Origin of the sequence: Hymenobacter aranciens (assembly GCF_030580865.1) — a bacterium.
Taxonomy (GTDB): domain Bacteria; phylum Bacteroidota; class Bacteroidia; order Cytophagales; family Hymenobacteraceae; genus Hymenobacter; species Hymenobacter aranciens.
In genome coordinates this window covers 172,885-229,950 of sequence record NZ_JAUQSY010000006.1, presented here as the reverse complement: position 1 = coordinate 229,950, position 57,066 = coordinate 172,885, and the positions used below count along the sequence as shown (strand labels likewise).

Annotated in this window: 47 protein-coding genes (1 of these 47 only partly in view); 17 read left to right on the top strand and 30 right to left on the bottom strand. The window is 63.9% G+C overall.

Annotated elements, in window-relative coordinates; translation table 11 throughout:
* Both Q5H93_RS10655 and Q5H93_RS10650 read left to right on the top strand, forming a co-directional pair.
* Positions 1-2,671: the 3' portion of a fibronectin type III domain-containing protein gene (locus tag Q5H93_RS10655; protein WP_305006512.1), read on the top strand. Its footprint begins 1,196 nt before the window's first position; 2,671 of the gene's 3,867 nt are visible here — the last part of the coding sequence; its start codon lies off the left edge, out of view; it ends in the stop codon at positions 2,669-2,671.
* A 169-nt stretch (positions 2,672-2,840) separates the two neighbouring features.
* Positions 2,841-6,161, top strand: a complete 3,321-nt coding sequence (locus tag Q5H93_RS10650; RefSeq protein WP_305006511.1) for a GEVED domain-containing protein — start codon at positions 2,841-2,843, stop codon at positions 6,159-6,161.
* 58 nt (positions 6,162-6,219) lie between these two features.
* Here the strand turns inward: Q5H93_RS10650 and Q5H93_RS10645 are convergent, their stop codons facing one another.
* The gene (locus Q5H93_RS10645) at positions 6,220-6,900 is read right to left on the bottom strand and encodes a hypothetical protein (protein WP_305006510.1); all 681 of its coding nucleotides are present in this window, start codon (positions 6,898-6,900) and stop codon (positions 6,220-6,222) included.
* Positions 6,901-7,033: 133 nt separating this feature from the next.
* On the opposite strand from Q5H93_RS10645, the gene Q5H93_RS10640 reads away from it, so the two are divergent.
* From Q5H93_RS10640 to ytxJ, 4 genes are all read left to right on the top strand, one after another.
* Positions 7,034-9,019 carry an alpha-ketoacid dehydrogenase subunit alpha/beta gene (locus Q5H93_RS10640; RefSeq protein WP_305006615.1) on the top strand — a complete coding sequence of 662 codons (1,986 nt, stop codon included), beginning with the start codon at positions 7,034-7,036 and terminating at the stop codon, positions 9,017-9,019.
* Between the two features lie 137 nt (positions 9,020-9,156).
* Positions 9,157-9,687 (top strand): hypothetical protein, encoded by a 531-nt coding sequence (locus Q5H93_RS10635; RefSeq protein WP_305006509.1) that lies wholly within the window; start codon positions 9,157-9,159, stop codon positions 9,685-9,687.
* A complete protein-coding gene (locus tag Q5H93_RS10630; protein WP_305006508.1) occupies positions 9,641-9,979 on the top strand; it encodes a hypothetical protein in 339 nt (112 codons plus the stop codon). Before Q5H93_RS10635 ends, Q5H93_RS10630 begins: the two co-directional genes overlap by 47 nt.
* A gap of 124 nt (positions 9,980-10,103) precedes the next feature.
* Positions 10,104-10,442, top strand: a complete 339-nt coding sequence (ytxJ, locus tag Q5H93_RS10625; protein WP_305006507.1) for a bacillithiol system redox-active protein YtxJ — start codon at positions 10,104-10,106, stop codon at positions 10,440-10,442.
* A 62-nt stretch (positions 10,443-10,504) separates the two neighbouring features.
* Here the strand turns inward: ytxJ and Q5H93_RS10620 are convergent, their stop codons facing one another.
* Entirely contained in the window at positions 10,505-10,915 is a 411-nt protein-coding gene (locus tag Q5H93_RS10620; protein WP_305006506.1) for an OsmC family protein, read from the bottom strand.
* 107 nt (positions 10,916-11,022) lie between these two features.
* On the opposite strand from Q5H93_RS10620, the gene Q5H93_RS10615 reads away from it, so the two are divergent.
* Both Q5H93_RS10615 and lipA read left to right on the top strand, forming a co-directional pair.
* Positions 11,023-11,838, top strand: a complete 816-nt coding sequence (locus tag Q5H93_RS10615) for a hypothetical protein (protein ID WP_305006505.1) — start codon at positions 11,023-11,025, stop codon at positions 11,836-11,838.
* A 198-nt stretch (positions 11,839-12,036) separates the two neighbouring features.
* Complete coding sequence (gene lipA / locus Q5H93_RS10610; RefSeq protein WP_305006504.1) at positions 12,037-12,939, top strand: lipoyl synthase; 903 nt, start codon at positions 12,037-12,039, stop codon at positions 12,937-12,939.
* A gap of 58 nt (positions 12,940-12,997) precedes the next feature.
* Here lipA and Q5H93_RS10605 read toward each other — a convergent pair whose 3' ends face one another.
* Entirely contained in the window at positions 12,998-13,666 is a 669-nt protein-coding gene (locus tag Q5H93_RS10605; protein WP_305006503.1) for a hypothetical protein, read from the bottom strand.
* Positions 13,667-13,732: 66 nt separating this feature from the next.
* Complete coding sequence (locus Q5H93_RS10600) at positions 13,733-14,338, bottom strand: DUF4136 domain-containing protein (protein WP_305006502.1); 606 nt, start codon at positions 14,336-14,338, stop codon at positions 13,733-13,735.
* A gap of 228 nt (positions 14,339-14,566) precedes the next feature.
* On the opposite strand from Q5H93_RS10600, the gene Q5H93_RS10595 reads away from it, so the two are divergent.
* The gene (locus Q5H93_RS10595; RefSeq protein ID WP_305006500.1) at positions 14,567-14,875 is read left to right on the top strand and encodes an SH3 domain-containing protein; all 309 of its coding nucleotides are present in this window, start codon (positions 14,567-14,569) and stop codon (positions 14,873-14,875) included.
* A 102-nt stretch (positions 14,876-14,977) separates the two neighbouring features.
* Here the strand turns inward: Q5H93_RS10595 and gcvP are convergent, their stop codons facing one another.
* Positions 14,978-17,887 carry an aminomethyl-transferring glycine dehydrogenase gene (gene gcvP, locus Q5H93_RS10590; protein WP_305006499.1) on the bottom strand — a complete coding sequence of 970 codons (2,910 nt, stop codon included), beginning with the start codon at positions 17,885-17,887 and terminating at the stop codon, positions 14,978-14,980.
* Between the two features lie 161 nt (positions 17,888-18,048).
* Between gcvP and Q5H93_RS10585 the strand changes: the two genes are divergently transcribed.
* Positions 18,049-19,284, top strand: a complete 1,236-nt coding sequence (locus Q5H93_RS10585) for an NAD(P)-dependent oxidoreductase (RefSeq protein ID WP_305006498.1) — start codon at positions 18,049-18,051, stop codon at positions 19,282-19,284.
* Positions 19,285-19,332: 48 nt separating this feature from the next.
* A complete protein-coding gene (locus Q5H93_RS10580) occupies positions 19,333-19,944 on the top strand; it encodes a Uma2 family endonuclease (RefSeq protein ID WP_305006497.1) in 612 nt (203 codons plus the stop codon).
* Positions 19,945-20,022: 78 nt separating this feature from the next.
* Here the strand turns inward: Q5H93_RS10580 and Q5H93_RS10575 are convergent, their stop codons facing one another.
* From Q5H93_RS10575 to Q5H93_RS10540, 7 genes are all read right to left on the bottom strand, one after another.
* Entirely contained in the window at positions 20,023-20,763 is a 741-nt protein-coding gene (locus Q5H93_RS10575; RefSeq protein WP_305006496.1) for a hypothetical protein, read from the bottom strand.
* Positions 20,764-21,087: 324 nt separating this feature from the next.
* Complete coding sequence (locus Q5H93_RS10570; RefSeq protein ID WP_305006495.1) at positions 21,088-23,604, bottom strand: T9SS type A sorting domain-containing protein; 2,517 nt, start codon at positions 23,602-23,604, stop codon at positions 21,088-21,090.
* Positions 23,605-23,724: 120 nt separating this feature from the next.
* Complete coding sequence (locus Q5H93_RS10565; RefSeq protein WP_305006494.1) at positions 23,725-24,078, bottom strand: MFS transporter; 354 nt, start codon at positions 24,076-24,078, stop codon at positions 23,725-23,727.
* A 224-nt stretch (positions 24,079-24,302) separates the two neighbouring features.
* Positions 24,303-24,719: a CsbD family protein gene (locus Q5H93_RS24195; RefSeq protein WP_369811008.1), complete on the bottom strand. Its 417-nt coding sequence runs from the start codon at positions 24,717-24,719 to the stop codon at positions 24,303-24,305.
* A 105-nt stretch (positions 24,720-24,824) separates the two neighbouring features.
* Complete coding sequence (locus tag Q5H93_RS10550) at positions 24,825-25,448, bottom strand: hypothetical protein (RefSeq protein ID WP_305006493.1); 624 nt, start codon at positions 25,446-25,448, stop codon at positions 24,825-24,827.
* 10 nt (positions 25,449-25,458) lie between these two features.
* Complete coding sequence (locus Q5H93_RS10545) at positions 25,459-26,178, bottom strand: hypothetical protein (protein ID WP_305006492.1); 720 nt, start codon at positions 26,176-26,178, stop codon at positions 25,459-25,461.
* 109 nt (positions 26,179-26,287) lie between these two features.
* Positions 26,288-26,971, bottom strand: a complete 684-nt coding sequence (locus Q5H93_RS10540) for a hypothetical protein (RefSeq protein ID WP_305006491.1) — start codon at positions 26,969-26,971, stop codon at positions 26,288-26,290.
* 297 nt (positions 26,972-27,268) lie between these two features.
* On the opposite strand from Q5H93_RS10540, the gene Q5H93_RS10535 reads away from it, so the two are divergent.
* Positions 27,269-28,807: a hypothetical protein gene (locus Q5H93_RS10535; RefSeq protein WP_305006490.1), complete on the top strand. Its 1,539-nt coding sequence runs from the start codon at positions 27,269-27,271 to the stop codon at positions 28,805-28,807.
* 133 nt (positions 28,808-28,940) lie between these two features.
* On the opposite strand, the gene gldJ is transcribed toward Q5H93_RS10535, so the two are convergent.
* The gene (gldJ, locus tag Q5H93_RS10530; RefSeq protein ID WP_305006489.1) at positions 28,941-30,209 is read right to left on the bottom strand and encodes a gliding motility lipoprotein GldJ; all 1,269 of its coding nucleotides are present in this window, start codon (positions 30,207-30,209) and stop codon (positions 28,941-28,943) included.
* A 69-nt stretch (positions 30,210-30,278) separates the two neighbouring features.
* Positions 30,279-31,310 carry a PorP/SprF family type IX secretion system membrane protein gene (locus tag Q5H93_RS10525; RefSeq protein WP_305006488.1) on the bottom strand — a complete coding sequence of 344 codons (1,032 nt, stop codon included), beginning with the start codon at positions 31,308-31,310 and terminating at the stop codon, positions 30,279-30,281.
* Between the two features lie 271 nt (positions 31,311-31,581).
* On the opposite strand from Q5H93_RS10525, the gene Q5H93_RS10520 reads away from it, so the two are divergent.
* Positions 31,582-34,638: an AsmA family protein gene (locus Q5H93_RS10520; RefSeq protein ID WP_305006487.1), complete on the top strand. Its 3,057-nt coding sequence runs from the start codon at positions 31,582-31,584 to the stop codon at positions 34,636-34,638.
* An 84-nt stretch (positions 34,639-34,722) separates the two neighbouring features.
* The gene (locus Q5H93_RS10515; protein WP_305006486.1) at positions 34,723-35,547 is read left to right on the top strand and encodes a DUF4382 domain-containing protein; all 825 of its coding nucleotides are present in this window, start codon (positions 34,723-34,725) and stop codon (positions 35,545-35,547) included.
* Between the two features lie 73 nt (positions 35,548-35,620).
* Here the strand turns inward: Q5H93_RS10515 and Q5H93_RS10510 are convergent, their stop codons facing one another.
* From Q5H93_RS10510 to Q5H93_RS10455, 12 genes are all read right to left on the bottom strand, one after another.
* On the bottom strand, positions 35,621-36,118 hold the full coding sequence (locus Q5H93_RS10510; RefSeq protein ID WP_305006485.1) for a DinB family protein: 498 nt from the start codon (positions 36,116-36,118) through the stop codon (positions 35,621-35,623).
* 91 nt (positions 36,119-36,209) lie between these two features.
* The gene (locus tag Q5H93_RS10505; protein WP_305006484.1) at positions 36,210-36,674 is read right to left on the bottom strand and encodes a DUF6970 domain-containing protein; all 465 of its coding nucleotides are present in this window, start codon (positions 36,672-36,674) and stop codon (positions 36,210-36,212) included.
* 104 nt (positions 36,675-36,778) lie between these two features.
* Positions 36,779-37,168, bottom strand: a complete 390-nt coding sequence (locus tag Q5H93_RS10500) for a diacylglycerol kinase family protein (RefSeq protein ID WP_305006483.1) — start codon at positions 37,166-37,168, stop codon at positions 36,779-36,781.
* Positions 37,161-37,754 (bottom strand): GNAT family N-acetyltransferase, encoded by a 594-nt coding sequence (locus Q5H93_RS10495; RefSeq protein ID WP_305006482.1) that lies wholly within the window; start codon positions 37,752-37,754, stop codon positions 37,161-37,163. Before Q5H93_RS10495 ends, Q5H93_RS10500 begins: the two co-directional genes overlap by 8 nt.
* Positions 37,755-37,864: 110 nt before the next feature.
* A complete protein-coding gene (locus Q5H93_RS10490) occupies positions 37,865-38,587 on the bottom strand; it encodes a DUF434 domain-containing protein (protein ID WP_305006481.1) in 723 nt (240 codons plus the stop codon).
* Positions 38,588-38,684: 97 nt separating this feature from the next.
* Positions 38,685-38,873 carry a hypothetical protein gene (locus Q5H93_RS10485; RefSeq protein ID WP_305006480.1) on the bottom strand — a complete coding sequence of 63 codons (189 nt, stop codon included), beginning with the start codon at positions 38,871-38,873 and terminating at the stop codon, positions 38,685-38,687.
* Positions 38,845-39,375 (bottom strand): hypothetical protein, encoded by a 531-nt coding sequence (locus Q5H93_RS10480; protein ID WP_305006479.1) that lies wholly within the window; start codon positions 39,373-39,375, stop codon positions 38,845-38,847. The genes Q5H93_RS10485 and Q5H93_RS10480 overlap by 29 nt, the downstream gene beginning before the upstream one ends.
* A gap of 77 nt (positions 39,376-39,452) precedes the next feature.
* A complete protein-coding gene (gene fumC / locus Q5H93_RS10475; protein WP_305006478.1) occupies positions 39,453-40,853 on the bottom strand; it encodes a class II fumarate hydratase in 1,401 nt (466 codons plus the stop codon).
* A 285-nt stretch (positions 40,854-41,138) separates the two neighbouring features.
* A complete protein-coding gene (locus tag Q5H93_RS10470; RefSeq protein ID WP_305006477.1) occupies positions 41,139-42,245 on the bottom strand; it encodes an energy transducer TonB in 1,107 nt (368 codons plus the stop codon).
* Positions 42,232-42,891 carry an RNA polymerase sigma factor gene (locus Q5H93_RS10465; protein WP_305006476.1) on the bottom strand — a complete coding sequence of 220 codons (660 nt, stop codon included), beginning with the start codon at positions 42,889-42,891 and terminating at the stop codon, positions 42,232-42,234. The genes Q5H93_RS10470 and Q5H93_RS10465 overlap by 14 nt, the downstream gene beginning before the upstream one ends.
* Positions 42,892-43,031: 140 nt before the next feature.
* Positions 43,032-44,105 carry a DUF6268 family outer membrane beta-barrel protein gene (locus tag Q5H93_RS10460; protein ID WP_305006475.1) on the bottom strand — a complete coding sequence of 358 codons (1,074 nt, stop codon included), beginning with the start codon at positions 44,103-44,105 and terminating at the stop codon, positions 43,032-43,034.
* 119 nt (positions 44,106-44,224) lie between these two features.
* Positions 44,225-44,689 carry a DUF2147 domain-containing protein gene (locus tag Q5H93_RS10455; protein ID WP_305006474.1) on the bottom strand — a complete coding sequence of 155 codons (465 nt, stop codon included), beginning with the start codon at positions 44,687-44,689 and terminating at the stop codon, positions 44,225-44,227.
* Between the two features lie 279 nt (positions 44,690-44,968).
* On the opposite strand from Q5H93_RS10455, the gene Q5H93_RS10450 reads away from it, so the two are divergent.
* From Q5H93_RS10450 to Q5H93_RS10440, 3 genes are all read left to right on the top strand, one after another.
* Positions 44,969-45,316, top strand: coding sequence for a carboxypeptidase-like regulatory domain-containing protein (locus Q5H93_RS10450; RefSeq protein ID WP_305006473.1), 348 nt, complete (start codon positions 44,969-44,971; stop codon positions 45,314-45,316).
* 50 nt (positions 45,317-45,366) lie between these two features.
* A complete protein-coding gene (locus tag Q5H93_RS10445; RefSeq protein ID WP_305006472.1) occupies positions 45,367-47,457 on the top strand; it encodes a vWA domain-containing protein in 2,091 nt (696 codons plus the stop codon).
* Positions 47,458-47,667: 210 nt separating this feature from the next.
* Positions 47,668-48,087, top strand: a complete 420-nt coding sequence (locus tag Q5H93_RS10440; RefSeq protein WP_305006471.1) for a peptidase associated/transthyretin-like domain-containing protein — start codon at positions 47,668-47,670, stop codon at positions 48,085-48,087.
* Between the two features lie 443 nt (positions 48,088-48,530).
* Here the strand turns inward: Q5H93_RS10440 and Q5H93_RS10435 are convergent, their stop codons facing one another.
* From Q5H93_RS10435 to Q5H93_RS10420, 4 genes are all read right to left on the bottom strand, one after another.
* Positions 48,531-51,347 carry a DUF7619 domain-containing protein gene (locus Q5H93_RS10435; protein WP_305006470.1) on the bottom strand — a complete coding sequence of 939 codons (2,817 nt, stop codon included), beginning with the start codon at positions 51,345-51,347 and terminating at the stop codon, positions 48,531-48,533.
* A 78-nt stretch (positions 51,348-51,425) separates the two neighbouring features.
* A complete protein-coding gene (locus Q5H93_RS10430; protein WP_305006469.1) occupies positions 51,426-54,347 on the bottom strand; it encodes a DUF7619 domain-containing protein in 2,922 nt (973 codons plus the stop codon).
* A gap of 153 nt (positions 54,348-54,500) precedes the next feature.
* The gene (locus tag Q5H93_RS10425; protein WP_305006468.1) at positions 54,501-56,321 is read right to left on the bottom strand and encodes a hypothetical protein; all 1,821 of its coding nucleotides are present in this window, start codon (positions 56,319-56,321) and stop codon (positions 54,501-54,503) included.
* Complete coding sequence (locus Q5H93_RS10420; protein WP_305006467.1) at positions 56,315-56,878, bottom strand: RNA polymerase sigma factor; 564 nt, start codon at positions 56,876-56,878, stop codon at positions 56,315-56,317. The genes Q5H93_RS10425 and Q5H93_RS10420 overlap by 7 nt, the downstream gene beginning before the upstream one ends.
* Positions 56,879-57,066: the final 188 nt, after the last annotated feature.

Here is a 57,066-nt window from a genome sequence, read left to right as displayed (position 1 = left end):
CAACTTTACGCTCTGCGCTACGGCTCCGGTGAGCTGCGCCCCGCCGTCCAACTTCCGGGTGGGCATTGCCACGAGCAACACCCTGCCGATATTCTTCTCGCCCGGCCTCGGCAACACCAGCTACACCCTCACCTACACGCCGCTGGGCGGCCAAACCCAAACGGTGACCTTCACCGGCCTGCCCTACACGCTCACCAACGTGCAGCCCGGCACACCCTACACCCTCACGCTGACGGGCAACTGCAGCGGCGGCCAGGTGTCGACGGCCGTCACCACGCCCGGCGCCACGCTCATCACCAACAACGAGCCCTGCGGCGCCACCGCCCTGACGATGTCGCCGGCCTGCACGCCCACGGCCGGCACCACCACCGGCGCCACCGCCACCCCCACCAATGGCTATTCGAGCCAGGGCTGCGGCTTCGGCACCAGTTCCGACGTGTGGTACACCTTTACCACCGCCGCCAGCGGCCCCGCCAGCACGGCCGCCGTGCTCACCGTGGGCAATGGCGTGAGCAAGCAGGTGCGGGTGTTCTCGGCCGCGTCCTGCAACGGGCCCTTCACCCAGGTGGCCTGCGCCGCCTCGGTGCCCGGCACCAACGCCACCAACCAGAACCCGGTGCCGCTGCTGCCCCTCACCGGCCTGCTGCCCGGCACCACCTACTACGTGAGCGTGGGCGAAGGCAATTACTTCGGCCTGCCCAACTTCACCATTTGCGTGGCCGAGCCCCCCGCCTGCCCCAATCCCGGCACGCCGGCCATCGGCAGCATCACGGCCACCAGCGCCAGCCTGAACTTCACCGCCCCGGCCGGCAACACGAGCTACCTCGTGACCACCCAGGCCGCCGGCGGCGCCGTCAGCACCCTGAGCCCGGCGCCCACGGCCGCGCCGGTGGCCCTCACGGGCCTGCAGTCCGGCACCAGCTACACCGTTACGCTGCAGAGCGTGTGCCCCGCCGGCCTGGGCTCGGTGTACACCCTCACCTTCCGCACACTGGCCGCCAATGACGAGTGCGCCACCGCCACGCCCATCCCCAGCATCGGGGTGAGCACCTGCGGCACGCCCGTGAGCAGCACCAACGCTGGCGCTACCGGCAGCACCGGCGTGCCCGCGCCCACCTGCGCCAGCTACAGCGGGGCCGATGTGTGGTTCAGCCTCGTGGTGCCCGCCAACGGCATTCTGCAGGTGGAAACCGGCGCCGGTACTGGCACCACCATGAACGATACCGGCCTGGCCCTGTACAGCGGCACCTGCGGCGCCCTCACGCTGCTGGGCTGCGACGACGACTCCGGCACCGGCGCCTTCTCGCTGCTGCGCCGCACCGGCCTGGTGCCCGGCAGCACCATCTACGCCCGCGTGTGGGGCCTCGGCGGCCGCACCGGCGACTTCACCATCTGCGCCCAGACCGACGTGAGCTGCCCGGCCGTCACCAACCTGGCCGTGAGCAACCTCACCAGCACCAGCGGCACGGTCAGCTTCACGGGCCCCACCAACGGCACCAGCTACCTGGTAACCTACACGCCCACCGGCGGCACCGGCACCACCATCACCGCCCCCAGCTCGCCGGTGCAACTCACCGGCCTCACGGCCAACACGCCCTACTCGGTGTGCGTAGTGGCCGACTGCGGCAGCGGCCAGCAGTCCGTTTCCACCTGCGTTAACTTCAGCACCACCGAGCCCTGCCCGGCCGTGACCAACCTGAGCGTGGCCGCCACGGCCACGGCCACCGCCACCCTCAGCTTCACGCCCCAGACGGCGGCCACCGGTGGCTACACCATCACGCTCACGCCGCTGGCCGGCGGCGCGCCGGTGGTGCGCACCGTCAGCAGCTACCCCGTGCAGCTCACCAGCCTGGTGCCCAATGCCGGCTACTCGGTGAGCGTGGTGAGCAACTGCGGCGGCGGGCTCAGCTCGGCCCCGGCCACCTTCAGCTTCCTCAACACGCGCTACTGCACCACGGGCCTGTCGGGTAGCTGCTCGCCGGCCATCACCAACGTGCGCATTGCCACCACCACGCTCAACAACACCAGCACCTGCGCCGTGGTCGCCAACAATGCCTACGCCAGCTTCCCGGCCACCGGCAGCGCCACGGCCAGCCTGCTGCCCGGCCAGAGCTACCAGCTCAGCGTGACCCCCACCGACGCCAGCGACCTCTCGGCCTGGTTCGACTATGACCACGACGGTACCTTCGCCCCGGGCGAGCACATTCAGGTGGCCCTGGGCGCCGCGGCCAACCTGCCGGCCGTGTACAGCTTCACCGTGCCCACGTCGGCCACGCCCGGCCTGGTAGCCATGCGCATCCGCAGCCGCATTGCCGGCAGCCAGAACGGCCCCACCGATGCCTGCACTTCCTTCGCCACGGGCGAGGCCGAGGACTACCTGCTCACCATTCTGGACCCCACCGGCGTGCGCGAAAGCGCCCTGGCGGCCCAGGTGAAGCTGTACCCGAATCCCGCTACCACGGCCGCCACGCTGCTGCTGCCCGCCAGCCTCAGCCAGCGTTCGGTAGTAGTCAGCCTCTACAACAGCCTCGGCCAGCAGGTGCGTCAGCAGCCTCTGCCCGCCCGCGCCACCGAAGTCCAGCTCGACCTGGGTGGCTTGGCCCGCGGCGTTTACTCGTTGCACCTGCCCACCGCTGCCGGCCTCGTGGTGAAGCGCTTGGTGGTAGAATAGGCTGCGCAGCCGCTGCCTGCTCTGGCAGTAGTCTCATCAGTCAAAAAGCCTCCGACCCATTGGGTCGGAGGTCTTTTGCTGATAGCTCCGTGCCAGCGATGGCTTGTGAGCGGTAATTATCAGGTTTGCCGCCACATCTTATCATTTCACCTCTATTTTTTCAACGCCTATGAAAACCTTTACTTCACTGGTAGGCCGCACAGCCTGGCGCAGCCTGCTGACGCTGGCCACCGGCCTGGGGCTGACCGCCGCCGCCCACGCCCAGGCGCCGGCCAACGACAACCCCTGCGGGGCCACGGTGCTCACGGCGCAGGGGGCGCTGTGTACGGCGCCCGTCGTCAGCACCAACGCGGGCGCCACCACCACCGCACCCAATGGCTACGCCAACCCCTCGGCCACCCAGGGCAGCTGCGGCGGCGGGGCCGCGCCCAAAGACGTGTGGTTCACGTTCATGACGGCGGCGACCGGGCCGGCCAGCTTCGGCGCAGCCCTGACGGTGACGGGCAACCCCGCCGGCACGGTGCGGGTGTACGCGGCCGCTTCGTGCAACGGTCCTTTCACTGAAGTGCAGTGTAGCGCCTCGGGTCAGGCCAACACCGTGGCCCCGCGCCTGACCACCGGCGCCCTGCAGCCCAGCACCACGTACTATGTGCAGGTGGCCGGCGCGGCCGACTCGGACCCCACCGGAGCCTTCACCATCTGCCTCACCGATGGGCCGGGCCTGCCCACTTGTGGCGTGCCGGTGCTGGGCACGCCCACCTACGCCTCGCCTACCACGGCCACCATCCCGCTCACGCCGGGCGCCAACAACACCTTCCCTGTAACGTTGCTGGTGACCGGCCCGGCGGGCTTCAGCCAGACGACCACCGCCGCCGCCGGCCCGCTGCAACTGACTGGCCTCACCCAGGGCACCACCTATACGGTGCAGGTGACGGCCCCCTGCGCCGCCAGCGGGCAGACGGCGGCGCCCGTCAGCACCACCATCCGCACGCCCACGCGCTACTGCAGCACCGGCCTGGGCGGCAGCTGCAACGGGGCCGTGATTACGGACGTGGAAATCGTGAACAGCAGCCTGCACAACCTCAGCCAGAACCCCGCCTGCCAGTCCGGGGCCTACGCCAACTTTCCGGTGGCGGGCATCACTACCGCCACGTTGCAGCCCGGCGCCCCCTATCAGCTCAGCGTGAAAACGACCAGCACCGGCACCGGCGACCCCGTGGCCGCCTGGCTCGACTTCAACCAGAACGGGGTGTTTGAAGCCAACGAGAACATTGTGCCCGCCGGTCTGGCCAACCAGTTTAACGCCCTCGTGGCCACCTTCCAGGTGCCGCTGGGTACGCCGGCCGGCCCCACCGGGCTGCGGGTGCGCTCGGCCCAGGCCGGCCTCACGGTGCTGGGGCCGGGCGCAGCATGCGCCGAGGTGCTCACGGCCGGCGAAACGGAGGACTACACTGTGACCATCGGTACCCAGGCCAGCTGCCCCACGCCCGCCAACCTGGCCGTGACCAACCTGACTCCCACCACGGCCACCGTGAACTTTACGCCCGTGCCCGGCGCGGTGAACTATACACTCACGTATTCGAGCTTCGTGGCGCAGCCTGCCCCAGTTACCCTGCTCGTGACCGGCTCGCCGGTGCAGCTCACGGGCCTGATTGGTAATTCGCTTACTACCATCAGCCTCGTCACGAACTGCGGGCCGGGGCAGGTATCGGTTCCGGCCACTACCACTGTGCAACAGCCCATCGGCATTCCTACCAACGATGAGTGCGCCAACGCCCAGCTGCTGGCTACCGGCCCCAACCCGGTGCCCGTGACCGGCAGCACCAACTTCGGCACCGTCACATCGCCCAACCCCACGCCGCCAACCGTCTGCGCCACGCCCGTGACGCAGGATGTGTGGTACCGCTTCGTGGCCACCCAGTCCGCCCACAACGTGGTGGTAGCCATCGACCCGGCCGGTTCGGTGCTGGTAGAGGCCTTTGCTGGCACCTGCGCCAGCTTTCTGCGCCTGGGCTGCACCCGGCAGGTGGGCAGCGGCAGCGGCGGCGGGATAGCCAACACCCTGACGCTGCCTTTGACTAACCTGACGCCCGGCCAGACCTACTACCTGCGCCTGGGCCAGACCATAGCCACAGTGTACGCCTACGGTTTCAACATTTCGGTGCAAAACGCCGGGCCCGCGTATTGCACCACCGGTCTGGGCGGCAGCCCCACCTGCGCCGGCCCCAGCCTGCGCCGCACGGCCATCGTGGGCACCACCCTCAACAACCTTAACCCCACCTGCCAACCTGTGAATGGCGGCAACTACAACACGCTGGCCGCTGATGGGGCCACCACCGCCACCCTCGCGGCCGGGCAAGCCTACCAGCTGCAAGCTACCCTCAGCAACGGCCCCGCCGATGTGTCGCTGTGGATTGACTACAACCAGAACTTCGTGTTTGAGGCCAGCGAGCACACCCAGGTGGCCCTGGCCGCCACGGGCGGCGTGCAGGCCAGCTTTACAGTGCCGGCTGGCGCGCTGGCCGGCAACACCCGCCTGCGCCTGCGCACCCGCGCCGCGGGTGCCGGCAACGGCCCCACCGATGCCTGCACCAACTTCGGCAGCACCGGCGAAACCGCTGACTACACTGTGACCATCGTGACTACCACAACCCCGCCCGCGCCCTGCGCCGCGCCGGGCAGCATCACCGTCGGCAGCCTCACGGCTACCACGGCCACGGTCAGCTTTGCGGCACCAGCCGGCAGCACCGGCTACGTGGTGCAGTACCAAACCGCCCAGCTGCCCCTGCAAACCCTGACGCCCGCGCCTACCAGCTCGCCCTTCGTGCTCACGGGGCTGGCGCCGGGGCAGCCCTACACGGTGTGCATCAGCAGCACCTGCGCTACCGGCGGGCCCTCGGCCCCGGTGTGCTCGGCCAGCTTCACGCCGCCCGCCTCGGCCGCCTGCGTGGCCCCGACCAACGTGTTTGCCACGGCCCTCAGCCCCAGCACGGCCACTGTGGTGTTCGTGCCGGGCAGCGGCAGCAGCGCCGTGAGCTACACCGCCACGGCGGTACCGGCTGGGGGAGGCACCGTTGTCATGGGCACGGCAGCGGCCAGCCCCCTGGCCCTCACGGGGCTGGCACCCGGCACCACCTACACCGTCACGGTGGTAGCCAACTGCGCTGGCAACACTGCCTCGACCGCCGTCCTGTCCACGAACGTGCTTAGCACGCCGCTGAGCAGCCAGGCGGCGGCGCTGGCGGCCCAGCTCAGCTTCAGCCCCAACCCCGCCCAGCGTAGCGTGGTGCTGCAGGTGCCGGCCAGTGCCGGCCGCCCCGCCGGCCAGGTGCTGCTGCGCAACAGCCTGGGCCAGCTGGTGCAGCAGCACCCGCTGCCCGCCGCCAGCACCCAACTGGAACTCGACCTGAGCCAGCTGCCCGCTGGCGTGTATCTGGTGCAGCTGCAGGCCGGGCCACTTACGGCAGGCAAGCGCTTGGTGGTGGAGTAGGCTGCTTTGGTCTGCATCAAAAAATCCCCCGGCCGTCTGGCCGGGGGATTTTTTCTTTCTAACGTTCCGGCCTTGCTTGAAAGCCCGGGTGCAGGTACACGTTGAGCGTGGCCCCCAGCCAGCGGTGCTTGTATTCGTCGCGGGTGGCGGCGCCGGCCGGCGAGTAGCGGGTGCGCACCAGGTCGGGTGTCAGGCTGAAGCGGTAGGTGAGGGCCAGGGTGGTTTCGTAGCGGCCCAGGGGCAGCACGCGCACTTCCACGCCGGTGAGCAGGGTGGCTTCCACAGCGCGGGTGGCATAGCTGTAGCTCTGGTCGGTAGGCACGCGCTGCCCGGCCAGCCAGAATGTGGGGCCGGCCCCCACGAGGAGGTGAAACCAGTCCTTGTCGGGGTCGGTGCGCAGGTAAAGCGGTACGAACAGCGCCAGGTTGTTGGCGTCGGCGGGCTGCCAGGGCCGGGCCGTGCGGCGCTCCAGCAGCGCATCGAGCTGAATAGAGCTAAAGAAGTTGGCCCGCTCGGGCCGGTAGGCCAGGCTCAGGCCGCCGGTGAAAGCCGTGAAGGTGGGCGGCGCCTCGGTGTTGTTGATGTAGCCTATGCCGCTACCCAGCTTCAGGCCAATCTTGTACGGCGCCGGGTGGCCGGGCCGGAAGCCGCCGCCCGGGGCGGTAGAAATGCCAGGGCCGAGGGCTAGCGCCGGGCCCGCGCCCAGCAGGTAAAAAGCACAGAGTAAGGGTCGAATCATAGCAGGGCCGCTGGCCTTCCCGGCCAGCGGCCGCAAGGTACGTGCCTCGCAGGCGAGTCGGATTGCCCACGCGCTGGCCCAAGCCTGCCTCTTACCTTTGCCCTCCCATCCATTTCTGTTGCCACCCACCCTCATGACCTTCGACCGGAAAGACTACGCCAACGACACCCTGCTGCACCTCTACCGCGAGCTGCTCAAGCCCCGCCTCATCGAGGAAAAAATGCTCATCCTGCTGCGCCAGGGCAAGGTGAGCAAGTGGTTTTCGGGCATCGGGCAGGAAGCCATTTCCGTAGGCAGCACTCTGGCCCTGGAGGCCGACGAGTACATCCTGCCCCTGCACCGCAACCTGGGTGTGTTTACAGGCCGGCAGGTGCCGCTGGGCCGCCTTTTTGCGCAATGGCAGGGCAAGCGCACCGGCTACACCAAGGGCCGCGACCGTAGCTTCCACTTCGGCACCAACGAGCACCACATCGTGGGCATGATTTCGCACCTCGGCCCGCAGCTGGCCGTGGCCAACGGCATCGCTCTGGCCGACGTGCTCGATAACAAGCCCAAAGTCACCATCACCTACTCCGGCGACGGCGGCGCCAGCGAAGGCGACTTCCACGAGGCTCTCAACGTGGCCGCCGTGTGGCAGCTGCCCGTTATTTTCATCATTGAGAATAACGGCTACGGCCTCAGCACGCCCTCCAACGAGCAGTTCCGCTTCAAGTCGTTCATCGACAAAGGCCCCGCCTACGGCATGGAGGCCGTGCAAGTAGACGGCAACAACATCCTCGAAGTGTTCGACACCGTGCACCGCCTGGCCCAGGACCTGCGCCAGAACCCCCGTCCGGTGCTGCTGGAGGCCCTCACCTTCCGCATGCGCGGCCACGAAGAAGCCAGCGGCACCAAGTACGTGCCCCAGAGCCTGATGGAAGAGTGGGCCAAGAAAGACCCCGTCGAGAACTACGAAAAGTGGCTGATGGAGGAAAACATCCTCACCGAAACCGCCAAGCACAGCATCCGCGAAAAAATCAAGGGCGAAATCGAAGCCGGCCTCAAGGAGGCTGACGCCGTGCCCATGCCCACCGCCGATGTGCAGGAGGAAATTGCGGATATGTACCGCTCTTTCAGCCCCAACACCGAAAACCAAACACCCGATACCGAAAATCAAGCCCGCGAAATCCGCTTCATCGACGCCATCCAGGAAGGCCTGCGCCAAAGCATGGAAAAGTACCCCGAGCTGGTCCTCATGGGCCAGGACATCGCCGACTACGGCGGGGTATTCAAAATCACCGACGGCTTTGTGGCGCAGTTCGGCAAGGCGCGGGTGCGCAACACGCCCCTGTGCGAGTCGGCCATTGTGGGCGCAGGCTTGGGTTTGAGCATCAAGAAGAAGAAGGCGATGGTCGAAATGCAGTTTGCCGACTTCGTGACCTGCGGCTTCAACCAGATTGTGAATAACCTGGCCAAAAGCCACTACCGCTGGGGCCAGAACGCCGACGTGGTGGTGCGCATGCCCACCGGCGCCGGCACTGCCGCCGGCCCCTTCCACTCCCAGAGCAACGAGGCCTGGTTTACCCACACCCCCGGCCTGAAAGTGGTGTACCCCTCGAACCCGCACGACGCCAAAGGCCTGCTCTGCGCCGCCTTCGAAGACCCCAACCCGGTGATGTACTTCGAGCATAAGCTGCTCTACCGCAGCCTCACCGGCCCCGTGCCCGAGGCGTACTACACCACGCCCATCGGCCAGGCCGTGCTGGCGCAGGAGGGCGACGAGCTGAGCGTCATCACCTACGGCATGGGCGTGCACTGGGCCCAGCAGCTTTGTAAGGAGCTCAATATCTCGGCCGACGTGCTCGACCTGCGCACCCTGCTGCCCTGGGACCAGGAGGCCGTGCGCCGCACCGTGGAGAAAAACGGCCGCGTGCTGGTGCTGCACGAAGACACCCTCACGGGCGGCTTGGGCGGCGAAATCGCTGCCTGGATTGGCGAGCATTGCTTCAGCAGCCTCGATGCGCCGGTGCGTCGCGTGGCCTCGCTCGATACCGCCATCCCGTTTGCCCCGCCGCTGGAGTCGGCCTTCCTGCCCCAGCAGCGTCTGCGCGAGCAGCTGGTGGCGCTGCGCAATTATTAGTCGTCGGCCTCTGCGTCCTCTGCGAAGCCTTTCGCGTCCTCTGCGGGAGGCTTCGTAAGCACGACTCCCGGCCCGATAATTGCGCCGTCGCATTTCCGTACCTTCGTACCCCGCTGCCTGATTTTGCCTTGCTTAACGTGAAAAACGCGCTATTCCTCCGCCCGCTATTCCTGCTCCTGCTGCTGGCCGGGCTGGATAGCTGTGCGGTGTACAACCGGATTTTTCACCCCTACCGCATTCCCACGCCGCCGATGTCGGCCGAGTACAAGGCCAAGCTGAAAGCCGACAAGGAAAAAAAGAAAAACGCTGCCGCCGGAGCCAAGGACGCCGCCAAAAAGAAGAAGGCCGAAGCCGCTCCCGAAGGCAGCACCGAAGCCTCCACGCCTACGGACTTTGCCTCTGACGACAACGCCGCCAAAACTCCCGACGAAACCGCCAAAAAGCAGCCCACGGTGGCTAAAGTGAAGTATAACAGCCAGGGGCTGGTGAAGAAGAGTAAGCTGAGCCGCCCCAAGCCGCTACACAAAGTCTCGAAACCTTCTGCGTGGCAGCGCTTCAAAAACATCTTCCGCAAACGCGGCAGCAAGAAGCGCAAGTCCGAACCAAATCCCACCCCGACCGATGAAAGCAACCCAACTGAGCAGCCTGCTCCCGATACTGGTCCTTAGTCTGTTGCTGGTGGGCGCGGCGTACCCCGCCCTGGCCCAGATTAGCCACGCCGGGCCCGCCAAGGTGAAGGCCGCCAACCGCAAGGCCCTGCGCGAAGCCCGCAAAGCCGACACACCCTACAAGGATACGCACCTCGCCGTGCCCAAAAACCGCCTCAAGCGTGGCGCCAGCGAGCCCCAGGCAGTGGGCGCCGACGGCGGAAAGACGGACTATAAAACCGTGAAAACCATCGCCGGCAAGGAAAGCAACGGCGAAGCCCGCCGCCGCAAAAGAAACCCGGAGAAGAAGTAGCGTGTATGAAGTATTGGGTAGTGAGTACTAAGTAGTGAATACCGGGTACAATAATGCGTTCTTCGGCTTCACTATTCAGTAATTGACACTCACTACTCCACACTCATTACTTACTACTAAACCTATGTGGCTCCCCCTCACCACCCCCGAGCAGCTTACGGCTATTGCCCAGGAATCGCACGAGCACCCGGTGCTGATTTTCAAGCACAGCACCACTTGCTCCATCAGTGCCATGGCCAAGGCCAAAATCGAGCGCCAGTGGGCCGACAGCGGCCTCGCCGACACGACGATATACTACCTCGACCTGCTGCGCTTTCGCCCCATTTCCGCCCAGATTGCCCAGCAGTTCAGCGTCCACCACGAGTCGCCGCAGCTACTGCTCATTCAGGGTGGCGAATGCACTTATGATGCCTCGCACATGGGCATTCAGCTGCGCGAGGTGAAAGAGGTTATCAATGGTTAATAATTAGTGGTTAGTCAGTGTCGTTCTTTGAACGACACTGACTAACCACTAATTATTAACCATTAAAAACTGTACTCAAACACTAGATTCTGCTTCACCTCGGGGTGTAAGCTCAGCGCCACCGGGCAGGAATGGGCGGTGCGCTCCATCAGGGCGCGGTCGGCGGGGGCGAGGGCTGCGGGTAGCTGCACAGTCACGTCAATCTGCACGATGCGGCGCGGGGCGTCGGTGCTCATGTGCTTGGTCACGGCATAGGAGCTGCCTTCGAGGGCCAGCTCGTGCCGCTGGGCCACGATGCCCATGGTGGTGACGATGCAGGAGCCCAGGGCCACGCACACTAAGTCGGTGGGCGAGAAGGCTTCGCCGCGGCCGTGGTTGTCGGTGGGGGCGTCGGTCTGGATGACCGTGCCGGAGGCCAGGTGGGTGACTTCGGTGCGAAGCTGGCCGAGGTAGTGAGCGGTGGCGGTATTCATGGAGTCAGGTGGTTACCTTTACGCGCAGAAGTGTGCGTAAGCGAAATTACGTACTTTCGGAACAGGCCACCGCTCGGTGGGGTTTGGCCTACAATTATCCTTGCCTTATGCTGCTGACATCACGCTGTTTTTGGGGAATATTGGTGGTTGCCATCGGCCTGGGAGCCCACGCTGCGCAGGCCCAGACCCGCCTGGCCGCGCCCCTGCCCAGTGCCCCTTCCGACGAGCAATCCTACAAAAAGGAGTTTGTATACGGGGTGAATTTCAACACCCAGGCCGGCCTCATTGGCGGCGTAGCGGTGCGCTCGGCCCGCATGCTCGACGAGCGGCTGCTGCGCTTCTGGAGCATTGAGGGTGTGATGCTCAAAAACAAAAAAGAGGAGCAGCGACAAACCGGTCTCGGTGTATATACGCCATTCAAAGCCAATTATGCCTTTTCGCTACGCCCGTCGTTCGGGTTTCAGCGCATCCTGTTTCGGAAGGCGGCCGATGCCGGGGTGCAGGTGAATGGCCTGCTCAGCGCCGGGCCCAGCATCGGGCTGCTCATGCCCTACTACATCACCTACGACTACACGCTGGCGCAAAACGGCGGCTCGGTGGTGTACAACACCGACGACATCGCCAACGAGGCTTACGACCCCGCCATCCATACCGAGCAGAATGCCATTCTGGACCGGGCGCCGCTCTTCAGCGGCATCGGCGGCACGCAGGTGGTGCCCGGATTTCACCTGCGCGGTGGCCTCAGCTTCGAATACGGCCGCTACCGTGACGCCGTGACCGGCGTGGAGGTGGGCTTCCTGATGGAGGCCTATTCCAAGCGCATGGTCATCTTCAAAACCACCGACGTGACCGACGACGAGCAGCTGAACCGCAAGTTCTTTCCCTCGGTGTACCTCACGCTGTATTTCGGCCAACGCTCTTAGAAGCAATGAACAATTAACAACCGAAGGTCAGCGTTTAGCTAATGAGCAGTTGACATTTGCTTTTGGTGAAAACGGCCGGCTATTTGTTCGTTAATTTTGTTATCCTATCCTCTGTGCGAAAATGAGCCGGAGTTGTTTCAACCTGAAATGACGCCCTGTTAATTGCTCATTGTTAATTGCCAATTGTTAATTAATCAAATGATTGACCTGCCAATACTCAACCAGCCCCAAACGGCCCCGCCGGCCCCCGCCCGCCCCCGCAAGCCCGACTGGCTGCGCGTGAAGCTGCCCGTGGGCGAGGAATACGCCGCCGTGCGCCGCCTCGTGGACGAGCACAAGCTGCACACCATCTGCGAAAGCGGTAACTGCCCCAACATGGGCGAGTGCTGGGGCGCCGGCACGGCTACGTTCATGATTCTGGGCAACATCTGCACTCGCTCGTGCTCGTTTTGCGCCGTGGCCACCGGTCGCCCCACCGAGTATGACCTCGACGAGCCCCGCCGCGTGGCCGAGGCCATCAAGCTTATGAAAGTGAAGCACGCGGTGCTCACCAGCGTGAACCGCGACGAGCTGAAAGACCGCGGCGCCAGCGTGTGGCGCGAAACCGTGGTACTCACCAAGCAGCTCAGCCCCGAAACGACCATCGAAACCCTCATTCCCGACGTGAAAGCCAACTGGGACGCGCTGGAGGTGATGATTTCGGGCGGCCAGGAAGTGATTTCGCACAACATGGAAACCGTGGGCAGCCTCTACCGCCTGGTGCGCCCGCAAGCCAAGTACGACCGCAGCCTGGAGCAAATTCGTCGCACCAAAACGGCCGGACACCGCACCAAATCGGGCATCATGCTGGGCCTGGGCGAGAAGCCCGACGAGCTCTACCAGGCCATGGACGACCTCGTGGCCAACGGCCTCGACATCCTCACCCTAGGCCAATACCTGCAGCCCACCAAGCGCCACCTCGAAGTAGCCGAGTTCATTACTCCTGACCAGTTCGCGCACTACAAGGAAGAAGGCCTCAAGCGCGGCCTGAAATACGTGGAAAGCGGCCCGCTGGTGCGCAGCTCCTATCACGCCGAGCGCCACGTGAATGTGCCGGTATAAGCTGGTTTACTAAGAATAATCGGGAAGGCCCGGCTGCATCCGCAGCCGGGCTTTTTGCTTAGTGGTGAGCCTGTTTTTCCCAGCGTTCCTGCCGCTCGGCCAGGTACAGCTGTAGGTTGTCGTTGTTCACGAATAGCAGCCGCACCGACTGGCCGGGCTGGGCCAGCGCGGCATTCTGCTGCACCGCTTTTATGAAGCGGCGGCTTTGCCGGCCCATGAAGCGGCTCCACTGCACCACCACGGTATAGTCGGCGGCCGGTAGTGCAGGTAAAGGCTGGCCATCAGTCTGGCGCAAATAGCGCAGGTAGGTTGGCAGCGGCAGCACCGTGTCGGCCAGCGCCTGCGGCGCGGGCGGAAACTGCTGGAGGCCGCCGGTGCCGTTCCAGCTCAGGTTGGGGAAGCCGCCGGCGTAGCAGTTGATATAAAATATCTTAAGCTGTCCGGTCTGGTCGTAATAAGATGCTTGTAGCGGCTGATAATGGTTTTTGGCAGTTTCCACATCGCGGCCCAGCCAGTGGGCCAGAAACTGCCGGTAGCTGGTATCAAGTACGCAGGCCTGGTCGGGGGCTATGCCGTAACTCTCCGCTAGTTTCGACAACTCGGTGGCCGACACCGGCCGCAGCCCGCGGATGCCATACAGGCCTTGAAAAACCGTTTGGCATCCTCCCAGGCCTACGGCCAGCAACAGGCCGATAATCAGATGTAAGGAACCCTGAATTTTGCGCATAAAAAAAGTCTCTTCGGCAAAGAAGAGACTTTTTCGGGGCAATGAGTGGCAAACGCTAGCCAAGAACTACCGGCGGGCCGCATTATCAGTAGGCGGGTAGGCGCCCAGAATACTGTTCACGATGCGGCCGGATTCTTCCTCGCTGATGGTGTTCTGGTCGAGCTGGGCCTGACCGGTGCCACGCCAGGCCAGCTCCTTGCGGCGGGCATCCACAATATCAATGACCACGGTACCAGCTTTGTAGTTATACACCGGCTGGTAAGCGCCGCGGCCGTAAAAACCGTAGCCATAGCCGTAGGGGTAGCCCAGGCCATTGTAGTAGGGCGATACCTGCTGCTTGTCTTCCACGCGGGCGCTGTAGGCCACGTACACATCAGGGCTTTTGGTGACTTCGGTCAGGCCCTTGGCGGCCATTTCGCGCGCCACGGCGTTGCGCAGGCGCTGGTCGAGGAACGACTCGTAGCGGCCATTGGAGGGACCACCTTCCACGTCGGTGGCTTGCTGCGGGTACCAGGCCCAGGTTTTGTAGGCCCGGAAATTGACGGCGTGGTCGAAGTCGCTGGTGACGCCCACGCCGGACGTGGTAGCGCAGCTGCTGACGCCGAAGCTCAGCGCGAGGCCCACGGCGGCTACAGCCAGCGGACGGGCCAGAAAATTGAGAATGCGGTTCATGTCGAAAAAAACGAAGTGAAGGGAGAAGCCCAATTGGCACAGTTCTGCTTGGCAAAAAGTGCTTTTGCGGGCTGGGATATTAACGAATAAAGCTCGCCCCACGTTCAAAAAAGTAGGCATGCCGACTACTTTCCCCGACATGCCTCTCATCCTAATCGATGAGCCAGATGCGGCAGTCCCCGAAATTTATTTACCTTCCCGGCGCAAATAGTCCCATCTTGCCCGTCAATGAAGAAAACAGCTTTACTCCTGCTTGCTACCGGCCTACTGGCCGCCTGCTCCGCCGCCCGCGACGAGCGCATGAACACCGCCACCACCGACCGCACGCCCGTCGCCCACAACACCATCGTGGACTGCCCCGTGCTCGACGGCATGACCAAAAAATCCACCGTCCTGGCCCAGATGACCAACGGCAAGGAGGTGCAGGTCACCGACACCATCAACGCCTACTTCGTGCGCGTGCGGCTGGACAAGGACGGCCAGACCGTGACAGGTTATATGGATAGAAGGTGTTTTGGAATGCGTGGCAGTAAGTGAGCTTAGGAAGTTAAAAGTTAAGAGTTAGAAGTTAAAACGCGGCCCCGCCTCTGAATAGAAGCGGGGCCGCGTTTTAACTTCTAACTCTTAACTTTTAACTTCCTAGTACGACGGTCCTTTATCCGTTGCTACCAACTCCTCCTCCTGGTCGGCATACGCCTCGATGGGCGTGCAGGCGCAGATGAGGTTACGGTCGCCGAAGGCCGAGTCGATGCGGCTGACGCTGGGCCAGAACTTGGCGGCGCGCACGTACTCCAGCGGGTACACGGCCTGCTCGCGCGAGTAGGGGCGTGTCCACTCGTGCACGAGCACGGTGGCGGCGGTGTGCGGGGCGTGCTTGAGCACGTTTTCCTTGGCGTCGGCTTTGCCCGATTCCACGTCGGCAATTTCTTTCCGAATCGAAATCATGGCGTCGATGAAGCGGTCGAGTTCGGCTTTGCTTTCGCTTTCGGTAGGCTCCACCATCAGGGTGCCGGCCACCGGGAAACTCACGGTGGGGGCGTGGAAGCCGTAGTCCATGAGGCGCTTGGCGATGTCCTCTACTTCGATGCCAAACTTCTTGAACTGGCGGCAGTCGAGAATCATCTCGTGGGCGCAGCGGCCGTGGCTGCCGGTGTAGAGCACCGGGTAGTGCGCTTCGAGGCGGGCCTTGATGTAGTTGGCGTTCAGGATGGCCATTTCGGTGGCGCGCTGCAGGCCCTCGCCGCCCATCATGCTGATGTAGGCGTAGCTGATGGGCAGGATGCTGGCCGAGCCCCAGGGCGCGGCCGAAACGGCCCCGGCCGGACGACCCTCCACTGGCACCACGGCGTGGCCGGGCAGGTAGGGGGCGAGGTCCTCCACCACGCCGATGGGGCCGATGCCGGGGCCGCCGCCGCCGTGCGGGATGCAGAAGGTTTTGTGCAGGTTGAGGTGGCACACGTCGGCGCCGATGGTGGCGGGCGAGGTGAGGCCCACCTGGGCATTCATGTTGGCGCCGTCCATGTACACGCGGCCGCCGTGCTGGTGAATCAGCTCGCAGATTTCGATGATGGTTTCCTCGTACACGCCGTGCGTCGAAGGATACGTAACCATCAGGCAGCTCAGGCGGTCGGCGTATTTGGCGGCTTTCTCGCGCAAGTCCTGCACGTCGATGTTGCCTTCCTCGGTGCTTTTCACCACCACCACTTCCATGCCCGCCATCACGGCCGACGCGGGGTTGGTGCCGTGGGCCGAGGCGGGGATGAGCGACACGGTGCGGTGGTGGTCGCCGCGGGCCTCGTGGTAGCCCTTGATGGCCAGCAGGCCGGCGTACTCGCCGTTGGCGCCGGAGTTGGGCTGCAGGCTGACGGCGGCGAAGCCCGTCACCTCGCAGAGCCAGGCTTGCAGGTCGCGGAAAATGACTTCGTAGCCCTTGGCCTGGTCGAGGGGCGCGAAGGGGTGGAGCTGGCCGATTTCGGGCCAGGTCACCGGAATCATCTCGGCCGTGGCGTTGAGCTTCATGGTGCAGGAGCCCAGCGGAATCATGCTGTGCGCCAGGCTCAGGTCCTTGTTTTCGAGCTGCTTCATGTAACGCAGCATCTCGTGCTCGGCGTGGTGGGTGTTGAACACCGGGTGCGTGAGGTATTCGCTGCTGCGGGCCAGGCCGGCAGGGAATTTCGCCTCCACATTTTCCAGCGCCAGCGTCTGCTCAGCTTCCTTGCCCAGCACTTTGGCGAACACGTCCACGATGTCGGCTACGTCGTGCTCCTCGGTGTTCTGGTTCAGTGAGATGCCAACGTGGACTTCGTCGTAGTAGCGGAAGTTGATGCCGCGGGCTTCGGCCTCGGCTTTCAGGGCCTGCTGCATTTCCTGGCTTTCGAGGCGCAGGTGCAGGGTGTCGAAGTAATGGGCGTTGTGCTGCTCCACGCCTAGCTTATGCAGGGCGGCTTCCAGCGTTTGAGCGAGTACGTGGATATTTTCAGCGAACTGCTTGAGGCGCTGCGGGCCGTGGTACACGGCATACATGCCGGCCAGCACGCTTAGCAGCACCTGGGCGGTGCAGATGTTCGAGGTGGCTTTTTCGCGGCGGATGTGCTGCTCGCGGGTTTGCAGGGCCATGCGGTAGGCCTTGTTGCCGGCCGCGTCCACGCTCTGGCCGATGAGGCGGCCGGGGATAACGCGCTTGAACTGCTCGCGGCAGGAGAAGAAGCCGGCGTGCGGCCCGCCGTAGCCCATTGGCACGCCGAAGCGCTGGGAGTTGCCCACGCACACGTCGGCGCCAAGCTCGCCCGGCGACTTGAGCAGCGTGAGGGCCAGCAGGTCGGCAGCCATCACCACGAACACGTCGCTGGCGTGGGCTTTATCCACAAATTCCTGGTAGTCGAACACTTCGCCGTCGGCCCCGGGGTATTGCACGATGGCCCCGAAGAAGCCCTCGGCGCTCAGGTCTGCCTCGCGGTGGTCGCCCACCACCAGCTCGATGCCCACCGGTGTGGCGCGGGTGTGCAGCAGGTCGATGGTCTGGGGCAGCACCTGACTGGAGACGAAGAACTTGTTGGCGTTCTTCTTCTTGGTTTGCGAATGCAGCATGTGCATGGCCTCGGCGGCGGCGGTGCCCTCGTCGAGCAGGCTGGCGTTGGCAATTTCGAGGCCGGTGAGGTCGATGACGACCGTCTGGTAGTTAATCAGGGCTTCGAGGCGGCCCTGGGCAATTTCGGCCTGGTAGGGCGTGTAGGCGGTGTACCAGCCGGGGTTTTCGAGGATGTTGCGCTGCACCACCGGGGGCAGGGTGGTGTCGTGGTAGCCCAGGCCGATGTAGCTTTTATAGACCTTGTTCTGGCTGGCAATCTGCTTGAACTTCGCCAGAAAAGCCCGCTCCGTGAGGGCAGCGGGCAGGTCGAGCTTCTTCTGCAGGCGGATGCTGGCCGGCACAGTTTCGGCAATCAGCTGCTCAATGGAATCGACGCCGATGGTGCGCAGCATGGCGGCTACCGATTCGGCCGAGGGAGCATTGTGGCGGTGTTCAAAAACGTCGACGGAAGCGAGTTTCATGGGTTTGAGGGTCTTGAGGCCTTGATGACTTGGGGACGTGGAAACCGGGAATGGGTGGGATTTCCACTTACAAAGGTAGCCCCAAAATGGCCGGCTCCGGCCGGGTAAAGGTGTAGCTTTGTGGCAAAATTGCTGGCCCAGTGCGGCCGATTCTTTCTCGCATGTCCATCTCCAAAAATCCCACCCCGCTGCCCAAAATCGGCCTCATCCGCGAAGGCAAAACCCCACCCGACAAGCGCGTGCCCCTCACGCCCAAGAAGTGCGCCGAGCTCCTCAGCGCCTATCCCGGCCTGCAGCTGGCGGTGCAGGAAAGCCCCATCCGCAGCTTCAGCGACCAGGAGTACCGCGACATGGGCATCGTGGTGCAGCCCGAGGTGGCCGACTGCGACATCCTGATGGGTGTGAAGGAAGTGCCCGTGGGCCAGCTGATTCCGAACAAGACGTACCTGTTTTTCTCGCACACCGTGAAAAAGCAGCCCGCCAACCGCGAGCTGCTGCGGCAGGTGCTGGCCAAAAACATCACCCTCATCGACTACGAGATGCTGACCAACGCCCGCGGCGAGCGCATCGTGGCCTTTGGGCACTGGGCGGGCATTGTGGGGGCCTACAACGGCCTGCTTACCTACGGCCGCAAGCACGGCCTGTACGAGCTGAAGCCGGCTTGGCAGTGCGTGGACATGGAGGACATGCAGGAGGAGTTTTTCAAGGTGAAAAAGCTGCCGCCCATCAAGATTGCCGTCACGGGCTCGGGCCGGGTGGCGCAGGGCGCCCTGGAGGTGCTCGACCTGATGGGAATTAAAAAAGTGAGCGTGTACGACTATCTGTACCTCACGTTCAACGAGCCGGTGTACACGCAGCTGCGCAGCTCCGACTATAACCGCCGCCGCGATGGCCGGGTGTGGGACACGGCCAACTTCCACGCCGAGCCGGCGGCGTACGAGTCGAGCTTCGGGCAGTTTCTGCCGGTTACCGATTTGCTGATTGCCTGCGCCTACTGGCACCCCGCGGCTCCGCGCTTGTTTGAGGAAAGCGACACGCAGCGGGCCGATTTTAAAATCAACACCATCGCCGACGTCACCTGCGACATCGACGGCTCGATTCCGGTCACGCACAAGGCCACGACCATCGCCGACCCGGCCTTCGACTACGACCCGGCCACCGGGCAGCCCATGCCGCCCTACTCCGGCCCCCACACCCTCACGGTGATGGCCGTGGACAACCTGCCCTGCGAGCTGCCGCGCAACGCCTCGCGCGACTTCGGCCGGCAATTGCTGGACAATGTATTCCCGCACTTGCTGGGCGACGATACGGAGGGCGTGATTGCGCGGGCTACGATTGCCAAGGACGGGAAGCTGACGGAACGGTATGCGTACCTGAGTGACTACGTGGCGGATTAAAACTATACGGCCAACGTATTTTTACAGAAACCACTTTGTTGCGACTTTATGACTCCCATCACCTCGCTTTCGCAGCTCGACCCGAACGGAACGTATTCGTATGCCGACTATCTGTCCTGGCAGTTTAATGAGTTCGTAGAACTCATTAAAGGCAAGCTGATGCGGCCGATGGCAGGGCCTAGCGTACGGCACCAGGAATTGTCGCAGCGACTGGAGTTGTCAATTCTAAGTTTTTTGCGGGGAAGTCGGTGTCGGATGTTTCATGCGCCACTTGATGTGCGCCTCACTCGTAGCACCGGCAACGGCGACGCCCAAATCCGCACGGTGGTGCAGCCGGATATTTTCGTGGTGTGCGACCCCGGCAAGCTGGACGAGCGTGGCTGCCTCGGCGCGCCCGACTGGATTATCGAAATCCTCTCGCCCGGCAACACCAGCCGCGACACCAAAACCAAGTTCGACCTCTACGAGGAGAACGGCGTGCGCGAGTACTGGATTGTCATCCCAGGGCTGCAGACCATCCAGACGTATCAGCTTGACGAAGCGGGGGAATACCAGCCCTCGGGCGAGTACGCCGAGCCCGGGCTGATGCCCGTGGCGACGTTGCCCGGGCTGACTATCGACTGGCGCGAGGTGTTCGACGAGGGGCCGTCGGGCGGGTAGCCGCCGGATGCCAGGCAAAGCCCAAAAAGCCCGCCCGGGACTCCGGACGGGCTTTTTGGGCTTCGTGCTCCGGTGCGCTCAATAGCCTTCTTCCTGGAAGCCGTAGGCGCGCAGCTTGGCTTTCCAGCTTTTGGGAAACTGGGCCCGCAAGAGGTAATAAATGCCAGTGAGAATTTCACGGAGCTGGTCGAGCAGCTCGTTTTTCCGGTCCACCACCGTTGATACCGTGCCGCTGTCGTTGCCGGCCGTCGTCAGGGCCTGGCTATACCGTTGGCGCATGTCGGTCCAGTACGCGAGGCCATATTTCTTGCCGCCGATGCCGTGCTTGACGAGGCCCAGCAGCAGCTGGTCGAGGGCGGCCAGGCGGTCGTCCTGGCCCCGCGGAAACATGTAGCTGCCGTATTGCAGCTTGAAGCCCAGCTGGGCCAGGTAGCCGCGCACTATTTCGTCGTTTTCGTCTTCGTAGGCGCCTTCGAGGTAGTTGCGCACGTTGCCCAGGCGCTGCATTATTTCCGCATCGAGCTTGTCGATAGCCTCGGCATTGGGGGTGCGGTTGGCCTGCGTGCTGCCGGCCTCGCCCACCTTGGCGTGGGTGTCGGTGGCCAGGGCGCTCAGGTCATCGGGCTTGGTCCAGATGAGGCCGAAGCCGGGCAGGGCGGCCACGTCGGCGGCATACTTGGGGGCCACGGCCAGGCCCAGGGCCGCCAGGGCTACCTGGCCTTCGGGGAGGTAGCTTTTGGCGCGGCTTTTCGGCTTGGGAGCATCGTCGGCACCGCTGGGTTCCGCATCCGGGGAGCGGTAGAGGGGTTGAAACAACATAAGGCAATGGGTGAGGAGTGAATTTCATGCTAGGTAGGTAATTTTTGGCAAAAAACAAAAATTTTACTTCCTGCCTAAGTGACTGACCACGTTTTGCTATATCCCCTAAAATGCCGGCTAAAATGCCCTGTACCTACACGGCCCTGCCGGAGTTCCGGCAAGGCCGTGTAGGTGCTCGCAAGGGGCGGCCGGAGTTCCGGCAAGGCCGTGTAGGTGCTTGCAGGGGGCGGCCGGAATTCCGGCAGGGCCGTGCAGGTGCTTGCAGGGGGCGGCCGGAACCCCGGCCGCCCCCTGCAAGCACCTACACGGGCGTTTTGCGCTTAGTTATTCCACCAGCACGCGCCGCGCCACCGGCCCGCTGGCGTAGTGCACGCGCAGCACATAGGTGCCGGCGGGCAGCGCAGAAATATCCAGCGTGAGCTCGGCCGTGGCGGGCTGGCGCAGCACCGGGCGGCCCAGCGCATCGAGCAGCTCGACGCGGCTGGGGCGGGCGGCGGCATCCAGCGACAGGTGCAGCTGCCCGCGAGCGGGCACCGGCCAGGCCAGGGTGGCGGGGGTGGCTGCCGCCATGCCGGTGCGCAACACGGCCGGGGCCAGCAGCCGGGTCAGCCCGCCAATGGGCTGGCCGCCCACGCTCACAAAGCTGCCCGCCACCATCACGGCCCCATCGGGCTGCACCAGCAGGCGCCGCACCTGCTGGGACCCGGCCGGGCCGTTGGCTGCCGCAAAGCTGGGGTCGGGGCGGAGGTCGGGCAGCCGCCGGCTCAGGCCGAAGCCAGCCAGGGGCGTTGTCAGGTCGGCCGCTACCAGCACCTGGCCCAGGGCCTGCACGGCCACGCTGCTGGCAAACCGGAAGCCGTCGTGGCTCGTCATGGCCGTTTGCATGCCATCCGGCGTCAGCTTATACAGGTGGGCGTAAGGCGAGGGCAAGGACGTATCGGAAGTGTAGTAGCCGGTGCAGAAAAGCTGCCCCGTGCTGTCCTGGGCCAGGTTTTCGACGTAGGGGCCGCCCCCATACAGGCTGCGCGTGCCCACCATCGTCGTAAAGCTGGGGTCGGGCTGCCCGGTGGCCAGCAGCCGGAACACCACGGCCCCGATGTAGGGGTTGGCGGAGGGGTAGAAGCCCGCCACCACCGGCAGGCCGTTGGGCTGCACCAGCACGTCGGTGGCCTGGTAGTCCGGAATGCTCAGGTCGGGCTGCCCGGTGCGGCCATCCAGCAGGCGCAGCACATTGTCGTTGGCAGTGGCGCCGGCCAGGCGGGTGGCCCCGGTCAGCAGGATGCGGCCGTCGGGCAGCAAAGCCAGGCGGCGGCGCTCGTCGAACATCCGGTAGGTGGGCGCCGCCACGAAGGGCGGGGCAAAGCCCGCATCGACGGCGCCCGTGGGCAGCAGCCGGCCGATGACAGCCCGCGCGGTGCCGCCCAGGTGCCCGAAGTAGCCGCCCAGCAGCAGCCTGCCGTCGGGCTGCGGCAGCACGCTGTGCACCACGTCGTCGGGCGGGGCCGCCGGGAAGCCGGGCTCGGGCACGCCCGTGGCGCTCAGGCGGGCCAGGTAGGGGGTAGGCACGCCGTTTATCTCCAGAAAGTTGCCGCCCACCACGTAGCGGCCGTCGGGCAGGCGCACCACGTCATTCACCTGGCCCGGCACAAACAGCGCCGGCACCAGGCTGGTATCGCGGGTACCGTCGGCGTTCAGCAGCACCACGCCGCGCGCCGATGCCGCCGGACTGGTATCGGCCACCGTGAGCAGCAGCTGTCCCGAGGGCAGCAGCTGCAGCCCGTTGACGGACGTGTTGCCCACCGCGGGCACAAAGCTGGGGTCGGGGCTGCCATCGGCATTCAGGCGCAGCAGCATTGGGCCATACTGCCCGCCCACCGGCGGCTGCGAGGCGTGCACCAGCACCCGGCCGTCGGCCTGCACATTCAGCGTCGAGCTAACCATCGAGGCACCCGCGTAGAACCGCAGCGCCGACTGGAACGACGCATCCCCGGCCCCCGTGGGCAGGAGCCGCACCACCGGAAAGGCGCCCCCCACGCTGGGGTTGCTGTTGAGCACTAGGATGCGCCCGTCGGGCTGCACTGCAATGTTGGCACCCACCTCGGCGGGCTGGGCCAGCGCGGGCGCCGCAAACGTGGGGTCGGGGGCGCCGGTGGGCAGCAGCCGCAGCACCCCCTGCTGCCCAAAGCGCCCGGTCAGCAGCAGCTTGCCATCGGGCTGCAGCGCCAGCGCATTGGGCCCCGGAAAGCTCAGGCTGGGCGCGTTGGCCTGAAAGGCCGCGTCGCGGCGGCCGTCGGCCAGCAGCCGTAGCAGCGGCCCCGCGCTGCTGCCATCGGCAAAGCCGTAGTAGCCCGTGAGCACCAGCTTGCCGTCGGGCTGGCTCAGCACCTGGCCCGCACCCGCACTAATATTGGTCAGCTGCGCATCGAAGCCCGCATCGGGAGTGCCGTCGGCATTGAGGCGCAGCAGGTACTGCCGGCGCACGGCCCCCAGGCGGAGGCTGTCGTACCCCACCAGCAACACCTTGCCGCCCGGCAGCAGCTTCAGGTAGCTCACCCAGCCGTGCAGGCCGCGCACGTTGCTGGTGAATACCGAGTCGGGCTGGTTGCTGTTGGCCTGCAGGCACAGGACCTGCCCGGCGGGTATCCGGCCGGCCCGGGTGCTGTTGCTCAGCACCACGCGCCGGCCATCGGGCTGCTGCAGGAGCTGGCGCACAATGGCCGGCGCATACACGGTCGTGCGCTGAAACGTGGGGTCGATGGTGGGGCCCTGGGCCTGCGCCGCCCGGGCGCCCGTCAGCAGCAGAACGGCAGTAGCGAGGTGGAGTAAGGATTTTGCCTGCATATGCGAAGAAATTGAATGCGCTGAGCCCTAAGCAAGAATAAGTCCGTAGTGCCCGCCGTCGGGCACAAAAAAACCGGCTGCTTCGCCCGAAGCAGCCGGTTTCACGCATTGTTCGGCCGGCTACCGCACCCGGTACAGCCGCGCCCCAAACAGGGCAATGAAGGCGTAGCAGATAATGGGCAGGTAGTAGGCCGCGCCCACGTCGTGGTTGGCCACCTTGCCCATGAGGTAGGGAAATACCGCCCCGCCCGCCACGGCCATCACCAGGATGGACGAGGCCTGCGGCGTGTGCCGGCCCGGGTCTTTAATGCCCAGCGAAAAGATAGTGGGGAACATGAGGCTGAAGAAGAAGTTAATCAGCAGCAGCGCAATGAACGAGGGCCAGCTCAGGTTCTGGGCCACCAGCAGGCACATCAGCGCGTTGCCGAGGGCGAAAGCCGTTAGCAGCCGGCTGTGCTGTTCGTCGGCGGTCATGGTAAGCGAGGCAGTGGCAACTCCAAAGCTGTGCTCCTGCCGTGGGCGCGCTAAGGTAGGTTATTTAACTGTTGCTTGTGCGTGGGTTCTATAACAAAGCCGGGCTTGAAATGTCGGCTTGCTTCGATACACGGATGATGCCGACGGCAGAGCAGAAAGCGAAGGACAAAACAAAACGAGCCGCTTCGGTGAAGCGGCTCGTTTTGTATCAGCGGTTTAACGCTCTAGAAAGTGCGGTTAAACCAGCCTTTGATGTCGTCGATGGTGTGGCCGGTTTTCTCCTGCAGGCGGCCGAACCACTCGTCCTGCTTGCCGTCTTCGTAGTCGAGGTCGTCGTCGGTGAGCTGGCCCCACTTCTGCTTGGCCTCGCCTTTCACCTGGTTCCAGTTGCCGCGGGCTTTGAGCTCAGTGCTGGCGTCGGGGTTCACTTTTTCGTTGAACCAGTTTTTGATGTTGTCCATCGTTTCGCCGGTTTTCTGCTGCAGGCGGCCAAACCATTCGTCCTGACGGCCTTCGTCGTAGGTCAGGTCGTCGTCGGTGAGCTGGGCCCATTTCTGCTTGGCCTGGCCTTTGAGGTCATTCCAGTTGCCGCGAGCGCGCAGTTCGGTGCTGTCGTTGATGTTATTCTGGTTAACGTCCATGAGTGAAAAGGGGGAATTTTGTGGAAAGAAAGAACTCGTGGAGCATTGTACGCAAGGTTGGGCTTAGGGTTAAGTGATGGCCGGTAGGCGCGGTCAGGCAGGTGGCTACTGAGTGTTAAATGCCAGGCTTATCAGCAACAGCCAGGCGGCGGTGCCCAGCGCATAGCCGCCCCAGGCGCGGTCGCGGCGGGTGTGGCGGGCCTGCTGCTGGTAAGCAGTGCGGTAGCTGGGGTCGGCCAGCCGCGTCGGCGAGGGGGCGCGCAGCCGGGCGTCGGGCACCGGGTGGGCCGTAATCACGGCCGGGGCAATGAAGCCCAGCAGCGGCCCGCCCTGCAGCGCCGCGCCCGCCGAAATCCAGAAGCTGCTCCGGCTGGTGTAGCAGCGGCGGGCGTCGCGCAGGCCCAGCGTGCGGCGCTGAGCCGAACTCAGGCCCGCCAGCGAGTCGGGGCCTGGTGGGGCCGTCGGCCCCGGCTGGGCCGGCCACTGCGGGTGCAGCACTTCGCGGGTGCCATTGGCAAAGCGAATCAGAAATACCGCATCGGTAGCCAGGCGCAGGGTATCGGGGCGGCCCGGGGGCCGGTAGCTGATGCTGCTACTGCTGACGGCCAGCACCTGGCCGGGAATCTCGTCGCCGTTGACCAGCAGCAGCACATCGGCCGCCGGCTGCGCTGCCTGGCCCCGGCTCAACTGGCTACACAATAGGGCGATGGATAATAAGATAAGTCGCATAACGCAGGGCTTAACGGCGACGGGCATTGAACCCCACGAGCAAGCTCAACCGCGCTCCGCCATTGCCCGGCACCACGGCCAGATTGACGGGAAAGTTGATGCCGTTCGAGCGAAACGAGGTGCCCAGCGCCAGCACCACGCTGCTACCCAGCGGCGTCAGGTTTGGCCCGATGCCAAACTCGAACCCCTTCGCCCCCCGAAAGCCCAGCAAGCCGCTGACGCTGGGGATGAAGCGCCCCTGCTCCAGGCCGCCCACCAGCGGTACCAGCTCCACCAGCCCGCTCATGCCGTTGGGCATCCGAAACAGCCGCTTTTCAAACTGCCAGCCAAACTGCGTCAGAAACGGGCTCAAGTCGCTGATGTGCTCGCGGGCGCGGTTCACCACGCCGCCCAGGAGCACCGTGCAGCCGATACGCGGCCCATCGAGCGCCACGGTTTGCATGTCGTCGACTTCGTCGCCCGGCACCAGCACGCCGCCCAGGTCGGCGGCCGGGGGCGGGGCCGGCAGCGGGGCCGGAGCCGCTGGAGCGGCCGCTGCGGGCGCGGGCGGCACCGGCGCTTGGTCGAACAGCTGCTTGGTGCCGTTGATGTACTTCACCATAAACACCTCATCGCGGCGCAAAATGAACAGCGGTCCGTTGAGGTTGTCAAACCGGCGGTACTTCACTTCGGTGGGCGTCACTTCCAGCACCAGCACGGCTATTTCTTCGCCGTTGCGCTTGGTCAGCAAATCCTGGGCGTGCAGGGTGTGAACGCCACCTAGCAGGAATAACAGAAAGTAGAGAATTTTTTCATGAGAAGGTGCTGAAAGAGTAAACCTTGTAAGAAAACTAACCGCCTTAATGCGTAGGACAGAAAACCACCCCAACCCCGAGCATCACCGCCACGAACTGCGCTCGGCGGGCCTCCGGTATTTCATAGCCATGCTCATCCAGCACTTCATACTGCCGGGTGGGCACCGACCAGCCGGCGCTTAGCTGCCAGCGCCAGTGTGGCGGCAGACCCTTTTGCGAGCGAAAGCAGAACAAGGCATCCAGCCGGTCAAGGCGGGTTAGGTCGAGCGGCTGCAGGGTGTTCCTGTAGTAGTCCGCCACCGTCAGTTGATTAATAGCCAAGTAAGAGTAGCGCACCAGCCAATGAAAGGAAAATCTGGGGTTGTAGAGGGTGTAGCCTAGCTGAGCAAATGATTTGCTGTAATCGGCCTGCACAACGTCCCAGGTTTCATTCGACAGCAGGTTATAGTCGCCCCGCTTAGTAATGGCGCGGCCATAGCCCAGCAGGCCGGTCAGGCGCGAGTGCTCGCCAAGCCCGACGTAGCTTCCGACACCCGCTTCCCACTGCCGCGTTCCGAAGACATACGTAGGTGGGGCCGCGAACATTGGCTTGTAAGTGCCAGCCACCGACACCAGCACATGCGACACCGGCGCATACACCACGCCCCCCTCCAGCCGGCCACTGGCCTGAATGCTGCCAGTGGCTTCCACCTGCCCGGCCGCACTGATAGTGGAAACGGTAGGCTGCATGGGGGCATACACCGTGCAACTGCTGAGCGCGCCACTGGCCCAAAGCGCCAAGCACAAAAGCAGTAGACGGCCGTTGGTAAAAAGAATCATGTGAGCGTGCAAAGGCTGGCGTTTCGTTGCCGCATCAAAGGTGTAGTGATGTGCCAGCCCGGCGCAAGCTGACTATTGCAATTCCCGGACTTTAATCTGGCTGGACTAGCCGGGCTAAACAACTGATAAATAATTGATGTCCCGGCCAGATTCTGACATCAGAACTTCGCTGGATTTCGCCGCCACCGTCGTAAACTTGCGGCGCTTATGGACGACCTCCGCACCACCCTGCTTACCCTGCCGCCCGACGACCGGCGCGACTTTGCCCACTTCATCCAGCGCCAGCGCCGCAAAGCCAGCGGCCGGCTCGACTCGCGCCTCTTCGAGCTGCTCGTGCAGCCCAAGGAGCTGAGTACCGAAAAGCTCATCGCCAAGCTCTACCCCGATGAGCCCAACCCCGTGGCTTACTACGCTTTGCGCAAGCGCCTGCTCCGTCACCTCATGGACTACCTGCTGCTGCGCCAGCGCCAGCACGACATGACGGCCGCCGCCGCCGTGCGCGGGCAGGTCACGCTGGCGCAATATTTATTCGACGTCGGCATCCCGCGGCTGGCCTGGGCCACGTTGCGCAAAGCCGAAAAGCTGGCCATCACCGGCGAGCAGCACGAGCCGCTTAATGCCGTGTACAACCTTCAAATTCAGCACGCCGACTCGCCCCACGCCCCGCCGCTGGCCGAAATCATCAGCCGCCGCCACGCCAACAAGAAAGCCGCCGACGAGGAAGAGCGCGCCAACATCGCCGACAGCCTGCTGCGCCTGCGCCTGCGCGAGGCCCGCACGCAGGGCCGCGCCACGGTGTCGGTCGATGCCATGGTGCAGGAAATCCTAGCCGAGTACGACCTCAAGGATGCCTTCACCCGCTCACCCGCGCTGCTGTGCCGGCTGCTGTCCATCGTCCGCAATGCCATGCTGCTGCGGCGCGATTTTACCACCTTCGCCCCTTATATCGAGCGCAGCTACAAGCTATTGGAGCGTCGCCACGGCTTTGCGCCTGCCCAGCGCGGCTACCAGCTCAAGCTCCTCTACATGCTGGCGCACACCCTCTACCGCGCCCGCCGCTTCGCCGACTCAGTGACCTATCTGGAGCAGGGCCGCGCGCTGCTGGCGGCCCTGCCCGGTCAGCAGTTCACCGAGTTCGAGCCGCGCTTCACCTTCCTGCTGGCCGCTAACTATGCTTTCCTGCGTCGCAACAAGGAAGGTATTGTTCTCATCGAAAAGACTTTAAAAAGGGCATCGACTCTCAACCAGCGTGACGACCTTACGGCGCGTTTCCAGCTCTCGTTCCACCATTTCGTCGAAGGCCAGTTTGCCAAAGCTAACCAAGCCCTGCTTAGCCTCGGCCGCACCGACCACTGGCTGGAGCAGCACCTGGGCCTGGAGTGGCTTATCAACCGCAACCTCGGCGAACTCATCATCCAGCACGAGCTCGGCCATTCTGACCTGGCCCTCACCCGTCTGAAGGCCATCGAGCGTGGCATCCGCGAGCGGTTTCCGGCCACCGAGGAAGCGCCCGAAGGCGGGCCTTACCAACCAGTGTTGCGCTATCTGCATTTAGTGCATGAAATCATCAGCGAGCCCGACTTGGTGCAACAGGTCGATTTCGCCACTCGCGTGTCGCAGATACCCAATTTCTTGACCACGCAACAGGAAGACCTGCAGGTGCTAAGCTTTTACGCCTGGCTAAGGGCCCGGGTGAAGGGACGACCCTACTATGAAGTGCTGCTGGAACTAGCCGAGCAGCAGTAAAAGGCCTTGAATTAATGTAGAGCGAAAAGCAAATAAGAGACTGAGAGAGAATGGCCCCGGCAGCCGGAAAAGCCGGGAAAACGAAAAAGGCCGCTTCCCTGTTGGAAAGCGGCCTTTTCTATGCCTAACCAGCTTATTTGTTCGAGCCAGGGTTAATCATCGCGCAACGGAAACCGATGGTTGCCGTGGCCGAATCCTCGGCCATGAAGCGGCGGGTACCGGGCGAGAGGTAGTAGGCTACGTCGCGCCACGAGCCGCCTTTGTACACGCGAACGTGGTCATCGATGAGCGACTGGTAGCCTTTTTTGTCGTATTTATCGGCGGGGTCAAGCACGCCGTTACGACGGAAGGGGTTCAGGTCTTCCACATCCTGGTACGACAGAGGGCGGTACACGTCCTGCACCCACTCGTTCACGTTGCCGGCCATGTTGTAGAGGCCATAATCGTTCGGCGGGTAGGCATATACGTACTCCGTAATCATAGCGCCGTCGTTCAGGCTGCCGGCGATACCGGCGTAGTCACCCCGGCCGCGCTTGAAGTTGGCCAGGAACTGGCCCATCTTGTTGCCGTAGGCGTTACGCGTCGAGCGGCCATCCCAGGGGTAAATGCGCTTCTCTTCCTGGTTTTCGTTGCCTACTTCCTGGGTGCCGATGAGGGACTGCGCGGCGTATTCCCACTCAGCCTCGGTGGGGAGGCGGTAGTTGGGCAGCGTGTTGCCGTTTTCGATGGAGATACGCTTGCTGGGGTCGCCACCCGCGCCTTCGGCAGCACCGGCACCTTCAGCGGCGCCTTCGGCAGCGGCGTCATCACCTTTTTTCTTCTTGCTCTTCTTGCCACCGCCGTCGTCCGAGCCTTTGGCGGCCAGGGCCTCGTTCACCTTGGCCGTACGCCAGGTGCAGTAGTCGTCGGCTTGCAGCCAGCTTACACCCACCACGGGGAAGTAGCGGAAACCGGGATAACGCAGATAATAAGTAACATAGGGGTCGTTAAACGACAGGTCGCGGGCCCACACCATGGTGTCGGGCAGGGCAGATTTGTAGAATTCTTCGGCCGAGTCGGTACGGATAAAGTGCAGATATTCGAGCCAGTGGATGTTGGCTACTTCGGCTTCGTCCATGTAGAACGAGGCGATGGTAACGGTGCGCTCCAGGTTGTCGTGCGACATCGTCACGTCTTCCTCCTGCGAACCCAGTACGGTACGGCCGCCCTCAATGAACACCAGACCAGGCCCTTCGGGCATGTTCTTGTAGCTCGACACGGTCATGCCCTTTTCGGTGTTGTATTCGATGCCCGTCGTCGAAGAATATTTACCGGGTTTAGCGGCGGTGGGAGGGCCGCTTTTGCAGCTGGCCAACGCACCGAGGCCCAGCACTGCCAGGCGCAGATAATTAGAGAATTTCATAACGAGGCTAAAATGGCCGAGAGGGATGAAGAGTTAGCTAGGGCAATTTGGATGCAATGTTACAAAAAATTAGAATGCCGGACAAGGGGCCAGCGGGTAATCGCGTCGTTTTAATCGACGATAGGCATTTTCCAGCTTATCAAAGCTGCGCAAGGTCAGCGTTATTTCGTGGGCGCCGCCCAGGTCGCTGCTGAGCGGCGTGAGACCCACATCGTAGCTGTAGCCGATGCGCAACGCGCCGACGCTCACGCCCACAATGGCCGCCAGCACCTGCTGCTGATTAACGCTGCCGGGTAGGATAATATTGCGGTACATGGCGCCGAGCGTGATAGGCGAGGCGGTGAAATACGCACCGGTTTCGATGCGCTGGGAGGCGCCCTGGCGGCTGTAGGCGGCTGTGGGCGTTAAGCTTACTTCGCGGGTGGCAACGCCGGGACCGGGTTTGAGGAGGAAAAATTTATAGCCGCCCGATAAATTCAGCGCCATCGGCAGATTGGTGCTGCGGCGGAAGGCCAGGCTGGGCTGATTGAGGTGCTGGCCCGAAATGCTGAGCCAGCTATTCTCGGAATACAGCACGGCCCCGGTGCCGATGCTGAAGTAATTGACGGGCGGATAATTCGTCAGCTCGGCCGAAGGATTGCCGGTTACGGTGCCGTCGTCGGCAATCTGGTCGCCAAACAGAAAATTATTGACCGGCGACTGCTGGCGGCCGTAGCTGGCGTTGAGGCCGCCGCTCAGGGCCAGGGTTTTGGTGAGGCGGGTGTGGTAGGCGTAGTTGCCGCCCACCTCGAAGCGGGTGTAGTTCAGCTCGCCGGTGCGGTCGTGGTTGAATACCAGGCCGATGGCGTGGTGGCGACCCGGTTTATCGAGGCGCAGGTCGGCGGCGAGGTAGTTGGTTTTGAAGGTGCCGACGAGGCTGGGAAACTGGTTGCGAAAGCCGAAGGTGAGGCTGTAGTCGTCGAGCAGGCCGGTGTAGGCCGGGTTGGTGTAGAGGCGCGTGGCGAAGGGCTGCGAAAAATACACGTCCTGCGCCTGCGCCGTGGCGGCGGTGAGCAACAGCGTGGTGGCAGCCACAAAATGTGATGAAACAGAAAGCAGCATAGGCGGCAGCGCAGGGGTGGATGGCACGGGCAACGTTGCTCCCAGGCAGTTTAGTGCAGGCGAAAGTACGAAAGTTCGAGGCAGCAATTCGAACGGGGCACTAACGGACAAAGCGCCCTGCCGGACGGAGTTTTGTTGGGCCCGGTCGATTTCGACTTGCGAAACTCAAGGGTAAAAGCGTTAGTTTACGGTGCCGACGGGGCCGGAAAGCGGGCTGCTGTCGGGCAAGGGGCGGTACTTTTGCCCCAAGACATTCATTTAACTGACTGCTATGCGCAAGATTCTGATTGGTGTGCTGGTGTTTGTGGTGCTGCTGGTGGCGGCCCTGGCGCTGGCGCCGTTTCTGTTCAAAGACAAGCTGAAGGCCCTGGCCGACGAGCAAATTAAGCAGCGAGTGCGGGCCACGGTGCAGTACGACCCCAGCAACATCGACGTGAGCTTATTTAGCTCATTTCCGGATTTGACGCTGAATTTGCGCGAGCTGCGTGTCATCGGCCTCGACTCGTTCAGCCGCGATACGCTGGCCTACCTGCCCAGTCTGCGCGTGGGCCTCGACGTGATGAGCGTGGTGCGGGGCGGCGAAATCCAGGTGAAAACCGTTGAGCTGGAGCGGCCTGACTTGAGCCTTCGCAAGTTGAAAAGCGGCCTAGCCAACTGGGACGTGATGATTTCGGACTCCGCCGCTGCTACCAAAGGCCAGGATACCAGTCAGGTGAGTCTGGCCATCAAGGGCTGGAAAATCAACGATGGACGCGTGCGCTACGAGGATTTGACGCTGCCCTTCAAAACCGATGTGCGCGGCCTGAACCATAGCGGCAGCGGGGATTTCGCCAGCAACGTGTTCGATATGACCTCGAAGACGACCGTGGACGACCTCGACGTGAGCTACGGCGGCGTGGCGTACCTGACGGATAAAAAGCTGGATGCCGACATGACCATCAACATGGACCTGGACAAGATGCTGTTCACGTTCAAAGATAATAAAATCAAGCTCAATGATTTCCCGCTGAGCTTTGCCGGGGCCGTGGGGCTGCCGAATGCGACGGACATTACCTACGACGTGACCTTCAAGGCGCTGGAAACGGACTTTAAAACCATTCTGAGTCTGGTGCCGGGCGTATATACCGAGCAGTTCAAGGATGTGGAAACCAGCGGCAAGGTGGCCTTCGACGGTTACTACAAAGGCACGCAGAACAACCTGAAAATGCCCGGCTACGGCGTGAACCTGGCCGTGACGAACGGGCAGTTCAAGTATCCGCAGCTGCCGCAGGCGGCCAAGAACATCAACGTGAAGATGAACGTGGACAACCCTTCGGGCTTCACCAACAACGTGAAAGTGAACGTGCAGCAGTTTCACCTCGACCTCGGCCCGAACCCCATCGACGGCAACGTGCTGATTGACGGGCTGGAGCCGATGAAGGTAGATGGCCGCGTGAAGGCCAACGTGGACCTGGCCGAGATGCTGAAAGTGTATCCGGTGAAAGACCTCGCCATGCGCGGGCAGTTTTTCGTGGATGCCACGGGCAAGGGCGTGTACTCGAAAACGCAGATGCCGGTGGTGAATGCCGCCATTAAGCTGACCAACGGCTACGTGAAATCGGCCCAGTTTCCGGCGCCGATTGAGCAGATTAACCTGAACGGTACCGTGACCAACGCTACGGGCCAGGTGAATGATACTTACATCAACCTGCCGCAGTTCCGGATGGTGCTGGAAGGCGAGCCGCTGGAAGGCCGCCTGGCGGCGCACAACATCGACAAGCCGGTGTTTGACGCCAACGTGCGCGGCACGGTGGACCTCACGAAAATCACCAAAATCTTCCCGCTGGAAGGCATGACCGTGACCGGGCGCGTGAAGGGCGACATCGCCGCCAAGGGCAACATGGCCGACGTGGAAGCCGGCCGCTACCAGAACGTGGTGGCCAGCGGCACCGTGCAGGCCAACAACGTGACTTACAAGAGCGCCGACCTGCCGCAGGGCGTGAAAATCAGCTCGGCCAACGCGCGCTTCAACAACAACGAAATCGTGGTGCAGAGCCTGAACGGCATCACCGGCACTTCCGACTTTGCGGCCTCGGGCACGGTGAGCAACTACATGGGCTACCTCTTCACGCCGGGGCAGTCGCTACGCGGCACCTTCACGGTGAACTCGAAGAATTTCAACGTGAACGAGTGGATGGTGGACGAGGTAACGGCCAAGCCCTCGGCCACGGCCGCCAAATCGACGGCCAGCAAGCCGGCTACCGAAGCCAGCGGCGTGCTGCAGATTCCGAAGTACATGGACCTGACGCTGAACAGCAACGTGAACCAGGTGGAATACGACAACCTGAAGCTGACCAATGTGAAAGGCACGGTGCTGGTGCGCGACGAAACCGCCACCATGAAAAACTTGACCTTCAATACGCTGGGCGGTAGTTTTGGCACCACCGGCAGCTACAGCAGCAAGGATTTGGCGCACCCGAAATTTAACTTTGGGCTCAACATCAAGGACCTGAACTTCCAGAACGCCTTTTCGGCCTTCAACACCATCAAGACGCTGGTGCCGCTGGCCAGCCAGGTGGAAGGCGTGTTCGGCACCACGTTTAACGTGAGCGGCGAAATGGGGGCGGACATGATGCCGAACCTCAACACCCTGACCGGCGGGGGCGTGTTCGACATCGTGAAGGCGGCAATCAATCAGTCGCCGGTGATGACGCAGATTGCCAGCCTCACTACGCTGCCCGAACTGAAGAACATCGTGGTGCTCAACAAGAAAATTGACGCGCAGCTGGTGAACGGCAACCTGGTGGTAAAACCCTTCGACCTGACTGTGGGCGACGTGAAGATGACCGTGGGTGGCTCGAACAGCGTGAGCGGCCTGCTCAATTACGTGACGGCCCTGAATGTGCCCACCGGCAAGCTCGGCAACGCCCTCAACAGCAAACTCACCGCCCTGACGGGCGTGAAGGACATCAAGGGCACGGAGCGGGTAACGCTGGGCCTCAACATTGGCGGTAGCGTGAGCAAGCCCAGCGTGAAGCTCACCAGCGGCAGCGTGAAAGACCAGACCAAGAGCATCGTGACCAGCGTAGTGACCAGCAAGCTGAACGACGTGCTGGCCAACGCGGCTACCAAAAACAAGTTTCTCAAGGATAGCACGCTACGCCTTGAAAGCCTGAACAAAGCCGCCCTCGAAGCCAAGGCTAAGGAAGAGCTGGAAAAGCGCCGCCTCGAAGCCGAAGCCAAGGCCAAGCAGGAGGCCAAGAAAGCCATCGGGCAAGGATTGAACAACCTGTTTGGGCCCAAGAAAAAGCCGGCCGCGGCCCCCGCCGATACTACGAAGACCAATTAAGGTCGACAACCTTTGGTGAAAAGCGGCAGTATTGTTGCCCAAGGCGGCCCGGTAGCTCATCAGCTACCGGGCCGTTCTTTTACCATGAAATCCAACTTCGTCATGAAAATCAATCAATTATTTCCGGCGTTTGCGCTGGCCTTGCTGGGCCTGGCCAGCTGTTCCAAAGACTCTTCCGACGACACGAGCGGCGCGGGCATGTCGAAATTCGAGGTGCGCCTGACCGATGCGCCCGGCGACTATGCGGCCGTGAACATCGATGTGCAGCAAGTGCAGGTGCACGTGACCGACGGCGACGATGAAGCGGGCTGGCAGACGCTGCCACTCATCCGGCCGGGCGTGTACAACATCATGGACTACACCAACGGCAACTCCGTGGGGCTGGTCAGCGCCGACTTCCCCGCCGGCAAAATCTCCCAGATTCGCCTCATCCTGGGGCCGAACAACACGCTGGTGCTGCGCGACGGCACCGTGAAAGCCCTCACCACGCCCAGCGCCCAGCAGTCGGGCCTGAAGCTGAAAATCGACGCCACGCTGGTGCGCGACGTGACTTACCAACTGCTGCTCGACTTTGACGTGGCCAAGTCCATCGTGAAGCGCGGCAACAGTGGGCAATACAATCTAAAACCGGTCATTCGTACCATCACGACGGCCGTGGCGGGCGGTATCCGGGGCGTCGCTACGCCGGCTTCGACCCGGCCGCTGGTGCTGGCCATTCGCACCTCTACTGTGCCCAACGACACGCTGAGCACTACGGCCGATGCGGCAGGTGGCTTCCTGCTGCGGGGTGTGCCAACCGGTAACTACCGGGTGGAGCTGCATTCCGGGCTGCTGTATCCGGTGGTTACGCGCAACATCAGCGTCAGCAACGACCAGATTACCGACCTGGGCACGGTGGCAGTGCGCTGAATAGCCGGCTGATTAACAACAAAAAGAGGCTGCCTTGACGGGCAGCCTCTTTTTGTTGTGGCCCAATGAGAATTTACAAGCTCGGCACCGCCCGGCCGGCGGCGTCCTGCTCGCGGCAGTAGGTGATGAAGTCGGAATTGACGGGCTCGAAATTGTGGTCGCGCAGGCGGGTGGCTACCTGGGCGCGGTGGTAGCTGGCGTGTACCACGGCGTGGGTCAGGATGTCGTGCACGGCGCTGTCGTAGCTGTTGCCGAGTGAGTTGGTGTAGAAAATGCGGCGCTGCAGCTCGGTTTCATCGGCGCGGGCCATCAGCTGGTGCAGGGCTTCGGAGGTTTGCTGGTGCAGGGCGTGACAGGTGGCGAGGTCGTGCTCCTGCCACACTTTCACGGGCTGGGGCTGGCCGCCGATACGCGAAATCCAGATGGCCTGGGCGTTGAGCACGTGGCTGAACAGGCGCAGGCACACGGCCGGCACTTCCTGGCCAGCAGCTACAATTTCATCGAGGCGGGCGATAACCGTGTCGTTGGCCCACACATTGAAGGCGCCGAGTTTTTCGAGGGTATTCATCATGTTTAATTATTAGTTATTAGTTTTGAATTATGAGTGGGGGCAAAGGACTATCCAAGCCCAATTCGTAACTCATAATTCAAAACTCATAACTCTACCTGGGGTCTTGCCAGACCATCTTTTCGTTGGTTTTGTTTTTATTGAAGTCAGCACATTTGCCGTCGCCCTTGCCAGTGATGCCGCCGTCGGGGTTGCAGATTACCTTGCCCTGCGTATCGTAGAGAATGGAGAATTGGTCGCAGCAAGGCGCTGATTCCCAGTAAACCGTTTGGTCACGGTACTGGTAGGTCAGGATGCGGATTTTGGGGTTGCGCTTGCGCTCGGCCAGGATGGCGTCGATACGGCTTTTCAGCCAAGCGGGGCGGTGGGTGGTGTCCGACTCCATGAGGCGGGCGGGCACTTCATCCACGGTGTTGGCGCTGGTGGGGGCAGGGGTGTTGGGCTGGCTCACGAAGCCGCTTTCGGGCGCTTTGGTGGGCGTGCCGAACTCCACGCGGTCGGAAGTGCAGGCGGCCGCAAACAACAATAGGCCAGCGGCCACAGAGGCAAGAAAGCGCATAAAACAAGAACTAATGACAGAATCGCCCGGCGACCAAAAGCCGTCCGCGTAGGCATGGCTTTACGCCCAGTCCGGACAATAGTTTATGAAGCTCAACAACAAACTCAGGAAAACACCTTCGGCCCAAACACCAGCAGCCCTACCGCCACCGCGCCCAGCGCCGCCAGCAGCACCGCACCCGCCGCAATGTCCTTGGCCTTGCCCGCCAGCGGGTGAAAGCCCGGTGACACCAAGTCCGTCAGCGCCTCCAGGGCAGTATTTAACAGCTCAGCCACCCATACCCCGGTAATGGCCAGCGCCACCAGCGCCCACTCCAGCCGAGCCAGCTGATAATAAAACCCCAGCCCAATAACCACCATCGTAGCCACGGCATGCGCCTGCATGTGAAACTCGCCACGCATAGCCACCCAGATGCCGCGCACCGAGTGCCCGACGCTGGCCAACCGCCGCGCCAGGCCGGTACGGCCGCCGGTGGGGTCGAAGGGCTCAGCCACGGGCGTCGAATTCTTTGAACACGGACTGGCGCAGCTGGTCCCATTCCGGTTTCAGCACGCTGAAAATGACAGTATCGCGCCGCCGGCCGCCCTGCGTGATGCGGTGGCTGCGCAGGATGCCCTCCTCGGTAGCGCCCATGCGGCTCATGGCCTCGCGCGACTTCCAGTTGCGGGCGTCGGTTTCGAGTTCCACCCGCTCGCAGCCCAGGTTGCCGAAAGCGTGGTTGAGCAGCAAGTGCTTGCAGGCCCGGTTGAGGCCGCTGCGCTGAAAATCACGCCCCACCCAGGTATAGCCAATGCTCAAGCGCTTCTCGTCCGGGTGGCAGTTGTAGTAGCTGGTGCTGCCCGCAATGCGCCCCGTAAGCCGGTCGATGATGACGAACGGGTAGCGCAGGCACTGCTCGCGGCCGTGCAAAGCCTGCCGCAGGTAGGCCGCCAGCTCCACCGGCGTGTGGGCGGCCGTGAGGGTGTAAAGCCACAATTCCGGGTCGAAGGCCACTTCCTTGAGGGCGGCGAAGTCGGCCAGCTCCAGCGGGCGCAGCCGGACGCGGTTGTTTTCCAGAACGAGGTGCGTCGAAAAATCCATGCGGGGGAATGCAAACGGGCCGCAAAGATGCCGGGAAAAAAAGAAAAGCCGCTCTTTCCAGCAAAGAAAAAGCAGCTTTAGTTTTGAATAAGAAGCAAATGATTATCCCTTCAATCCCCACTCAAATCGAGCAGCCAGGCGGGTGGCTCGGCCTGCAGCACCAGCTCAGTCAGGTTGAGCCAAGCGTCGGCGCGGTCGAGCACGGCCGAGTCGGCGGTTACCACGACATCGCTTGTCACGGCCAGCACGCGGTCGGGGTCCATCACTACTTCAGCCGTCCAGGGCAAACCCAGCTCGGCGCCGAGGTCGCGCAGCCGGGCCGCCAGCCGGCCGCTGTTCGACACGGGCTGGTCGAACAGCCAGCGCACCGGCCCGGGCGTCAGCGGGGCCAGCGCCGCCGCCACCAGCCGGATGGCGCGGTCGGTTTCCTGCACCGCCCGGTAGGTGCCGTGGATGCTCGATAAGTCGCGAAAGGCGCCGTCGCGCCCCCGCAATACCACGCCGCCGCTGAGGGCCGTTTCGAGAATGATAATAAGGTTGAAGCCGTCGATGGCAATTGGCCGGCCGCTCACTTCTGCCGGTTGCAGCCGTTTGGCGATGCGCCTGGCGCGGCTGGCGTCGGCGCAGGAGGCGCGGGCCACGGCCCAGCGCTGGCGTTCGGTCATGGCGTAGCGGTCGCCCACCAGCTTCACGGCCGCACCCGAAGGATAGTCGCGCGTCAGCAGCCACGATAATTCACTCACCGCCTGGCGCATCAGCGGCAGCCATTTGGGCGCAAACAGCCGGTCATCTTCCGGGTGCGGGCCACGGTGGCGGGTATCGGCGGGGCGCATAAATAATGGGAATTGAAAAGTGAAAGCAAAGATGCCGGAAAAAAGAAAAGCCGCCCCTCTGGTAGGAGGGGCGGCTTATGAATTCCGAAAATCGGGGCTAGAAGGCGTAGGTGTAGCCGGGGATTTGTGGTTGAGGCTTGTGCAGATAGTATTTGCTGCCATCCTCGCGCACCAAGAATAGCTCAGCATTATCAGGCTCAGATTCGCGACGAGCAGCTTTACGAGCCTCACGTGCCACTTGACGCGGGTCATGCTTTTTAGAACGTTTCGGCGAAAATGCTTTCATAACGGGCTATGATTGAATCAGCAACTGCTGGTTGCGAAGCTAGCTCCGCAGGTAAAACAAAAATACTACTGTTTTCTGGCCTTGATACCATGACGTGACGTGTTGGATTAAGTTTCAGTTCCAGCATCCGCGTGTAAAGCTCGAAGCGCTTGGTGCGACGGTCACTCGTCTCATCCACCATCGCCGCGGCAATAAACCCAAAACACGCCTGCGGGTCGTGCCGGATTACCTCGGCCAGAATGGCCAGCACCGTGCCGCCCAGCTTACCCGCCGCCTGCTGGTTGGTGCGCAGGCGGTAGCGGTTCAAATTATGCACTTTGGCGTAGAAATCGGCCGTGTACAGGTGGTCGTCGTAGGCGTGGATTTCGACCAGGTACTTGCGGCGCGAACTGGGCGAGTGCATGAAAAACTTGTAGATGTCGAGCCACTGCCAGCTTTCCCGCCCCTCGGTACGGTTGCGGTTGCGTTGCACGCGCCGGTAGGGGAGAATAGTATTAAACATGCAACGCAAAGATAACAAAAAAGCGTCAGGCGAATTATTCGCCTGACGCTTTTGCGCTACCTGGAGCTAGCGGGTGGCTACTTGATTTCGCCCACCATTTCCTCGGGCTTCATCCACTCGTCGTACTGCTCGGCGGTGAGGTAGCCGAGCTTGAGGGCGGTTTCTTTGAGGGTCGAGTGGTTTTTGTGGGCCGTCTGGGCAATTTCGGCGGCTTTGTAGTAGCCGATGTGGGGGTTGAGGGCCGTCACCAGCATCAGGCTGCTGTCGACGTGCTTCTTGATGTTGGGCAGGATGGGCTCGATGCCCACGGCGCACTTGTCGTTGAAGGCCACGCACACGTCGCCGATGAGGCGGGCCGAGTGCAGGAAATTGTAAATCATCACCGGCTTGAACACGTTCAGCTCGAAGTGGCCCATCGAGCCGCCCACGGTGATGGCCACGTCGTTGCCCATCACCTGAGCGGCCACCATGGTCATGGCTTCGCACTGGGTGGGGTTCACCTTGCCGGGCATGATGCTGGAGCCGGGCTCATTGTCGGGGATGGAGATTTCGCCAATGCCGGCGCGGGGACCCGAGCTGAGCATGCGCACGTCGTTGGCGATTTTCATCAGGCTAACGGCCACCGTTTTCAGCGCACCGTGGGCTTCTACGATGGCATCGTGGGCAGCCAGGGCCTCAAACTTGTTTTCGGCCGTGACGAAGGGCAGCTTGGTGAGGTCGGCAATGTGCTGGGCCACGTTCACCGCGTAGTTCGGCGGCGTGTTGATGCCGGTGCCTACGGCGGTGCCGCCCAGGGCCAGCTCGCTCAAGTGGGCCAGCGTGTTGTTGATGGCGCGCAGGCCGTGGTCGAGCTGCGAAACGTAGCCCGAAAACTCCTGGCCCAGCGTGAGCGGCGTGGCATCCATGAAGTGGGTGCGGCCGATTTTCACCACATTCATGAATTCCTTGCTCTTCGCCTTCAGCGTATCGCGCAGCTTCTCGATGCCCGGAATCGTAGTTTCGACCAGGATTTTGTAGGCCGCGATGTGCATGGCCGTCGGGAAGGTGTCGTTTGAGCTTTGGCTCTTGTTCACGTCGTCGTTCGGAGCCAGGAATTTCTTCTCGTCGGCGAGGCTGCCGCCCTGCAGTACGTGGCCGCGGTAGGCCACTACCTCATTCACGTTCATGTTGCTCTGGGTGCCCGAGCCGGTTTGCCACACCACCAGCGGGAACGACTCGTCGAGCTTGCCGGCCAGGATTTCGTCGCACACTTTGCCAATCAGCTCGGCCTTTTCGGGCGTCAGGATGCCGGCGTCGCGGTTGGTGAGGGCGGCGGCTTTTTTCAGAATGGCGAAGGCTTTGATAATTTCTTTCGGCATGCGGTTGATGTCCTGCGCGATGGGGAAATTCTCGATGGAACGCTGGGTCTGGGCGCCCCAGTAGGCGTCGGCGGGTACCTGCACGGTGCCCATGGTATCCTTTTCGGTGCGAAAAGCCATGATGGTGAATGAGGGATGGGAGGGAAGTAGAACTGCGTTGAGTTGCTACAAAAGTACGGCCGTTCGCAGGAGTAGAACGACAAGCTCCCCTCCTTGGAAAGGAGGGGATGTGAGGCGCGCTGAGCGCCGAACGGGGGTGGTTCGCCCGCTCGCGCCGGTAGAACATCGCAGTAATTTTTATTTAACTACTCCAAAAGCCCAGGCGGCGCGACCGGGCGAACCACCCCCGTTCGCTGCTCTTCGCAGCTCACATCCCCTCCTTTCCAAGGAGGGGAGTGTCGTTCCTTAAAATGGTACCGAGATTTCTACCGTGGTGGGTACGCGGCGGCCGGCCGAGACGGCGGGTGTCCAGGTGGGGCCGTCGCACACGATGCGCTCGGCTTCGGCGTCGTAGTCGTCGCGCAGGCCGCGGGTTACTTTCACGTTGTGGAGGCGGCCGTCTTCGCCTACCGTGGCCTTGATATGCACCATGCCGGTGAGGCGGGTGGTGTTGATTTCGGGCTCGAACTCGGTGGCGGCGCGGCGCAGGTATTCTTTCAGGGTTTTCATGCCGCCCAGGGGCTGGGCGGGCAGGGCGGGCACCGGCGGCATGGGCTCGGGGCGGCGCACGCTGCCCTCGGCGGCGGGGGCGGCGGTTTTGGCTTTCATACTGGCGCGGCTGGCTGCCACGCTGGGCGCGGCGGCTTTGTCGTCCTTGGCTTCTTCCTGTTTAGCCGTCAGCTCGTCGTTCAGGGCAAAATCGGGGGCGGCTTCGGCTGAGGCGGCCGAGCTGGTGACCGGAGTCAGTACCACGGCTACGTCGGTATCGGCGGCTGCCGCGGCGGGCGGGGTGGGGCGGGCGGCGGGCCTGGCCGCGCGGCCCGGCGCGGCCACGGCGGGCGGCGCGGCGGCTACTTCGGTAGCGGGAGTGGCGTTGGCGGCTGGCTCAGTGGCTGGCTCGGCTGGTGCCGCCGCCATTTCGGCCGGGGCGGCGGTTGCGGGCGGCGCGGGCGGGGTGGCGGGGGCCACTACTGTGGTGCGGGCCAGGTCGGGCTGGGTGCTGGGCGCGTTGTGCTGCCAGCCCCAGAGGCCGCCGGCCAGCAGGCCCGCAATGGTGGCCGCGGCGGCCAGCGGCTGCCAGAGCGGGCGGCCCACGGGGCGCAGCTCGGGCTGTTGCAGGCGCGCCTGCAGGCGGGTGCGCAGCTCGGCCACGGCCTGGTCGGTGCTGGCGGGGGTACCCATGGCGAAGCCGGCCACGAGGTCGTCGCAACGCTCGCAGTCAAGGGTGTGGGCTTCGATGGGCTGCTGCTCGGCCGGCGGGAGGGTGCCGGCCGCGTACCGGCGCAGCAGGTCCACGTCCGGGTGCGGGCCGGGCGCGGTGAGCAGGGCTGATGTAAACTTAGCGGCGGACATGGAGCGGAGACGCGGAAGAGGCCGGCGAAGCGGCCGGCGCGGGTGGGTCGAGCTGGCGGCGCAGCATACGCTTGCCGTTTTGCAGGTGGCTTTTTACGAGGTTGATTTCGAGGCCGGTGATTTCGGCCACTTCGCGGTAGCTCTTTTTTTCGAGGAAAAACAATTCGAGGCACTGCCGCTGGGTGGCGGGCAGCTGGGCCAGGGCGTGCTCGATGCTCTGGAGACGGATTTCGTTCTCCTCGGCCTCGGCGGCGTCCTGGGCCGCGCCTTGCAGATGCGGGGCGGCGGCAATTTCCATATCCACGGCGTCAGGAAATTGCAAAACTTTGCCCCCGGCCCGTTTTTGCGAGCGCAGCTGCATGAGGCAGTAGTTGCGGGCCGTGATGTGCAGCCAGGCCGGGAAGTTCTCGGGCTCGTGGGTTCGGAGCTTGATGACCAGGTGCTCGAAGAGCTGCATCACGGCATCCTGGGCGTCTTCGTCGGGCGGGGCCAGGTAGCGGCGGCACACGGCAAAGGCCTCAGGCATATAGCGGTCGTAGAGCAGGCCGAGGTCGGCCACGTCGCCGTGCGCGCGGTAGCGGGCCAGCAGCTCCTGGTCGGAGAGCGGGGCGGCGGCAGCGGGCGCAGGGCGGCGGCGGAAAAACATTCTACAGGGAAAGATAACGGGCGGGCGCCCATGTGGCCCGCGCTACACGATGCCCGGCAGCGGCGCACCCGGCAAAAATAAAGGGCGAAGCAAGCTCCGCCCTTTAGTAAAATCAACTGCCCAAGCCGTCTACAAATTTTTTACGGACTAACCAGGTTTACGCTGAGGTTGAAATACAGCGGATTAGTGAGCTTGTTGCTATACAGCGAAGGCTCGGAACCCAGCAGACTTTCTTTCTCGCCGGTGGGATTTTGGTGGCTGAATACGTCGTTGCGGTAGTTGTAGCGCAGGCCCGCCTGGGCCGACACCCAGATGAAACCCACCAGCTGCCGCTCGTAGGTAAGGCGCGGCTTCAACTCGCCCCGGCGCAGGTAGTAGTCGTCGGCGCCCACGTTACCCAGGTAGTAAGCGTTGCCTTCCAGCTCATAGCCAATTTTAAGCAGCGCCGTGGTGCCGAAGTTGCGCCGCAGCTCGGCGCGGGCCGGGAACACCACTTCGCAGCCCCATTTGGGCGAGAACGTGCGGTTGTAGAGCAGCACCGGGATGTAGAGCAGCTGCCCCGCCCGGTAGGTGCGCGAGGCGCCCACGCCCCACTGCAGGTTGTCGTTGGGCTTCCAGCCGAAGATGGCCGTGCCGCTGTAAGTGATGTGCTTGCTGCTCAGGTCGCCGGGCTTGCGGTAGTTGCCGTTGGCGTCCACGTTGCCTTGCAGTAGTAAAAAATGCTTGCTGTCGAAGGGCTTAAACACAGTGGCGTTGAAGCCGGTGGTGCGCAGGCCGTCGTCGAGCTTGGCAAACAGCAGTGAGCGTTCGGGGTTGGCCAGGCTCAGGCCGGTGTTCCAGTACGTGAGGCCGAGGTTAAGAATAAAATTGTTGCGCGAAATCACCGGCGCGTTGAAAGCCAGCCGGATGCCACGGGCGGCATCGACCCGCGTGGTGGTGGGGGCGGGCACAGGATTGGCGGTGCTGGGGCCGGTGGTGGTGACGTCGTACGGCAGCTGCGCCTCGTAGCCCACCGAGATGAGCTTGGTAGGCGAGATGTATAACACTTTCTGGGTGTTATAGCTGGTGCTGCCCTCGGCTGAGGCATCGCCGAACTGGTCGAAGTTTTCCTCAATGGGCGGCAGCTTGGTGGTGTCGGATGGCGCGGTTTGGGCCAGCGCTGAGCTGGCAGCCAGCAGCAAAGCGCTGATGGGCAAGAGGTAAAGTTTGGTCATGAGTGCAGAGCGTAGGCAGATGATGAACGAGGCCATTTGAAAAGTCACCACCCGCCCACCGCAGCAGCATGCGCGGATAAGCGGGTGGTGAAACCGGCCGGAATTACAAATTCAGGCACTTACTTCTTCATAGCCTGGCGCTTCCACACATCGGTGCGGCCGAAGAGCGACACGCCGATGTAGCCGCGCACTTCCAGGGTGTTGGCGTCGGTCAGGGTCATTTCGCAGCTGTAGTCGCTGCCGTTTTTGGGGTCGTAGATTTTACCATCGCTCCACTTACCGTCGCCGGAATACACGAAGTCGCGCATGTTTACCAGGCCTTTAAGGGGCGTTTTGCGCTTGGCCTCGTCGGGGTTGTTCACGTCGGTGCGCGGGGTGCCTTCGGGGGTGTTGGGCACTTTCAGCCACACCAGGCGGCCAAAATACTTGTTGCCGCTTTTGTAAATCTGAATCATGCCAGTGCCTTCGCCATTCTTCCACACGCCGAGGACGTCATCGGGGCCGACGGCGGCGCGGGCGGGGAGTACGGCCAGCAACATGCTGAAAGCGAATAAAAGTCCGAAGCCCAGGAGGTACTTTTTCATGAGGTGGGAATTTGAAAGATGAAGTTTTGATGAAGCGCAAATGTAGCGCATAGGCCACATTTACAAGAAAGAGGCCAAAAAGCAGACGAGTACGCTTTCTTAGCGTGTAGCCAATTGACTGACAAGCTTAGTAATTAGCCTGACGCTGCTTGCAGCAGGAACGAATGTTGAGAGCTGTTTCCGGCAGCCGCGGGAGTAAAAAAATACCCGGCGCGTGTGCAAAATCCGCCCGGCCCGGCATCAGCAGAGCAGAACCCGCTTCCAATACCCGCTCCTGCCATGAAAAAACTCCTGCTCCTGCCGCTGGCCGCCACCTGGCTGCTGGCCCTGGCCCCGGCCCCGCAAACCGCCGCCGCCACTACCTGCGAGCCCACTGCCGAGAGCGTCATTCTCACGGGCCGCATCACCGACCGCTACACCGGCGAGGGCCTGTTTCGGGCCGCGGTGCAGGTGAAGGGCTCCTACATCGGCACCTACACCAAATCGGACGGCAGCTACCGCCTGAGCGTGCCCGTGGGCTCGGCGATGCTGGAGTGCAACCACCCGGGCTACAGCAAAGCCGAGCGGGCCATTGCCGACCAGAAGGTCATCAACGTGCCGATGGACGTGGCGCCCGACCCGGAATAAGCCGCCCCGGCGCCTCAGAAAAAATCCCCCACCAAACCCCCGTTGCTGCCATGAAAAATCTCCTGTTGTTGCCGCTGGCCGTTGCTCTGCTGGGTGCGGCTCCCGCTTTGGTGCCCGCCGGCTGCCCCAAGCCTGCCGCTGCCGCCCGCCAAACCATCACCATCACCGGGCGCATCATCGACCAGAGCACCAATGAGGGCCTGCCGGGCGCGGCGGTGCTGGTGAAAGGCACCACCATCGGCACGGCCACCAATGCCGACGGCCAGTACTCGCTGGCCGGCGTGCCCGCCACCGGCGCGGTGCTGCAAATCAAATACCTCGGCTACGTGACGCAGGAATTGCCCGTGGGCAGCCGGCGCGTAATGGATGCCGCCCTGCTGGTAGATACCAAAGCCCGGCAGGAAGTAGTGGTGACGGGCCTGGGAGTGCCGCGCGAAAAGCGGGCGCTGAGCTACACTACTGCGAAAATCAGCGCCGATAAATCGGCGCAGAAACCGAAGCACAGCCCGTCGCGGGCGGCGGTGGGTCGGGTGCCCGGCGGGCAGCTAAACGCCGACGCCACCAGCGGCCTTACCGACGAAGAAAAATCCGCCGGCTTTGCCGGCGACGACGGCGCCGCCGACTGGGGCGCCCCCGCCTACAGCCCCGCGCCCCTCGGCTACCCCGCCAAGCCCGAAGCCGGCGCCGGCGACACCTACGCCAAAATCGAGGAAAACAAGTTCTTCGACGCCCGCAAGGATGCCCTGAGCACCTTCGCCCTCGACGTCGACAACGCCTCCTACACCAACGTGCGCCGCTTCCTCAACGAAGGCCAGCTGCCCCCGCGCGACGCCGTGCGGGTGGAGGAAATGCTGAACTACTTCCACTACAATTACCCCGCGCCCGCCGCCAATAGTGCTGACCCCGTGCGCATCAGCACCGAACTGGCCGTGTGCCCCTGGAACCCCGCCCACCAGCTGGCCCGCATCGGCATCCAAGCCAAAAAAGTGGAGACGGCCCAGCTGCCGCCCGCCAACCTGGTGTTTCTGGTGGACGTGTCGGGCTCGATGTTTTCGGACGACAAGCTGCCCCTGGTGAAAGCCGGCCTGAAGCTGCTGGTGAAGCAGCTGCGCCCCCAGGACCACGTGGCGATGGTAGTGTACGCCGGGGCCGCTGGCCTGGTGCTGCCCCCCACGCCCGGCAATAAGCCCGAGGTGATTCTCGATGCCCTCGACCGCCTGCACGCCGGGGGCTCCACGGCCGGCGGGGCCGGCCTGCGCCTGGCCTACAGCACCGCCCGGCAATACTTTAAGAAGGAAGGCAACAACCGCATCATCCTCGCCACCGACGGCGACTTCAACGTGGGCGAAAGCTCCGACGCGGCCACCGAGCAGCTCATCACCGAGCAGCGCGAGAGCGGCGTGTTTCTGACGGTGCTGGGCTGCGGCCGCGGCAACCTGCGCGACTCGCGCATGGAAACCCTGGCCGACAAAGGCAACGGCAACTACGCCTACCTCGACAACCTCGACGAGGCCGGCCGGGTGCTGGTGGCGCAGTTCGGCGGCACCTTGTTCACGGTGGCCAAGGATACCAAGCTGCAAATCGAATTCAACCCCGCCCGGGTGGCCAACTACCGCCTCGTAGGCTACGAAAACCGCCTGCTGGCCGCCGAGGACTTCAACAACGACCGCAAGGACGCCGGCGAGCTCGGCGCGGGCCACACCGTCACGGCCCTCTACGAAATCGTGCCCGTGGGCAGCCCCCAGCCGCTCATCGACCCCCTGAAATACCAGCCCACGCCCTGGACGGCCGCCCTCACCGACGCCCGTAAAGTCGCGCCCGCCACCGCCGAAGTGCTGACCGTGAAGCTGCGCTACAAGGAGCCGCAGGGCAGTACCAGCAAGCTGCTCAGCCAGCCCCTCACCGGCGCCGCCGCCAGCATTGAAAAGGCCTCGACCGACTTCCGCTTTGCCGCCGCCGTGGCGCAGTTTGGCATGCTGCTGCGCCAGAGCGAGCAGCGCGGCGCGGCCACCTGGGCCAGCACCGCCACCCTGGCCGAAGGCGCCCGCGGCACCGATGCCGACGGCTACCGGGCCGAGCTGCTGCGCCTCGTGCGCCTGGCCGAGGGCCTCAGTGGGAGCGGTGCCGTGGGGGCCCGCTAACCCCGGGGGGAGGGGGGGCGGCCCTTCCCCTGAACGGGGCCTCTGCTGGCGCGCGTCTCCGACGCGTGCCAACTGGCTCGGCGTCTCCAGACGCCCCGGGTGCGCCGCCTGGGCTAGTCGTTCAGCCAGCGAGCCGGAGGCTCGAACCCAATTGGCACGCGTCGGAGACGCGCGCCAGCCTATCGATTCCATAACTCTCCCTTTTCACTGATGAAAAACCTTCTACTCCTCCTGGGGCTGGCCTTGCTGGCCCCGGGCCGGGCCCCGCTTGCCCAAACTGCGCCGCCCAAGGCGGGCGCTTCCCGCACCATCACCGGCCTCGTGCGCAATGGCCGCACCGCCCTGGGCGTGCCCCGCGTGCGGGTGCAGGTGCAGGGCGACACCGCCAGCCACGCCTTCACCGATGCCGATGGCCACTTCCGCCTGCTGGTACCCAACGCCGCCCAGGCCACCCTCGAATTTGAGAAATACGGCTACACCGGCAGCACCGTAATCCTGGCCGCGCAGAAAAAGCCCGAGCTACGGGTGTGGCTGGAGCGCGAGCCCACCGTCTGGAAATCGCAGAAGGCCCTGGCCCGCGACTCGGCCCGGCGGACGCGGGCGGCGCAGCAGGCGGCGGTCACGAAGTAAGGACGAATTATTTCGCGGCTCTAAAAGCAAAAAGGCCCCGCTGAAACCAGCGGGGCTTTTTCACAACCATAAAGAAATTACCTACTATAAAAACACTTGGATAAGCGAACCAGAATGCGTCGGAAGGAATAAAGCAGCCATCGGCCGCCGGATAAAAAACAGATTCAAAAAAAGGGCAAAGCGTTGCCAGGGCGCCGGGGCTAAGGCGTTGAAAAATCAGAGCTAAGGAACAGGGAAGGCCTGAGGTCGGCGGCAGAAGCTGCGCCCCGGTAACGGGCCGATGCAGGGTCTTATTGCAAAACCGTGCCAAGTTTTTTCATTCGCGAAAAAGCCTCCCCGCAACTGCCGGTACTGGCAGCTGCAGGGAGGCTCGGGAGGTATTGTAGCGCGAATCACAACCGAAAGTCAACGAGGTTGAAGTTCGCGCTACTGGTGCGGTTGCCTTATTTCCGCTGCACCGGGCGGGTGCTGCTGCGGCCATCGGGCAGCGTCAGGCGCAGCACGTAGAGGCCGGGGGCCTGGGCGCCCAGGTCGAGCGTCTGGCGGAAGGCGCCGGCGGGCGTCGGCAGCTGCCGCTGCTGCACGGGGCGGCCCAGCACGTCGAGCAGCTGCAGCTGCACGAGGCCGGCGGTGGGCAGCTCGGCTTCGATGGTGAGGGCCTCGGTGGCGGGGTTGGGGTAGCTGCTCCAGGCCAGGGCCGGGCGGGTGTTGAGCACGGCGCTGGGCAGCAGCACGGCCGTAGTGGCGGTGTTGGTGGTCACGGGCGCGTTGTAGTCGAAGAAGATGTGAGCGCGGTTGGGGATGATTTCGCCCACGGCCAGCGTGGGGCGCGGCTGCACCCGGAAGCGCACGAAGCCCTGCGAGCGAATGACATCGGCGGTGCGGTGGGGTAGCTTGATGCTGAGGAAGCGTACCGTGAGGAGGCCCGTGCCGGTGAGGCTCCAGATGCAGTTGTGCGACTGCGCGACCAGCTGCATAGTGCTCAGGTTCAGCTTGTGAAAGTCGAGCGTATCGCTGATAACCACGGTGAAGGCGGTGTCGGTGCCCATGTTCTGGAACCGGATGGTGTAGTCGAGCGGCTGGCCGGCAGCAATCTGGGCGGGGCTGAGCCGCGAGTAGTTCACGGCGATGTCGTTGGGGTCGAAGGAGCCGGTCACGGTCTGGGCCGTCGCGCTGCTGTTGTCGCTCGGCTCCACATCGCCGCTCAGGGGCGCGGTGGCCGTGGAGCTGATGGCCGTGCCCAGCACCGCATTCACCGGCAGGCTAAAGCTGAGGTCGAAATCGCGGCGGCTGAGCGGCGCCAGGTTGCTGTAAGTCCAGGTAACGGTCTGATTGGTGCGGCTGCCGCTGGGCGCGCTGGCCACGTAGCTCAGGTGGCTATCGAGCACCACCGCCACGCTGCCGCTGGCCGTCGTGGTGCCCACGTTTTCGAGCGTGACGCGGTAGCGGGCCACGAAGCCGGGCCGCACGGCGCCGTAGGGCGTCAGCACCACGCGCACGTCGGCCTGGTTGGCCACGGGCCGGAAGCCGAAATCGCGCCCGGCATCGACGTTGCCGAAGCCGGTGAAATTGCCCGTGTACGGGCCGGTGGTGGGCTGCGAGATGGTGTAGTGCTTCGGCGGCACGGGCAGCGGCAGGGTGTAGGCGCCGGTGCCGGTGTAGGTCACGTATTCGCCGGCGACGTCGGTGCTGCCAAAGCTGTTGAGGGTGGCCTGGGTGGCATTCATCACCACGGTTTGCGGGAAGGGCAGGTCGGCGGTATCGTAGCTGCCGTTGCCGTTCTGGTCGAGGTAGAGCGTGCCGCGAATGGTGTTGTGGTGGGTGCCGATGCGGGCCACGGCCACCCCGGCGCCCACCAGCGTGAAGGCCCCCAGGCGCGTGGCCGGCGGCGTGGTGCTGAAGCCGCCCGGGCCGGTGGTGGAGCTGGTAGTAGCCTCCAGGGCCCAATAGATGTTGCCGTGCCGGTCGGCCCCGAAAGCTACCGACTGGGCAAAGCCATAATCAGTAGGGCTGGTGGCATACTGGTTGCTGGTGCCGTCGCCCACCGCCCACAGCGGCTGCCCGCTGGCGCTGTAGCGCACGAGATTGTTTTCGGAGCGCAGTATCAGCGTGCCGATGGTGGTGGGAGAGCGGCCGGCAATAAGGGCCGTGTAGGCCTGAATAGTTACCTCGCCGTTGGGATGTACCATGATTTTCTCACCCGTGGCACCTGGCAGGCCGCCCACGGTGGGCTCCTGGTTGGTCACCCACACCAGGGTGCCGGTGGGGCTATACTTCGCCACGCCAATGCCAATGGTGCTGTTCACGCTGCCCGTGATGTAGTAATTGCCCACCGAGTCGATGGTCAGGTCGCGCCGCTGGGGCACGGGCACAGCCGCCGTGAAGCCCGGCCGGGCCTGCACCGGGGTGCCGGTCGGGCTCACTTCCAGCATGAAATCGAGGTACGCGGCCGGGTTGGTGGTGAGCACGGGCGTGGGCACGACGCTGGCCCCGTAGAACAGCGAGATAATGGCCATGCCGTGCACCACGCAGCCACCCGTCGGCCGGGGGGCCAGGCCGGTGTTGGAGTAAATGCCGGAGTAGGGCCGGCCGTTGAGGCCAAACTGGCCGCCGGCGGGCACCCCGCGCAGGGGATTCATCCACTGGCCGGTGCCATCGGCGCGGGCGCCCAGCACGAAGGTGGACGTCGAGTCGAGGCGCAGGCCGCCGATGGTGATAACACTGTCAATCTCACTGAACAGGTAGAAGTTGCCACGGCCGTCGGCCGCGCTGCTGGTGTACACGTTGAGCTGCCGGGGCAGCGAGTTGGTCCAGCTGAGTGCGCCGGTAGCGGCGTTGATTTTGCCGTAGAAATTGCGGTTGCCGCCGCCCGCTACCGGCGCTCCGCCCCAGCTGGGCGCGTTGCTGAAGCGGCCCGTGACGAACACGCCGCCGTTGGCTGGGTCCACGTTCAGACCGCGCGCGTCGAGGAAGGTGTTGTTGAGCTGCTTCACCCAGCTCACCTGCCCGGTCGAATCGTATTTCACGATGGCCTGGGGGCCGAAAACGGCGCGCAGGGTCTGGTTGCCGATGCGGGCGCTGTCCTTGAAAACGATGCCGACGTAGGTATTGCCGGCGGCATCAGTGGTGCCGCCGCCGGCAAAGCCGGAGTTGTCGCCCTGGTTGCGGGCCAGGCGCGCCCACTCAACGAGCTGGGCCGAGGCTGGCGAGTACCAGCCGAGCAGGCACAGCAGCAGTAGCAAGCGATGTAAAAGTTTCATAATTACTAAAATCAGAAAGTGAAAGAGAAAGCTGCAGGGTCGGCGAGCGGCACCAGCGCCGCTCGCCGACCGGCAGGCTTATTCCACCGCCAGGCGCTGGCTGGTGCTGCTGCCATCGGGCAGCGTGAGGCGCAGCACGTAGATGCCGGGACGCAGGCTGCTCACCGCCAGGGTGTGGCGCAGGGCACCGGCTGCGGCGGCCAGACGCTGCTGCTGCACGGGGCGGCCCAGGGCGTCGAGCAGGGTCAGCTGCACGGTGCCGGCCGTGCGCAGCTCGGCGGCTACGGTCAGGCTGCTGTGGGCGGGGTTGGGGTAGGCCGCGAAGGCGGTAGTGCGGGCGTCGGCGGTGAGGGCGGTTGGCAGCAGCACGGCGGTTTGGGCGGTGTTGGTGCGTACCGGGGCGTTGTAGTCGAAGAAGATATCGGCCTTGTTGAGCACGAGGTCGCCGAGGTTGAGCGTGGTTTTGGGCAGCACGCGGAAGCGCACGAAGCCCTGCGAGCCCAGCTCGTTCTGCGCCTTATAGGGCAGGTGAATGTTGAGGAAGCGCAGCACCAGGCTGCCGGCGCCGCTGATGCTCCAGGTGCAGGGGTGCGACTCGGCCAGCAGCTCCAGGGTGGTCAGGTCGAGCTTGCGGAAATCGAGCGTATCGGTAACCACCACGGTAAAGGCCGTGTCGGTGCCCATGTTCTGGAAGCGGATGGTGTAGTCGAGCGGCAGCTGCGCGGCCACGTCGGTGGGGCTCAGCCGCTCGTAGCTCACGGCAATGTCATTAGGGTCAAAGGAGCCGGTCACGGTCTGGGCCGTCGCGCTGCTGTTGTCGGTCGGTAGCACGTCGGCGGCCACGGGGGCGCTGGCGGCGAAGGCCAGCGAGGTGCCCAGCGCGGTGCCAGCCGGGATGTTAAACGAAACATCGAGCGTGCGGCGGCTCAGAGGCGGAATGGCCGGGTAGTTCCAGCGCACCACGCGGCCGGTGGTGGTGGTGCTGGGGTAGCTGCCGATGAACGTCACCTGCCCATCGAGCGTGATGGTGGCCGTGCCCGCCGGAATGGTGCTGGTGCCCACGTTGTCCAGCGTCAGGCGCTGCCTGCCGTCGAAGCCGGGGCGGGCGGCACCGTAGGCCACCAGCGTGGCGCGCAGGTCGGTCTGGTTGGCCACGGGCGTGAAGCCGAAGTTGCGGTTGGTATCCACGTTGCCGTAGCCGCTGAAGCTGCCGGTGTAGGGGCCGCTGGTGGGCTGGGTGAGGGTGTAGTGCAAGGGCGCTACCGGCGCGGCCAGGGTGTAGGCGCCGGGGCCCACGTACACGTTGAACACGCCGGTGGTGTCGAAGGAACCGAGGCGGGCCTGGGTGGCCTGCACGGCCTGCAGCACCATGGTGCGCGGGAAAGCGCCTTCGCTGCCGTCCTGCACGCCGTTGCCGTTGGCATCGAGGTAGAGGCGGCCGCGCACGGTGTTGTGCTTCGTGCCGATGCGCGCCACGCTGATGCCGGCGCCCACCTGCGTGAGCTGGCCCAGCAGGTAGGTGGGCGGCGTGAGGCCATTGCCGTTGGGACTGATATTGTTGGGCGAGGTCGAGCCGGCCGAAGTGGTGTAGTACACGTTGCCGCGCCCATCGAGGCCCAGGCCGGCGGGGTCGCTGTAGGAGGTGGTGGTTTGCGGGAAGGCGTCGCCGGCGCTGCGGCTGGCGGCGGTCCACTGCGGCACGCCGGCCGCGTTCAGGTGTACCAGGCTATACTCGTCGGTCAGCGTGAAGCTGCCGATGGTGGCGGGCGTCAGCACCGGGCGGAGGTCCGACGTCACGAGCATGGTCAGCTCGCCGTCGCGGTCCACCACCAGCTCGGTGGCGTAGTTGGTGATGTACACCGGGCTGCCGGACAGGAAAGTCTGGGTCGGCTGGGTGGTCACCCAGAGCAGGTTGCCGGTGGGGCCATACTTGGCGGCGCTGGTGAAGGACTGCTGGTAGCCCGTGCTCGCCTGCTGCACGGTGCAGCCGGCCACGTAGTAGTTGCCGGCCAGGTCGGCGGCGGCGGCTTCTACGTTGGGGGCGGGGTTGGTGGCGGTGCTGCCGCCGCGGCCGGGCCGAATCCAGGTAAGCACGCCGCTGGGGCTCACGGAGGCAATGAAATCGTCGAACGAATGCAGGGCGGTGCGGCTGGGCAGCACCGGCGGGGTGCCGGGCGCGCCGAAGTACAGGGCCTCATTGAAGCTGCCGAACAAGAGGCAGCCGCCGGCGGCTTGTGGCCCGAGTTTTAGGTGGTTGATGCCCGAGGGGCAGCGGGGGGCGTAGGGCTGGGTGGGAGGCGGCAGGGGCGTGGCGCGCAGGCGGCGCACCCATTCGCCGGTGCCGCTGGCGTTGTTGCCCAGCACAAACCGCTCGGTCGAGTCGATGGGCATGCCGCCCACGGTGGCCGGGAGCGTGGTGGAGGTTACCTGGTTGGCCAGGTAGCAGTTGCCGAGGCCATCGACGGTCAGCGTAGGCGAGCTGTAAATCTGAAAGCCGACCGGGCGCGTCCAGAGCAGGTTGCCGCTGGCGTCGCATTTGCCATAGAAGCTGGTGTAGGTGGTGGACAGGCCCGCCGCGCCGGGCACGGCCGCACCGCCCCAGGTAGCGCCGCCGCGCATATCGCCAATCAGAAAGAAGCCACCATTGACGGGGTCGGCTTCGAGGGAGTGAAAGATGCCGAACGGGAGCCGCATATTAGTCAGGCGCTTAATCCAGGCCACCTGGCCGGTCGAGTCGTATTTCACAATGTGCAGGCTGCCGCCGCCGAGGTTGCTGCCATTGGGAATGGCCAGGGTCTGGCCACCCACGCGGGCGCTGTCCTTAAAGCCGATGCCCACGTAGGTATTGCCGGCGGGGTCGGTGGTAGAGCCCTGGCCGATGCTGCCGTTGCTGCCCAGGTTGTGGGCCAGCCGGGCCCACTCGAATACCTGAGCCGAGGCCAGGTGCTGCCACCCGAGCAATAGCCCGACCAGCAACAGGAGGTTGCGTACGATTTTCATATCTCAGAAAGAAAGTTTAGGAAGTGAAGCGGCCGGCCTAGGGCGGCCGAGGCGCCGAGCGGTCCATCCCGGCCGGGAGTGTGGCTGCTGGTTCGTTACTGGCCAGACCAGCACGCCCCGCAAAAGGCTGCCGGCTTTTGACGATTTATTTTCCTACAAGGCCCAGCGCACGCCCAGCAGCACGCCCGTGGCCGTGGACTGCTGGCGCAGCCCCGTCTCGGTTTTATACACCGACAGCGCCTGCCAGCGCAAGCTGGGCGCCACGCTCATGCTGAGCCGGTTCGTGAGGGCATAGTTCAGGGCGAGGCTGCCGCTCAGGGCCAGGTTGACGGGGCGGAAGGGGCCGTTGCCGGCCGTGATTTTCTCGGTGCGGTAGTTTTCGCCGTCGCTCGTCACGGCCTGGGTGCCGCCCAGGAAAAACTGAACCTGGGCGCCCAGGGCCACATCGGTCCACCAGCGGCTGGTGCCGGGCGGGGTGATGCGGTAGCGCAGCTGCACGGGCAGCGTCAGGAAGCGGTATTGGGGCTTGAAGGTCTGGGTAGTGGTTACCTCGCGCTTGTTGAGCAGCGGCGTCACGGTGCGGGTAGTGGTGCGCAGCGTATCGTGCAGTACAATGGTGGTGAACGTGGTGTCCTGTCGCGGCGTGTACACGGTGTCGTAGCCAATTACCTGCCCGCTCCCGTTGAATGCCGGGGTAAGCACCGGCACTTGCGTGATGCGGATGGAGTAGGTAGGAATAGTGGTGGTGCCCGCCTGCAGCGTGGTATTGGTGGTCGTGTCATACGTCACATCCACCTCGGTGCGGCGGTTGGTGAGGCGAAACTCGGTGCCAAACTGCGAGTAGCCCAGGCCACCGCCCACGCTCAGGCGTGGTGTGGCCTTGTACTCGGCCGCCAGGGCGGCCGAGAAGCCGGCGCGGCCGGTTTCGTGGCCCTGGCGCAGGGCCGAGAGCTTGTCGTCGGGGCGGCCCTGCAGGGTCACGGTGTTTTGCTCGGGCGCGGCCGTGAGCAGCAGGCTCCAGCGGCGGCCCAGGAGGTCCGGCTTGGGTAGCTCGGGGCGGGCCTGGGCGGTGTCGGGCTGGGCGGCCAGCGGGGCGGCGGCGGGCAGGTCGCCCAGGGCCAGTAGCAGGCTGTCGGTGCGGCGCTGCAGGCGCAGCAGCTCGGCGCGCTCGGCGCGCAGGGTGGCCACCACGGCGGCGCGGCTGGCGGTGGCGGGGTCGCTCAGGCTAGGCTTGGCCTGGGCGGCGTAGGTGGTTTCCAGGGCCAGCAACTGCCGTAAGGTATTCGGCAACGAATCGGCCCTTACTGCTGATGCTGACAGCAGGGGCTGCTCGCGGGTGGGCACGGGGGGGCTGTCAACCGTTGCTAGCGTGGCGCCCGGCGCCAATACTACCACCGCCTTTGCCGTATTGCGGACACTGCTTGAAGCGGTTGCGCTGGTGTTCTGTGCAATTATGCCGCTATACTGTGCATTGTTGCCGCTGTACCGTGCATTTCCACCGCTATACTGTGCATTGTTGCCGCTGTACCGTGCATTGCTGCCGCTGTACCGTGCATTGCTGCCGCTGTACCGTGCATTGCTGCCGCTGTACCGTGCATTTCCGCCGCTATAGTGTGCATTGCTACCGCTGTACTGTGCATTGGGAGTATTTATCTGCGCATTTTCATTGCCGCCTGATGCATTTTTTACTGCATTCTGCGCACTGTATTGCGCCGACGGAGCTATAACACGGCTATTGCCAGTTCCGCCGTGCGGCAGCAGCCAGCCGCCCAGGCCGGCCAGCAAGGCTACCAGCCCAAACAGCAGCGGCAGCGGCACCAGTCGGCGGCGGCGCCGGGGCAGCACCGGGGGCGGCAGCTGCGCCAGCCGCTGCTCAATGCCTTTCCACACCGGAGCTGAGGGCGTCAGCTCGTAGTCGTCGAACGCGTCGCGGAGCGACTGGTCGAGGCGGTTATCTTCTGGTTCTTCTACCATGGTCGTAAGTGGTTTACCTGCTGCTGGTGCAGCCGGTTGAGCTGTTTGCGGGCCTTGCTGAGCTGGGCCTTCGAAGTGCTTTCCTGAATGTTGAGCAGCTCGGCGATTTCCGAGTGCGGGTAGCCATCGACGGCGTAGAGCAGCAGCACCATGCGGCAGCCGTCGGGCAGTTTTTCGATGAGGGCCAGCACCTCGGCCACGCTCAGGCGGTCGAGGGCGTCGGCGTCGGCCGCGGCGGGCTCGGGCGCGTCATCAATTAGGATTTGCTGGCGGCGGTGCTGCCCGCTCTGCCAGTGGTTGATGGCCGTGGTGACGACGATGCGCCGAATCCAGCCCTCCAGCGAGCCCTCGCCCCGGAAATCGCCGAGGCGCGTGAACACCTTCACAAAGGCATCCTGCAAAATGTCCTCGGCCTCGGCCACCGAGCTGGCATAGCGCCGCGCCACGCCCAGCATGCGGCTGGCGTAGCGGGCATAGAGGGTGCGTTGGGCCACCGGCTCGCGCAGGCGGCACCGCCGCAGTAACTCAGCAAGCTCGTCGGGGGTAGCGTTTGGCATAGGCACGTAGGTCCCCGCGCGAGGACCCGTCAGCGGGCCAGACAGGGGAAGTACAGAAAAGGCTGCCGGCGGAAGGAAAAAAGTTGGGAATGATAAAAAAGAACGTCATCCTGAGCGCAGCGAAAGGACCTCGCCCGCGCCGCTTGCAGCAGTAATTTAATTACTACCCTAGAGAAGCGGGCGAGGTC

Excerpts from the sequence above, each read along its gene's own strand:
- Q5H93_RS10650 (WP_305006511.1), top strand. The coding sequence starts at position 2,841 with ATGAAAACCTTTACTTCACTGGTAGGCCGCACAGCCTGGCGCAGCCTG.
- Q5H93_RS10645 (WP_305006510.1), bottom strand. The coding sequence starts at position 6,900 with ATGATTCGACCCTTACTCTGTGCTTTTTACCTGCTGGGCGCGGGCCCG.
- Q5H93_RS10640 (WP_305006615.1), top strand. The coding sequence starts at position 7,034 with ATGACCTTCGACCGGAAAGACTACGCCAACGACACCCTGCTGCACCTC.
- Q5H93_RS10630 (WP_305006508.1), top strand. The coding sequence starts at position 9,641 with ATGAAAGCAACCCAACTGAGCAGCCTGCTCCCGATACTGGTCCTTAGT.
- ytxJ (WP_305006507.1), top strand. The coding sequence starts at position 10,104 with ATGTGGCTCCCCCTCACCACCCCCGAGCAGCTTACGGCTATTGCCCAG.
- Q5H93_RS10620 (WP_305006506.1), bottom strand. The coding sequence starts at position 10,915 with ATGAATACCGCCACCGCTCACTACCTCGGCCAGCTTCGCACCGAAGTC.
- Q5H93_RS10615 (WP_305006505.1), top strand. The coding sequence starts at position 11,023 with ATGCTGCTGACATCACGCTGTTTTTGGGGAATATTGGTGGTTGCCATC.
- lipA (WP_305006504.1), top strand. The coding sequence starts at position 12,037 with ATGATTGACCTGCCAATACTCAACCAGCCCCAAACGGCCCCGCCGGCC.
- Q5H93_RS10605 (WP_305006503.1), bottom strand. The coding sequence starts at position 13,666 with ATGCGCAAAATTCAGGGTTCCTTACATCTGATTATCGGCCTGTTGCTG.
- Q5H93_RS10600 (WP_305006502.1), bottom strand. The coding sequence starts at position 14,338 with ATGAACCGCATTCTCAATTTTCTGGCCCGTCCGCTGGCTGTAGCCGCC.
- Q5H93_RS10595 (WP_305006500.1), top strand. The coding sequence starts at position 14,567 with ATGAAGAAAACAGCTTTACTCCTGCTTGCTACCGGCCTACTGGCCGCC.
- gcvP (WP_305006499.1), bottom strand. The coding sequence starts at position 17,887 with ATGAAACTCGCTTCCGTCGACGTTTTTGAACACCGCCACAATGCTCCC.
- Q5H93_RS10585 (WP_305006498.1), top strand. The coding sequence starts at position 18,049 with ATGTCCATCTCCAAAAATCCCACCCCGCTGCCCAAAATCGGCCTCATC.
- Q5H93_RS10580 (WP_305006497.1), top strand. The coding sequence starts at position 19,333 with ATGACTCCCATCACCTCGCTTTCGCAGCTCGACCCGAACGGAACGTAT.
- Q5H93_RS10575 (WP_305006496.1), bottom strand. The coding sequence starts at position 20,763 with ATGTTGTTTCAACCCCTCTACCGCTCCCCGGATGCGGAACCCAGCGGT.
- Q5H93_RS10570 (WP_305006495.1), bottom strand. The coding sequence starts at position 23,604 with ATGCAGGCAAAATCCTTACTCCACCTCGCTACTGCCGTTCTGCTGCTG.
- Q5H93_RS10565 (WP_305006494.1), bottom strand. The coding sequence starts at position 24,078 with ATGACCGCCGACGAACAGCACAGCCGGCTGCTAACGGCTTTCGCCCTC.
- Q5H93_RS24195 (WP_369811008.1), bottom strand. The coding sequence starts at position 24,719 with ATGGACGTTAACCAGAATAACATCAACGACAGCACCGAACTGCGCGCT.
- Q5H93_RS10550 (WP_305006493.1), bottom strand. The coding sequence starts at position 25,448 with ATGCGACTTATCTTATTATCCATCGCCCTATTGTGTAGCCAGTTGAGC.
- Q5H93_RS10540 (WP_305006491.1), bottom strand. The coding sequence starts at position 26,971 with ATGCAGCCTACCGTTTCCACTATCAGTGCGGCCGGGCAGGTGGAAGCC.
- Q5H93_RS10535 (WP_305006490.1), top strand. The coding sequence starts at position 27,269 with ATGGACGACCTCCGCACCACCCTGCTTACCCTGCCGCCCGACGACCGG.
- gldJ (WP_305006489.1), bottom strand. The coding sequence starts at position 30,209 with ATGAAATTCTCTAATTATCTGCGCCTGGCAGTGCTGGGCCTCGGTGCG.
- Q5H93_RS10525 (WP_305006488.1), bottom strand. The coding sequence starts at position 31,310 with ATGCTGCTTTCTGTTTCATCACATTTTGTGGCTGCCACCACGCTGTTG.
- Q5H93_RS10520 (WP_305006487.1), top strand. The coding sequence starts at position 31,582 with ATGCGCAAGATTCTGATTGGTGTGCTGGTGTTTGTGGTGCTGCTGGTG.
- Q5H93_RS10515 (WP_305006486.1), top strand. The coding sequence starts at position 34,723 with ATGAAATCCAACTTCGTCATGAAAATCAATCAATTATTTCCGGCGTTT.
- Q5H93_RS10510 (WP_305006485.1), bottom strand. The coding sequence starts at position 36,118 with ATGATGAATACCCTCGAAAAACTCGGCGCCTTCAATGTGTGGGCCAAC.
- Q5H93_RS10505 (WP_305006484.1), bottom strand. The coding sequence starts at position 36,674 with ATGCGCTTTCTTGCCTCTGTGGCCGCTGGCCTATTGTTGTTTGCGGCC.
- Q5H93_RS10495 (WP_305006482.1), bottom strand. The coding sequence starts at position 37,754 with ATGGATTTTTCGACGCACCTCGTTCTGGAAAACAACCGCGTCCGGCTG.
- Q5H93_RS10490 (WP_305006481.1), bottom strand. The coding sequence starts at position 38,587 with ATGCGCCCCGCCGATACCCGCCACCGTGGCCCGCACCCGGAAGATGAC.
- Q5H93_RS10485 (WP_305006480.1), bottom strand. The coding sequence starts at position 38,873 with ATGAAAGCATTTTCGCCGAAACGTTCTAAAAAGCATGACCCGCGTCAA.
- Q5H93_RS10480 (WP_305006479.1), bottom strand. The coding sequence starts at position 39,375 with ATGTTTAATACTATTCTCCCCTACCGGCGCGTGCAACGCAACCGCAAC.
- fumC (WP_305006478.1), bottom strand. The coding sequence starts at position 40,853 with ATGGCTTTTCGCACCGAAAAGGATACCATGGGCACCGTGCAGGTACCC.
- Q5H93_RS10470 (WP_305006477.1), bottom strand. The coding sequence starts at position 42,245 with ATGTCCGCCGCTAAGTTTACATCAGCCCTGCTCACCGCGCCCGGCCCG.
- Q5H93_RS10465 (WP_305006476.1), bottom strand. The coding sequence starts at position 42,891 with ATGTTTTTCCGCCGCCGCCCTGCGCCCGCTGCCGCCGCCCCGCTCTCC.
- Q5H93_RS10460 (WP_305006475.1), bottom strand. The coding sequence starts at position 44,105 with ATGACCAAACTTTACCTCTTGCCCATCAGCGCTTTGCTGCTGGCTGCC.
- Q5H93_RS10455 (WP_305006474.1), bottom strand. The coding sequence starts at position 44,689 with ATGAAAAAGTACCTCCTGGGCTTCGGACTTTTATTCGCTTTCAGCATG.
- Q5H93_RS10450 (WP_305006473.1), top strand. The coding sequence starts at position 44,969 with ATGAAAAAACTCCTGCTCCTGCCGCTGGCCGCCACCTGGCTGCTGGCC.
- Q5H93_RS10445 (WP_305006472.1), top strand. The coding sequence starts at position 45,367 with ATGAAAAATCTCCTGTTGTTGCCGCTGGCCGTTGCTCTGCTGGGTGCG.
- Q5H93_RS10440 (WP_305006471.1), top strand. The coding sequence starts at position 47,668 with ATGAAAAACCTTCTACTCCTCCTGGGGCTGGCCTTGCTGGCCCCGGGC.
- Q5H93_RS10435 (WP_305006470.1), bottom strand. The coding sequence starts at position 51,347 with ATGAAACTTTTACATCGCTTGCTACTGCTGCTGTGCCTGCTCGGCTGG.
- Q5H93_RS10430 (WP_305006469.1), bottom strand. The coding sequence starts at position 54,347 with ATGAAAATCGTACGCAACCTCCTGTTGCTGGTCGGGCTATTGCTCGGG.
- Q5H93_RS10425 (WP_305006468.1), bottom strand. The coding sequence starts at position 56,321 with ATGGTAGAAGAACCAGAAGATAACCGCCTCGACCAGTCGCTCCGCGAC.
- Q5H93_RS10420 (WP_305006467.1), bottom strand. The coding sequence starts at position 56,878 with ATGCCAAACGCTACCCCCGACGAGCTTGCTGAGTTACTGCGGCGGTGC.